At 73.9% G+C, this 55,781-nt stretch carries 59 protein-coding genes (2 of these 59 cut by a window edge); 26 read left to right on the top strand and 33 right to left on the bottom strand.

Annotation, left to right across the window (positions count from 1 at the left end; translation table 11 throughout):
- Positions 1-1,484 carry the 5' portion of a molybdopterin-dependent oxidoreductase gene (locus ACERM0_RS06630; RefSeq protein WP_373677761.1) on the bottom strand. Its footprint begins 109 nt before the window's first position, so 1,484 of the gene's 1,593 nt are visible here — the first part of the coding sequence; it begins with the start codon at positions 1,482-1,484; the stop codon falls past the left edge of the window.
- Positions 1,485-1,615: 131 nt separating this feature from the next.
- Here ACERM0_RS06630 and ACERM0_RS06625 point away from each other — a divergent pair, with 131 nt between their 5' ends.
- Positions 1,616-2,662 carry a hypothetical protein gene (locus ACERM0_RS06625; RefSeq protein ID WP_373677760.1) on the top strand — a complete coding sequence of 349 codons (1,047 nt, stop codon included), beginning with the start codon at positions 1,616-1,618 and terminating at the stop codon, positions 2,660-2,662.
- Between the two features lie 9 nt (positions 2,663-2,671).
- Here the strand turns inward: ACERM0_RS06625 and mca are convergent, their stop codons facing one another.
- Together mca and ACERM0_RS06615 are read right to left on the bottom strand one after the other, a co-directional pair.
- A complete protein-coding gene (mca, locus tag ACERM0_RS06620; RefSeq protein WP_373677759.1) occupies positions 2,672-3,592 on the bottom strand; it encodes a mycothiol conjugate amidase Mca in 921 nt (306 codons plus the stop codon).
- Complete coding sequence (locus tag ACERM0_RS06615) at positions 3,589-4,449, bottom strand: competence/damage-inducible protein A (protein WP_373677758.1); 861 nt, start codon at positions 4,447-4,449, stop codon at positions 3,589-3,591. The genes mca and ACERM0_RS06615 overlap by 4 nt, the downstream gene beginning before the upstream one ends.
- A 99-nt stretch (positions 4,450-4,548) precedes the next feature.
- On the opposite strand from ACERM0_RS06615, the gene ACERM0_RS06610 reads away from it, so the two are divergent.
- Complete coding sequence (locus tag ACERM0_RS06610) at positions 4,549-5,463, top strand: hypothetical protein (RefSeq protein ID WP_373677757.1); 915 nt, start codon at positions 4,549-4,551, stop codon at positions 5,461-5,463.
- Between the two features lie 74 nt (positions 5,464-5,537).
- Here the strand turns inward: ACERM0_RS06610 and ACERM0_RS06605 are convergent, their stop codons facing one another.
- The 3 genes from ACERM0_RS06605 to ACERM0_RS06595 all read right to left on the bottom strand — a co-directional run bounded on the left by ACERM0_RS06605 (position 5,538) and on the right by ACERM0_RS06595 (position 8,373).
- Positions 5,538-6,230 (bottom strand): hypothetical protein, encoded by a 693-nt coding sequence (locus tag ACERM0_RS06605; protein ID WP_373677756.1) that lies wholly within the window; start codon positions 6,228-6,230, stop codon positions 5,538-5,540.
- Positions 6,231-6,383: 153 nt separating this feature from the next.
- On the bottom strand, positions 6,384-7,718 hold the full coding sequence (gene ccrA / locus ACERM0_RS06600; RefSeq protein WP_373677755.1) for a crotonyl-CoA carboxylase/reductase: 1,335 nt from the start codon (positions 7,716-7,718) through the stop codon (positions 6,384-6,386).
- A gap of 124 nt (positions 7,719-7,842) precedes the next feature.
- Positions 7,843-8,373 (bottom strand): FxsA family protein, encoded by a 531-nt coding sequence (locus tag ACERM0_RS06595; RefSeq protein WP_373677754.1) that lies wholly within the window; start codon positions 8,371-8,373, stop codon positions 7,843-7,845.
- Between ACERM0_RS06595 and ACERM0_RS06590 the strand changes: the two genes are divergently transcribed.
- The 3 genes from ACERM0_RS06590 to ACERM0_RS06580 all read left to right on the top strand — a co-directional run bounded on the left by ACERM0_RS06590 (position 8,372) and on the right by ACERM0_RS06580 (position 11,379).
- On the top strand, positions 8,372-9,127 hold the full coding sequence (locus tag ACERM0_RS06590; RefSeq protein ID WP_373677753.1) for a TrmH family RNA methyltransferase: 756 nt from the start codon (positions 8,372-8,374) through the stop codon (positions 9,125-9,127). The two genes, ACERM0_RS06595 and ACERM0_RS06590, sit on opposite strands and share 2 nt — an antisense overlap.
- 69 nt (positions 9,128-9,196) lie before the next feature.
- On the top strand, positions 9,197-10,918 hold the full coding sequence (locus ACERM0_RS06585; RefSeq protein WP_373677752.1) for an acyl-CoA dehydrogenase family protein: 1,722 nt from the start codon (positions 9,197-9,199) through the stop codon (positions 10,916-10,918).
- Between the two features lie 125 nt (positions 10,919-11,043).
- Positions 11,044-11,379: a hypothetical protein gene (locus ACERM0_RS06580; protein ID WP_373677751.1), complete on the top strand. Its 336-nt coding sequence runs from the start codon at positions 11,044-11,046 to the stop codon at positions 11,377-11,379.
- Between the two features lie 19 nt (positions 11,380-11,398).
- On the opposite strand, the gene ACERM0_RS06575 is transcribed toward ACERM0_RS06580, so the two are convergent.
- Positions 11,399-12,019 carry a dienelactone hydrolase family protein gene (locus tag ACERM0_RS06575; RefSeq protein ID WP_373677750.1) on the bottom strand — a complete coding sequence of 207 codons (621 nt, stop codon included), beginning with the start codon at positions 12,017-12,019 and terminating at the stop codon, positions 11,399-11,401.
- A gap of 52 nt (positions 12,020-12,071) precedes the next feature.
- The gene (locus tag ACERM0_RS06570) at positions 12,072-13,124 is read right to left on the bottom strand and encodes a hypothetical protein (RefSeq protein WP_373677749.1); all 1,053 of its coding nucleotides are present in this window, start codon (positions 13,122-13,124) and stop codon (positions 12,072-12,074) included.
- A 249-nt stretch (positions 13,125-13,373) separates the two neighbouring features.
- Between ACERM0_RS06570 and ACERM0_RS06565 the strand changes: the two genes are divergently transcribed.
- Positions 13,374-13,988 carry a hypothetical protein gene (locus tag ACERM0_RS06565; RefSeq protein ID WP_373677748.1) on the top strand — a complete coding sequence of 205 codons (615 nt, stop codon included), beginning with the start codon at positions 13,374-13,376 and terminating at the stop codon, positions 13,986-13,988.
- Positions 13,989-13,997: 9 nt separating this feature from the next.
- On the opposite strand, the gene ACERM0_RS06560 is transcribed toward ACERM0_RS06565, so the two are convergent.
- A complete protein-coding gene (locus tag ACERM0_RS06560) occupies positions 13,998-15,218 on the bottom strand; it encodes an acyl-CoA dehydrogenase family protein (protein ID WP_373677747.1) in 1,221 nt (406 codons plus the stop codon).
- A 250-nt stretch (positions 15,219-15,468) separates the two neighbouring features.
- The gene (locus ACERM0_RS06555) at positions 15,469-17,217 is read right to left on the bottom strand and encodes a DUF885 domain-containing protein (RefSeq protein WP_373677746.1); all 1,749 of its coding nucleotides are present in this window, start codon (positions 17,215-17,217) and stop codon (positions 15,469-15,471) included.
- A gap of 315 nt (positions 17,218-17,532) precedes the next feature.
- Between ACERM0_RS06555 and ACERM0_RS06550 the strand changes: the two genes are divergently transcribed.
- Positions 17,533-19,584 carry a DEAD/DEAH box helicase gene (locus ACERM0_RS06550; RefSeq protein ID WP_373677745.1) on the top strand — a complete coding sequence of 684 codons (2,052 nt, stop codon included), beginning with the start codon at positions 17,533-17,535 and terminating at the stop codon, positions 19,582-19,584.
- A gap of 13 nt (positions 19,585-19,597) precedes the next feature.
- Here ACERM0_RS06550 and ACERM0_RS06545 read toward each other — a convergent pair whose 3' ends face one another.
- The 6 genes from ACERM0_RS06545 to ACERM0_RS06520 all read right to left on the bottom strand — a co-directional run bounded on the left by ACERM0_RS06545 (position 19,598) and on the right by ACERM0_RS06520 (position 24,661).
- A complete protein-coding gene (locus tag ACERM0_RS06545; protein WP_373677744.1) occupies positions 19,598-19,933 on the bottom strand; it encodes a hypothetical protein in 336 nt (111 codons plus the stop codon).
- Positions 19,926-20,771, bottom strand: a complete 846-nt coding sequence (locus ACERM0_RS06540) for a ParA family protein (RefSeq protein ID WP_373677743.1) — start codon at positions 20,769-20,771, stop codon at positions 19,926-19,928. Before ACERM0_RS06540 ends, ACERM0_RS06545 begins: the two co-directional genes overlap by 8 nt.
- 90 nt (positions 20,772-20,861) lie before the next feature.
- The gene (locus ACERM0_RS06535) at positions 20,862-21,506 is read right to left on the bottom strand and encodes a MarC family protein (protein WP_373677742.1); all 645 of its coding nucleotides are present in this window, start codon (positions 21,504-21,506) and stop codon (positions 20,862-20,864) included.
- A 143-nt stretch (positions 21,507-21,649) separates the two neighbouring features.
- The gene (locus tag ACERM0_RS06530; RefSeq protein WP_373677741.1) at positions 21,650-22,234 is read right to left on the bottom strand and encodes an FHA domain-containing protein; all 585 of its coding nucleotides are present in this window, start codon (positions 22,232-22,234) and stop codon (positions 21,650-21,652) included.
- A gap of 241 nt (positions 22,235-22,475) precedes the next feature.
- Complete coding sequence (locus ACERM0_RS06525) at positions 22,476-23,351, bottom strand: PHP domain-containing protein (protein WP_373677740.1); 876 nt, start codon at positions 23,349-23,351, stop codon at positions 22,476-22,478.
- A gap of 173 nt (positions 23,352-23,524) precedes the next feature.
- Positions 23,525-24,661, bottom strand: coding sequence for an acyl-CoA dehydrogenase family protein (locus tag ACERM0_RS06520; RefSeq protein ID WP_373677739.1), 1,137 nt, complete (start codon positions 24,659-24,661; stop codon positions 23,525-23,527).
- A 239-nt stretch (positions 24,662-24,900) separates the two neighbouring features.
- Here ACERM0_RS06520 and ACERM0_RS06515 point away from each other — a divergent pair, with 239 nt between their 5' ends.
- Positions 24,901-25,674, top strand: coding sequence for a hypothetical protein (locus ACERM0_RS06515; protein ID WP_373677738.1), 774 nt, complete (start codon positions 24,901-24,903; stop codon positions 25,672-25,674).
- Between the two features lie 51 nt (positions 25,675-25,725).
- Here the strand turns inward: ACERM0_RS06515 and ACERM0_RS06510 are convergent, their stop codons facing one another.
- Complete coding sequence (locus tag ACERM0_RS06510) at positions 25,726-26,496, bottom strand: hypothetical protein (RefSeq protein ID WP_373677737.1); 771 nt, start codon at positions 26,494-26,496, stop codon at positions 25,726-25,728.
- 149 nt (positions 26,497-26,645) lie between these two features.
- Here ACERM0_RS06510 and ACERM0_RS06505 point away from each other — a divergent pair, with 149 nt between their 5' ends.
- Entirely contained in the window at positions 26,646-27,761 is a 1,116-nt protein-coding gene (locus ACERM0_RS06505) for an Mrp/NBP35 family ATP-binding protein (protein WP_373677736.1), read from the top strand.
- Between the two features lie 13 nt (positions 27,762-27,774).
- On the opposite strand, the gene ACERM0_RS06500 is transcribed toward ACERM0_RS06505, so the two are convergent.
- From ACERM0_RS06500 to ACERM0_RS06465, 8 genes are all read right to left on the bottom strand, one after another.
- Positions 27,775-28,395, bottom strand: coding sequence for a phosphatase PAP2 family protein (locus ACERM0_RS06500; RefSeq protein ID WP_373677735.1), 621 nt, complete (start codon positions 28,393-28,395; stop codon positions 27,775-27,777).
- Positions 28,395-28,745: a twin-arginine translocase TatA/TatE family subunit gene (locus ACERM0_RS06495; protein ID WP_373677734.1), complete on the bottom strand. Its 351-nt coding sequence runs from the start codon at positions 28,743-28,745 to the stop codon at positions 28,395-28,397. Before ACERM0_RS06495 ends, ACERM0_RS06500 begins: the two co-directional genes overlap by 1 nt.
- Positions 28,746-28,823: 78 nt before the next feature.
- Positions 28,824-30,338, bottom strand: coding sequence for a trypsin-like peptidase domain-containing protein (locus tag ACERM0_RS06490; RefSeq protein ID WP_373677733.1), 1,515 nt, complete (start codon positions 30,336-30,338; stop codon positions 28,824-28,826).
- Entirely contained in the window at positions 30,335-31,402 is a 1,068-nt protein-coding gene (locus tag ACERM0_RS06485) for a hypothetical protein (RefSeq protein WP_373677732.1), read from the bottom strand. The genes ACERM0_RS06490 and ACERM0_RS06485 overlap by 4 nt, the downstream gene beginning before the upstream one ends.
- Positions 31,399-31,809: an anti-sigma factor gene (locus ACERM0_RS06480; RefSeq protein WP_373677731.1), complete on the bottom strand. Its 411-nt coding sequence runs from the start codon at positions 31,807-31,809 to the stop codon at positions 31,399-31,401. The genes ACERM0_RS06485 and ACERM0_RS06480 overlap by 4 nt, the downstream gene beginning before the upstream one ends.
- Entirely contained in the window at positions 31,802-32,314 is a 513-nt protein-coding gene (locus ACERM0_RS06475; protein WP_373677730.1) for a sigma-70 family RNA polymerase sigma factor, read from the bottom strand. The genes ACERM0_RS06480 and ACERM0_RS06475 overlap by 8 nt, the downstream gene beginning before the upstream one ends.
- 415 nt (positions 32,315-32,729) lie before the next feature.
- The gene (locus tag ACERM0_RS06470; RefSeq protein ID WP_373677729.1) at positions 32,730-33,566 is read right to left on the bottom strand and encodes a hypothetical protein; all 837 of its coding nucleotides are present in this window, start codon (positions 33,564-33,566) and stop codon (positions 32,730-32,732) included.
- A 238-nt stretch (positions 33,567-33,804) separates the two neighbouring features.
- Positions 33,805-34,107 carry a hypothetical protein gene (locus ACERM0_RS06465; RefSeq protein WP_373677728.1) on the bottom strand — a complete coding sequence of 101 codons (303 nt, stop codon included), beginning with the start codon at positions 34,105-34,107 and terminating at the stop codon, positions 33,805-33,807.
- A 314-nt stretch (positions 34,108-34,421) separates the two neighbouring features.
- Here ACERM0_RS06465 and ACERM0_RS06460 point away from each other — a divergent pair, with 314 nt between their 5' ends.
- On the top strand, positions 34,422-34,811 hold the full coding sequence (locus ACERM0_RS06460) for a thioesterase family protein (protein WP_373677727.1): 390 nt from the start codon (positions 34,422-34,424) through the stop codon (positions 34,809-34,811).
- A 14-nt stretch (positions 34,812-34,825) separates the two neighbouring features.
- Here ACERM0_RS06460 and ACERM0_RS06455 read toward each other — a convergent pair whose 3' ends face one another.
- Positions 34,826-35,719 (bottom strand): diacylglycerol kinase family protein, encoded by an 894-nt coding sequence (locus ACERM0_RS06455; protein WP_373677957.1) that lies wholly within the window; start codon positions 35,717-35,719, stop codon positions 34,826-34,828.
- Positions 35,720-35,724: 5 nt separating this feature from the next.
- Positions 35,725-37,218 carry a leucyl aminopeptidase gene (locus ACERM0_RS06450; RefSeq protein ID WP_373677726.1) on the bottom strand — a complete coding sequence of 498 codons (1,494 nt, stop codon included), beginning with the start codon at positions 37,216-37,218 and terminating at the stop codon, positions 35,725-35,727.
- A gap of 72 nt (positions 37,219-37,290) precedes the next feature.
- Between ACERM0_RS06450 and ACERM0_RS06445 the strand changes: the two genes are divergently transcribed.
- From ACERM0_RS06445 to ACERM0_RS06435, 3 genes are all read left to right on the top strand, one after another.
- Positions 37,291-37,800 carry a hypothetical protein gene (locus ACERM0_RS06445; RefSeq protein ID WP_373677725.1) on the top strand — a complete coding sequence of 170 codons (510 nt, stop codon included), beginning with the start codon at positions 37,291-37,293 and terminating at the stop codon, positions 37,798-37,800.
- Positions 37,801-37,846: 46 nt separating this feature from the next.
- The gene (locus tag ACERM0_RS06440) at positions 37,847-38,260 is read left to right on the top strand and encodes a thioesterase family protein (protein ID WP_373677724.1); all 414 of its coding nucleotides are present in this window, start codon (positions 37,847-37,849) and stop codon (positions 38,258-38,260) included.
- A 109-nt stretch (positions 38,261-38,369) separates the two neighbouring features.
- Positions 38,370-38,906: a BON domain-containing protein gene (locus ACERM0_RS06435; protein ID WP_373677723.1), complete on the top strand. Its 537-nt coding sequence runs from the start codon at positions 38,370-38,372 to the stop codon at positions 38,904-38,906.
- Between the two features lie 26 nt (positions 38,907-38,932).
- Here ACERM0_RS06435 and ACERM0_RS06430 read toward each other — a convergent pair whose 3' ends face one another.
- Positions 38,933-39,394, bottom strand: a complete 462-nt coding sequence (locus ACERM0_RS06430; protein WP_373677722.1) for an SRPBCC family protein — start codon at positions 39,392-39,394, stop codon at positions 38,933-38,935.
- A gap of 241 nt (positions 39,395-39,635) precedes the next feature.
- Between ACERM0_RS06430 and ACERM0_RS06425 the strand changes: the two genes are divergently transcribed.
- Complete coding sequence (locus tag ACERM0_RS06425) at positions 39,636-40,406, top strand: alpha/beta fold hydrolase (protein ID WP_373677721.1); 771 nt, start codon at positions 39,636-39,638, stop codon at positions 40,404-40,406.
- Here ACERM0_RS06425 and ACERM0_RS06420 read toward each other — a convergent pair.
- Positions 40,350-40,649, bottom strand: a complete 300-nt coding sequence (locus tag ACERM0_RS06420) for a hypothetical protein (RefSeq protein WP_373677720.1) — start codon at positions 40,647-40,649, stop codon at positions 40,350-40,352. The genes ACERM0_RS06425 and ACERM0_RS06420 overlap by 57 nt on opposite strands.
- Positions 40,650-40,714: 65 nt before the next feature.
- Here ACERM0_RS06420 and ACERM0_RS06415 point away from each other — a divergent pair, with 65 nt between their 5' ends.
- Both ACERM0_RS06415 and folP read left to right on the top strand, forming a co-directional pair.
- The gene (locus tag ACERM0_RS06415; RefSeq protein WP_373677719.1) at positions 40,715-41,452 is read left to right on the top strand and encodes a hypothetical protein; all 738 of its coding nucleotides are present in this window, start codon (positions 40,715-40,717) and stop codon (positions 41,450-41,452) included.
- On the top strand, positions 41,449-42,303 hold the full coding sequence (folP, locus tag ACERM0_RS06410) for a dihydropteroate synthase (RefSeq protein ID WP_373677718.1): 855 nt from the start codon (positions 41,449-41,451) through the stop codon (positions 42,301-42,303). Before ACERM0_RS06415 ends, folP begins: the two co-directional genes overlap by 4 nt.
- Positions 42,304-42,317: 14 nt before the next feature.
- Here folP and ACERM0_RS06405 read toward each other — a convergent pair whose 3' ends face one another.
- Positions 42,318-42,749 (bottom strand): CoA-binding protein, encoded by a 432-nt coding sequence (locus tag ACERM0_RS06405; RefSeq protein WP_373677717.1) that lies wholly within the window; start codon positions 42,747-42,749, stop codon positions 42,318-42,320.
- Between the two features lie 72 nt (positions 42,750-42,821).
- On the opposite strand from ACERM0_RS06405, the gene ACERM0_RS06400 reads away from it, so the two are divergent.
- The 5 genes from ACERM0_RS06400 to ACERM0_RS06380 all read left to right on the top strand — a co-directional run bounded on the left by ACERM0_RS06400 (position 42,822) and on the right by ACERM0_RS06380 (position 48,628).
- Positions 42,822-43,208, top strand: a complete 387-nt coding sequence (locus tag ACERM0_RS06400) for a ferredoxin (RefSeq protein WP_373677716.1) — start codon at positions 42,822-42,824, stop codon at positions 43,206-43,208.
- Between the two features lie 279 nt (positions 43,209-43,487).
- Positions 43,488-44,582: a 4-hydroxyphenylpyruvate dioxygenase gene (gene hppD, locus ACERM0_RS06395; RefSeq protein WP_373677715.1), complete on the top strand. Its 1,095-nt coding sequence runs from the start codon at positions 43,488-43,490 to the stop codon at positions 44,580-44,582.
- Between the two features lie 465 nt (positions 44,583-45,047).
- Positions 45,048-45,533, top strand: coding sequence for a cytidine/deoxycytidylate deaminase family protein (locus tag ACERM0_RS06390; protein ID WP_373677714.1), 486 nt, complete (start codon positions 45,048-45,050; stop codon positions 45,531-45,533).
- A 774-nt stretch (positions 45,534-46,307) separates the two neighbouring features.
- Complete coding sequence (locus ACERM0_RS06385) at positions 46,308-47,816, top strand: PLP-dependent aminotransferase family protein (RefSeq protein ID WP_373677713.1); 1,509 nt, start codon at positions 46,308-46,310, stop codon at positions 47,814-47,816.
- A gap of 113 nt (positions 47,817-47,929) precedes the next feature.
- Complete coding sequence (locus ACERM0_RS06380; RefSeq protein WP_373677712.1) at positions 47,930-48,628, top strand: enoyl-CoA hydratase-related protein; 699 nt, start codon at positions 47,930-47,932, stop codon at positions 48,626-48,628.
- A 99-nt stretch (positions 48,629-48,727) separates the two neighbouring features.
- Here the strand turns inward: ACERM0_RS06380 and ACERM0_RS06375 are convergent, their stop codons facing one another.
- The 3 genes from ACERM0_RS06375 to fdxA (ACERM0_RS06365) all read right to left on the bottom strand — a co-directional run bounded on the left by ACERM0_RS06375 (position 48,728) and on the right by fdxA (ACERM0_RS06365) (position 50,328).
- Positions 48,728-49,492, bottom strand: a complete 765-nt coding sequence (locus tag ACERM0_RS06375; RefSeq protein WP_373677711.1) for a class I SAM-dependent methyltransferase — start codon at positions 49,490-49,492, stop codon at positions 48,728-48,730.
- A 17-nt stretch (positions 49,493-49,509) separates the two neighbouring features.
- Complete coding sequence (gene fdxA / locus ACERM0_RS06370) at positions 49,510-49,845, bottom strand: ferredoxin (protein ID WP_373677710.1); 336 nt, start codon at positions 49,843-49,845, stop codon at positions 49,510-49,512.
- 159 nt (positions 49,846-50,004) lie between these two features.
- Positions 50,005-50,328, bottom strand: coding sequence for a ferredoxin (gene fdxA / locus ACERM0_RS06365; protein ID WP_373677709.1), 324 nt, complete (start codon positions 50,326-50,328; stop codon positions 50,005-50,007).
- Positions 50,329-50,711: 383 nt separating this feature from the next.
- On the opposite strand from fdxA (ACERM0_RS06365), the gene ACERM0_RS06360 reads away from it, so the two are divergent.
- The 5 genes from ACERM0_RS06360 to ACERM0_RS06340 all read left to right on the top strand — a co-directional run.
- The gene (locus ACERM0_RS06360) at positions 50,712-52,778 is read left to right on the top strand and encodes an RNA degradosome polyphosphate kinase (protein ID WP_373677956.1); all 2,067 of its coding nucleotides are present in this window, start codon (positions 50,712-50,714) and stop codon (positions 52,776-52,778) included.
- 45 nt (positions 52,779-52,823) lie between these two features.
- Positions 52,824-53,291 carry a histidine phosphatase family protein gene (locus ACERM0_RS06355; protein WP_373677708.1) on the top strand — a complete coding sequence of 156 codons (468 nt, stop codon included), beginning with the start codon at positions 52,824-52,826 and terminating at the stop codon, positions 53,289-53,291.
- A 10-nt stretch (positions 53,292-53,301) separates the two neighbouring features.
- Positions 53,302-54,834 carry a Ppx/GppA phosphatase family protein gene (locus ACERM0_RS06350; RefSeq protein ID WP_373677707.1) on the top strand — a complete coding sequence of 511 codons (1,533 nt, stop codon included), beginning with the start codon at positions 53,302-53,304 and terminating at the stop codon, positions 54,832-54,834.
- Positions 54,835-54,878: 44 nt separating this feature from the next.
- Positions 54,879-55,628 (top strand): NUDIX domain-containing protein, encoded by a 750-nt coding sequence (locus ACERM0_RS06345; protein ID WP_373677706.1) that lies wholly within the window; start codon positions 54,879-54,881, stop codon positions 55,626-55,628.
- A gap of 83 nt (positions 55,629-55,711) precedes the next feature.
- Positions 55,712-55,781: the 5' end (the start) of a TMEM175 family protein gene (locus ACERM0_RS06340; RefSeq protein ID WP_373677705.1), read on the top strand. Its footprint extends 584 nt past the window's final position; only the first 70 of its 654 coding nucleotides appear in the window; the start codon lies at positions 55,712-55,714; the stop codon falls past the right edge of the window.

The following is a 55,781-nucleotide window of genomic DNA, read 5'->3' as shown; positions in this document are numbered from 1 at the left end:
CGGATGCGGTGACGGCCCGGCGTGGCCCGCCAGGACAGCACCCAGGGGCGCCAGCTGACGTCGTTGACCGCCTCGGCCAGCTCGGCTGTCTGCCAGGCGCCGTCGTCGACCTGGACCTCGACGTTCGCGACGCCGCGGGACTGCGCCCAGGCGACACCCGCGATCGGCCGCTCCCCGGGCGCCAGCTCGTCGCGGCCGCCGGGCACGTCGATGCGCGCCATGGTCTTGACCGGCGCCTGCGCCGCGTAGCCGCGCGGGACCCAGTAGTGGTCGAAGCGGTCGAAGCGGGTGAGCTCGATCTCCGCCAACCACTTGGTCGAGCCGACGTAGCCGTACAGCCCCGGGGTGACCAGCCGCAGCGGGAAGCCGTGCTGTGCCGGCAACGGTTCGCCGTTCATGCCGACCACGACCAGGGCGTCACGGTCGTAGGCGGCCGCGACCGGGAATCCGCCCGTGTAACCGTCCACGGAGCGGCCGACGACCTGGTCGGCCTCGGAGGAGACCCCGACCTCGTCGAGCAGTTCGCGCAGCCGGAATCCCAGCCACACCGCGTTGCCCACCAGGTCGCCGCCGACCTCGTTGCTGACACACGTCATCGTGATCGGCACCTCGACCAGGTCGCGGCGCAGCAGGTCCGCGAACGGGATCGTCAAGGGCCGCTCGACCATCCCGGTGACCCGGAGTACGTGGGTGTCCGGGTCGATGCGGGGCACGGCCAGTGCCGTGTCGATGCGGTAGAAGGCGTCGTTGGGCGTGATCAGGGGCGTGATGCCGTCCACGGCGAGTTCCGCACCGGCGGGGGGCGGAAGATCGCGCCGGGCGACGGGCGCCGGCAGGGCCAGGGCATCGCGCGCCGCCTCGACGTCGAAGCGCGACAGCAGCAGGCGGCCGGCCGTGCCCATGGCCATCGCGCCGGCGGCGACGGTCCCGGCGACCACGAGGAAGCGGCGTCGGCCGAGGTCGCCCGCCTCGTCGGACGCCGCGCTGGTGTCCCCGTACCGCGCCAGTCCGGCGGCGAGGGCCAGCAGCGCGCCGACACCGACGAACGTCGCGGCGACGCCGGGAACGCCCGCGCCCGCCCCCGTCCCCGGTGCGTTCAGACCGGCAGCCACACCCACCGTCCCGAGGCCTGCCACGCCAGCGGCGGCGCCGAACGGCCGGCGGGTCGCCAGGACGCCGAGCAGCGCCGCCAGCACCGCCAGCACGGTGCCGATGCCGGCGATCAGCAGGGGCTTGTCGTTCGTGCCGAAGGTTCCGATCGCCCATGACGTCAGTGCGGGCGGCGACGCCTCCACGATCCGGTCGGCGATCGCGACGACCGGTGAGGGCCAGCCGGCGCGCAGGCCCGCGACGAGCTCCCCGGCCCCGAGGGCCGCGCTCGCCGCCAGCACGCCGGCGACCGCGCCCAGCCAGCGGGGTGCAGGCGACGTCGCGGACGGCGACGCACCGGTGCCCGAGGTGCTGGCGGAGGTGTCGATGGTCATGCGCCTGGTTCGTCGGGCAGGCCGGGACGGTTGTCCGGCGGGCGGTCGCCGGCCGCCGCGGCGCACACGCCGCGTGCCCCCCGACCGCACGGTGGCTGCCTGCGAGGACGCGTCTCCTATCCTGCGCGCCCGTGGACACCCCCTACCGACGCTATCCCGACGGCCTCCCCGACGACCTGCTCGATCTCGGGGACCGCGCGCTGCTGCGCGTCCTGGGCCGGCCCACGCTGATCCGTGTGCCGGGCACGGGCGAGCAGGCCCCCCGCGCGGTGGTGACGCTGCTGCACGGTGACGAGTCCACCGGCCTGCAGGCGATCCTGCGGGTCCTGCGCCGCCGGCGTCGCTATCCGTTCGACCTGTACGTCGTCGTCGGCAACGTGGAAGCCGCACTGCACGGGCCGGGGTTCGCGCACCGCTACCTCGACCACCAGGAGGACTTCAACCGCGTCTGGGGACTCGACGCGCCGACCACCGCCCAGCGCCGCGCCGCCGACGGCATCCTCGCCGAACTCCGTGCCGCGGGGCTCGAGTCGCTGGTCGACGTGCACAACAACACCGGCGACAACCCGTTCTACGCCATCGTGACCCGCATGCGGCCGCAGACGCTCAACCTCGCAACCCTGTTCACCTCGACGTTGCTGCGCTGGGACCTGGCCGCCTGCACGTTGATGGAGGCACTGCACGACGACGTCGCGACGGTCGCCGTGGAGTGCGGACTGCCGGGACGGCCCGAGTCGCTGGCGTTCGCCGTCGACGCGCTGCGGCGCTACCTCGGTGCCGCTCCGCTGGAGAACGACCGCATCGTGCGCGACCTCGACCTGCTCGGCGGGTTGCGCAAGGTCACCATCCGTCCCGAGGTGCGCTTCCGGTTCGGCGGCGACCTCGACGACGAGGTGGACCTGGTGCTGGCCGCCGACGCGGACGTGCACAACTTCGTCGAGGTACCCGCCGGTCACGTGCTGGGACGCGTCCACCCCGGCAGCGCGCTGCCCGTGCGCGCCTGCGCCGCGGACGGCCGTGACGTGACCGACCACCACTTCGCGCTCGTCGACGGCGAGGTGGTGCTGACCCGGCCGACCACGCCGGTCATGATGACCCGTACGGTCGAGGCGGCCCGCAAGGACTGCCTGTTCTACCTCGCGACCGACCTGCCACCCCCACCCCTCGCGGCGGCCTGAGGCGCGGGCTCAGCCGGACGCGGACTCGGCGACGTGGCCGAGGTCGGCGCCGGCGCGCGTGTCGTGGTCGTCGAGACCGGCGAACAGGTCCGATTCGGGCCGCTCGATCGGCACGTCGCTGCGCAGCAGGTAGTAGCCCTCGTAGGGATACGCCTGCCGCTCCACCTCGCGGGGCACCTCGAACCAGAACCCGTCCGGGTCGATCTGGGTCACGTGCGCCAGCAGGGCGGCATCGCGCCGGGCGAACCAGTCCGCACACTCGACCAGCGCGTCCGGTTCGGGGCCTTCGAACCGCTCGGGCCGCTGCTCGAGCCATTCCGTGAAGGGGCTCACGCCGGTGCGCGCGAGCAGGGCCTCGTGCAGGGCGTGGACACGGCCGGGCGGGAACACCCCGCTCGCGTAGACCTTGGGCACCCGCCAGGGGCCGGCCTGGCCGCCGGGCCCGTCGTCGAGGTCGGCGTCGGGGTCCTCGGCCAACTCCAGGGCCCGCATCGTGACCGCGTGGCACATGATGTGGTCCGGGTGCGGGTAGCCGCCGTCCTCCGGGTAGGTCACGACGACCTGCGGACGCTCGTGGCGCACGATCGCGGCCAGTTCGCGGGCCGACTGGTCCACCGGCGTGCGCGCGAACGAGCCGGCCGGCACGTCGTCGGGGTTCTCGTGGTAGCCGGAGTCGCGGTAGCCGAGCCCGTGGGTGCGGGTGAACCCGATGGCCGCGACGGCCGCGGCCAGCTCGCGGGCACGGGTCGCGCCCATCTCCTCCGGCGCCACGGCGGCTGCGCTCGGGTTCAGCACCTCGCCGGCCTCGCCGCCGGTCAGGGTGACCAGCACCACCTCGGCGCCCTCGTCGGCGTAGCGGGCGGCCGTGGCGGCCCCCTTCGACGACTCGTCGTCGGGATGGGCATGGACGAACAGCAGTCGGCGGTTCACGGGTTCTCCTCGGCGGGAGCGGCGGCCGCACCGCGGCGGGCCGTCCAGGACGCGGCCAGCCGGGCGCCGCCCGGGGATCGGTACAACTCGTCGATGCCGGCGCGCACGAACGCGGCGGCGTCCTCGACCTCGGCGTCGTGGCCCTGCAGGCGCACGAGCATGCGCTGGCCCGGGTAGCTGCCGAGCCGTACGCCCGGGAAGCGTTCCAGGACCGCGGCGAACAGCACGTTGAGGGCGGACTCCGGGAAGGGGTGCTCGATCTCCACGATCCTCGGCACGGGGTTGCGGCCGGCGAGCAGGTCGGGTTCGAGCGCCTCGGAGACGATGCGGCGGAACTCGCCCGGGACGCCCGGCAGGATCGCGATCGTCGCGCCGCCGTCGGTGTCCGCGCCGCCGTCGACGTCCACCGCCACACCCGGGACCCAGCTCGAGCGCCGGCGCAGCAGCCGGCTGCCCTGCGGGATGCGGGCCATGCGGCGGAAGTGGTGGGTGAACTCCTCGGTCACCTCGACCCCGTGCTCGCGGGTCCATTCCAGCGCACCGTCGAGGCGCTCGCCGATGACGGGGTCCTCCACCAGTCCGCGTCCGAGACTGGCCGCGACCGCCTCGTAGGTGATGTCGTCGGGCGTCGAGCCGATGCCGCCGGAGGTGACGACCAGGCGGGGACGGCGCCGGCCGAGCTCGAGGTGCAGCGCCTCGCCGATCGCGGTGAGGTCGTCGGGCACGACGTGGACCCGGGTCAGCGTCACGCCGTGCGCGGTCAGGCGCGTGGCCAACCAGCCCGAGTTCTGATCGGCGACGTGACCGCCCAGGATCTCGTCGCCGATCACCACCATCGAGGCCTCGAGCACGGACATCCCCTCGTGGACGCGGGCGAACGGCGCGGCGGACCAGCGACCCGGCAGCCTACCCAGCGTCCCGGGCCGTCCGGTGTCCGCCTGCTAGCGTCCCGCGGCGTGTATGTGAGCCGCGACGACGCCCGCAGCGACGTGATCCTGGCCGGCGCCACGACCCTCTTCGGTGGGCTCGTGATCGGCCTGCTGTCCGCGTTGCCGTTCTACCCCCAGCAGGGCATCCCCGCCATCGCGCTGGACCTGGCCTGGATCTTCGTGCTGACCGGCCTGGTCCCGTGGCTGCTCGCGCGCTACCGCGGCGACCGGCTCGGCGCGTTCGGCCTCGACGGGCCGCGCAGCGGCTGGCGGGCCGGGCTGATCCTGACCGTGCCGGTCGTCGTCCTGGGCGTCCTTCGGCAGTTCGTGGCCGTGGGCGCCAGTGACACGGCGCTGCTCGGCCGCGTCGGCGGCGCCGGCTTCGCGGGGCTCGACGCGGTCACCGCCCTGGTCATCGGGCTGCTGTCCTTCGCGATCACCGCGGTCGGCGCACTGTTGCTGACCTCGTTCCTCGTCACCCGCGGCCGCGAGGCGTTCCGCTCCCCCGACGTGTCGCTGACCGAACTGCTGCGCACCTTCGGGATCGGCGCGTGCGCGGTCGCGCTGGTGCTGGGGCTGCTGCGCTCGATCGGGCCCACGCAGCTACTGCCGACGCTGCTGCAGATCGTCGGCCTGGCGGCGCTGGTGCTGGTGGCCGACCGGCTCGTCACCTCACGGCGCGCCGCGCCGCGGGCGGCCGTGCTGACCCCGGTCGTGCTGTTCACGGTCGCCCACGTGTTCGCGTTCGGCGGGCTGTTCCGCGGGGACCTGCTCGCCGGGCTCTATGGCGGGGCGCTGGCGGCGGGGACCATCACCGTGACGGCCGTGCTGCTGGAGACCCGCGACCGCGCCTGGTCGGTGGTGCCGCTCTACACCGCCCTGCACTGGTGGCCGAGCTGCATCAGCCCGCTGCCGTGGGAGTTCGTCACCGCCGGCTGCTGACCCCGTGCGCGTGCACTCGGCGACCGCCCGTGCCTGCCGATACGTCGCACGGGTGGCCGACCCCGCGACCAGCTTCAGGCGGGGGTGACCTGGGTGCCGGAGAGGGCGGCGAGCCGCGTGAAGGACCGGTCGACCAGCGCCATCGGCAGCACGGGGCCGCGCGCGAGACGGTCGGAGAGCCGGTCGGCCGGAACGGCGTCGATGGCGTCGGCGAGCCCGGCGTCCCGGCTGACCCGGGTGCCCGGCGGCACCACGGCCAGCACGCGGACGGGAACGTCCGGCCCGCCCTCGACCTCGTGCAGGGCGCGGCGGGCGGCCTCGGCCGCGCGGGCCGCCGCGTCACAGCGTCGGCACGTCGTGCCCGCGCCGATCTCCTGGACGCCGTCGCGGGTCACGTGGACGTCACCACGGATCGGGCACACGTCGACGATGCTGACGCCCGTCGGCCCCACGACCATCTGCGGGAAGGGGGCACCAAGGTCGACCCGACGATGCTCGACGCGGTCGAGCGCGTCGATGGCGGCCGTCGTCACCGCGGCCATGGCCCGGTCGGCGCCCGCCAGCTGCCAGGTGCGACGCCGCGGCGGGCTCGCCAGGAGCAGCGACACGGCCAGCAGGCCGAGGACGACCAGGATCTCGATCGTGGTCCCGACCCCGTCGGTTCCGGTCGCCACGACGATCGCCACGGTGCCGACCGCGGCCACGACCGTGAGGCGGCCGAGCAGCCGGATACCGCGGGACGACCCCGAGAATGCGCGATCGAACATTTCCCCGTCCCCCGTATCGACCACCGGCCAAGATGCGCGGCCGGCGACTCCCGTGCCGGTGCGCGGCACCCTACTGATCCGATCGGGGCGTGTCGCCCCGCCGATCAGCCGACCCCGGAGTGGTGGTACCACCACTCCCGGGTCTGGCGAGCACTACTCGAAGGCGCGGAAGACGGCGATCTGCTCCGCGAACCGACCCCGCTTCTCCTGGTCGCGCACGCCCAGCCCCTCCTCCGGTGCCCCGACGAGCACGCCGATCTTGCCGGCGTGCAGGTTGTGATGCATCTCGTACGCACCCTGCGCCGCCTGCTCCAGCGGGTAGGTCTTGGACAGGATGGGATGGATGCGCCCGAGGTCGACGAGCCGGTTGGCCTCCCACGCCTCGTGGTAGTTGGCGAAGTGGGACCCCAGGATCCGCTTGAGGTGCATCCACAGGTAGCGGTTGTCGTACTCGTGCAGGAAGCCGGAGGTGGAGGCGCAGGTCACGATCGTGCCGCCGCGACGCGCCACGAACACCGACGCCGCGAACGTGGTGCGACCGGGGTGCTCGAAGACGATGTCCGGGTCGCGGCCCACCAGCTCCCGGATCTTCTTCCCGAAGCGACGCATCTCGGCGTAGTCCGGGCGGCCGTGCTCGTCGTGGAAGCGGTAGCCCTCCGCCTTGCGGTCGATGACGTGCTCGACGCCGATCCCGCGCAGGACCTTGGCCTTCTCCTCGCTCGACACCACACACACCGGGATGCCGCCGCCGTTGAGGACGAACTGGGTCGCGAACCCGCCGATGCCGCCCGTGGCACCCCAGATCAGCACCACGTCACCCTGCTTCATGCGGGCGGCGTTCTCGCCGACGAGCATGCGGTAGCTGGTGGCCATGACCAGCCCCAGGGACGCCGCCTCCTCCCAGCTCAGGTGGGTCGGCATCGGCATGAGCTGGTTGGCACGGACCAGCGAGATGTCGGCGAGCGCCCCGAAGTTGGTCTCGAAGCCCCAGATCCGCTGGCTGCGGTCCAGCATCGAGTCCTCGTGCCCCTCGGGACCTTCCAGGTCCACGGAGTTGCAGTGGACGGTGACGCGGTCGCCCGGCTTCCACTGGGTCACGCCGGGTCCCGTGCGCAGGACCACGCCGGCCGCGTCGGAGCCGACGATGTGGTGGTCGAGGTCGTGGCGGGCGCCGAGCTCGCCCTCACGCCCGAGCTTCTCCAGGAACCCGAAAGTGGAGACCGGCTCGAAGATCGAGGTCCACACGGTGTTGTAGTTCAGCGCCGACGCCATCGGGGCGATCAGCACCTCGTTGGGGCCGAGCGGCGGGATGGGGACCTCGTCGACGTGCAACGACCGGCGCGGGTCCTTCTCCTCGGACGGGAGCCCGTCGAAGACGTCGATCTCCGACTTGCGGACCACGGCAGCCCGCATCGTGTCCGGCAACGGCAGCCGTGCGAGCTCCTCACCCGACGCCTCTTCCAGGATGGCCTGACGGATCGCCTCCATGAAACCCTCTCCATGAGCGCAACTCGCCGGGCTCCCGGCCGCCCCTCGCGACCACCGGCGAGGTGACCGTAGCGATCGCGACCCGCCGGAATGGAACCGAGCGGCGCGGCGTGCGAGGAGCCGGTCAGCCGCGGCCGGGCGGCAGGTCGCCCGAAGGGCCCCCGTCGGCCTCGGCGTCGGCGTCGTCGTCGGGGTCGTCGCGGTGGATCTCGACCACCTCGACGTCCATGACGCCACGGGTGCTGCGCCCACGGCCACGCTCGCGCTGCCGGGCGTCGGGATCGCTGGTCGCGCCACCGAGCGGGTTGAGGCGCGCGCGGATCATCCGTGCGAGGATGCGCCGCGTCGGTGGCAGCAGCAGCAGGAAGCCGACGACGTCCGTCACGAAGCCCGGCGTCAGCAGCAGCGTGCCACCGACGATGACGAGCGCGCCCTGGGTGACCTCGTCGCCCGGCCAGCGCAGCTCGTCGAGCGCGGCGCGGAACTTCTGCCACGCTCGCCGCCCCTCGCGCTTCAGCAGCCAGGCGCCGAGCAGGCTGTCGAGCACCAGGATGGCGATCGTCGGCAGCGTCCCGATGACCTGGCCGACCTGGATGATGACGGCGATCTCGACGAGCGGGACGACGACGAACGCGAGCACGAGGAGGAAGGGCATGGACCGAGCCTACGCCCTGCGACTCGCCCGGTCGTCGAGACGTGACACCGGTCGGGTGAGGTTGGAGGGCGTCCACGCGCTGAAACACGCGGTGCGCTTCGGCGCCGACGTCGAGGTGGTGGTGACGCCGGACGCCGCGGCGCTGACGAAGCTCCTGGAACAGCTCGCGCCCGACGTCGGGTTGCCCGTCGCGCCGGGGGAGGTCGACGCGGCCACGTGGGCCGAGCTGGTCGGGCCGTCGCCAGAGGCCAGGGCGGGCCGTCGCACCGGCGCGGAGCTGCCCTCCCCCGCGCTGTCGGTGGCGGTGCGTCCCGAGGTCCCGGTCGTGCCGGGCCCCGAGGTCCCCGGCCGGCTGGTGGTCCTGGAGGAGCCCCGCCACCTCGGCAACCTCGGCGCGGTCGTACGGGTGGCCGCGGCGGCCGGGGCCGCCGGCGTGACGGTCGTCGGGCGCGCCGATCCGTGGCATCCCACGGCGGTACGTGCCGGGGCGGGGCTGCAGTTCGCGTTGCCCGCCTGTGGCCGCGTGGATGCGCTTCCGGAGCTCGAGCGGCCGCTGGTGGCGCTGGACCCGGACGCCGTCGACCTGCAGGCGGGGGCGCTGCCGCCCGACGCCGCGATCCTGCTCGGGACCGAGCGGGGCGGTCTGAGCGACGCCCTGCGCACCCGCGCCGAGCGCGCCGTGCGGATCCCGATGCGGGCGGGCGTGTCCAGCCTGAACCTCGCCACCGCCGCCGCAGTCGTGCTGTACGCCTGACGGGTACGTTCCACGAACGGAACGCGCGGCGGCGTTTCGTTCCAGGAGTTCCGCGAGGGAGGAGACGGCGTGGGCACCGTCGAGGAGACCGGGTTCTTCCAGGATCCCCCGCGGCTGCGCGACGAGTGGGAGGACGACCTCGCCCTGCAGCGCTACCTGGCGCGTGCCCTGCCACCGGACGTCCACGCCGAGGTCGTGCCCTCGCTGGCGGAGATGGGGCACCTCGCCGCCACGGACCTCAAGGCCTGGTCGGACACGATGGACGATCCGGCCAACGAGCCACGCCTGCGGCCCTTCGACGCCTGGGGCAGGCGCGTCGACGAGGTGGAGACGGCCCCGGCCTGGCGGCGCATCGCCGACGTCGCCCACGAACGCGGTGTCGTCGCCACCGGCTACGAGCGCACCCACGGCGAGCACAGTCGGCTGCACCAGTTCGCGCTCGCCTACCTCTTCAACCCGTCCAGCGCGCTGTACAGCTGCCCGCTGGCGATGACCGACGGGGCCGCCAAGACCCTGCTGGTGCACGGCGATCGCGAGCTGATCGACCGGGCCGTGCCGCGCCTGACCAGCCGTGACCCCGCCACCGCCTGGACCTCCGGGCAGTGGATGACGGAGCGGCCGGGCGGATCCGACGTCGGTCGGACGGAGACCGTGGCGCGTGCCGAGGGCCCGCTGTGGCGGCTGACCGGCACCAAGTGGTTCACCTCCGCCGTCACCGCCGACATGGCGCTGACGCTGGCGCGCCCCGAGGGCAACGGCCCCGGCGGTCGCGGCCTGGCGATGTTCTACGTCGAGGTCCGCGACGAGCAGGGCCGACTCAACGACCTGCGGGTCCTGCGGCTGAAGTCCAAGCTGGGCACGCGGCAGATGCCGACCGCGGAGCTCGCGCTGGACGGCACGCTCGCCCATCTCGTCGGACCACCGGCGGACGGCACCCGCAACATCGCGCCGATGCTGACGGTGACGCGCCTGTGGAACGCGGTCACCGCCGCCTCGGGCCTCCGGCGCGGCCTGGCGCTCGCCCGCGACTACGCCCGCCGACGCGAGGCGTTCGAGGGCGCGCTGATCGACCGGCCGCTGCACCAGGCCACGCTCGCATGGCTGCGCGTCCAGCACGAGGCGTCCCTGCAGCTGGCCTTCCGCGCGGTCGAACTGCTCGGCCGCGACGAGGCCGGGGTCGCGACCGAACGCGAGCAACAGGTCCTGCGGCTGCTGCTGCCCGTCACCAAGCTCACGACCGGCAAGCAGGCGGTCGCCGGTGCGTCCGAGGCGCTGGAGGCGTTCGGTGGCGCCGGCTACATCGAAGACACGCACCTGCCCGTGCTGCTGCGCGACGCACAGGTCCTGCCCATCTGGGAGGGCACCACCAACGTCCTGTCGCTGGACGTGCTGCGGGCGCTCGGCGGCGGCGAGACCCTGCGCGCCTACGTCGAGGAGGTCCGCCGCGCTGGCGCCGCGGCCACCTCGGCCCCCCTGGCGACGGTCGCGAAGCTGGCGGTCGACGCGGCCGACCACGCCGCCATCTGGGTCGCGCAGGCGCTCGATGCCGGCCCGCAGGCGGTGCAGCACGGCGCCCGCCGGCTGTCGTTGACGCTCGGCCGTGCCCTGCAGGCCGCGCTGCTGGCGGCCCAGGCCCAGCACGACCTCGACGTCCACGGGGACGGCCGCGGCGTGGCGGTGGCGCAGCGGTTCGCGGCCGAGGGGCTGGACCTGCTCGAGGTGCCGGGCGAGGGGCGGGCCACCGACGCCGCGCTCGCCCGCGACGAGCCGCTGCCGGCGCCCGACGCCTGAACGCGGCTGCCGGCCGGCCACCGTGCGCTGACCGCCCGGCGCGGTCGCGTGCTCAACTTCGCGCGTGGGTCGCGCATCAGGAGGGACAGCAACCATCAACTCGTGACGAACCCGAAGGCACGCCCATGCGCTCCCGCTCCCTCCTGCTCGGCTCCCTGACCGCGGTGACCGTCGTCGCGACCACCGCCGTCGCGCTGGCCGGCACCTCCGCCGGTGCCGACCCGGTCGTCGAGCCGGCGTCCGCGAAGACCACGGTCGTCGCCCCGACCGACGAGGTCGCCGAGCCCTCCGAGGGCCCCGGCACCGGCACGCCCCCCGCCCGCGACGACGCCGAGTACGAGGGCCCCGGCACCGACGTCCCCCCGCAGCGCGTCGCCCGCTACGACTGCCGCGAGCTCGACGGCACCGAGGTGTGCGACACCTTCGACGAGGTGGACGAGGGCCCCGGCACGACGCGCTGAACCCGCCCCCGGCCGGCGGTCAGCGGGCGGCGAGCCAGCCGAGGACGGCGGCGGTGAAGCGCTCGGTGGCCGCCGGGTCGTACACCGCCAGTTCGTCGTCCATGAAGACGTGCTGCGTGTCCGGATACGTGTGCACGTCCAGCAGGCCGTCCGGCACCGACGGGACGAGCTGGTCGACGTCGTCCTGCCACGGATCGTCCGGGGAGACGTGCAGTTGCACGGGCAGCTGCTCGGGCCATCCCGGCAGGTCGAAGTCCTCCGGGGTGACGACCGACTGGACCTGCACGACGCCACGGGCGCCGGGGCGGGTGGCGCTCAGCTGCATCGCCGGCATGCAGCCCAGCGAGATGCCGAGGTAGACCACCTCGGCGGGCAGCGGGTCGACGGCCTCGGCCGCGCGAGCCAGCACCGCCTCCATGCCCAGCCGGTCGACCTCGGCGACGCCGGCGTCGACGTCGTCGAACGTGCTGCCGGCGAACAGGTCCGGCGTCCAGACCTCGTGACCGTCCTCGCGCAGCCGCCCGGCGAACGTCTCGATCGCCGGGCGCAGCCCCAGCGCCGAGTGGAACACCACGACCCCCGCCATCGGCAGACCCCCGTTCGTGCCGTCGGTGCCGGCCGCGCGCCGGCGGCGCAGCACCCTAGACGCCGATGCGGACCACGCGGGGCAGGACGGCGTGGCGAAAACGGTCTCAGCCGTGGGCGAGGTCGCGCAGCCAGGGCTCGACGCGTCGGTTGAGGGCGTCCAGGGTGGCGCGCATGACGGCGCGTTCGGCGTCCTCGCGGACCAGGGCGGCGCCGAGCAGCGTCTCCTCACCCCGCTCGGAGAGGACGGCGAGCACGACGCTGACGGTGCCCGGGTCCTCGGCCGTGTTGACGGTCACCCGCTCGACCTGGGCGCGCAACCGGCCGCCGGTGAGGTCCTGCAGCGCGTGGAGGGTGGCCTCGGCGACGGCCCGCCACGTCGCCCGGCGCGTGGCCAGGGCGCCGACCGCACCGCGGCCCTCCCGGCCGCCGTGCGACAGCGTCGCGGTGACGGAGACGGCCGCGGCGCCGTGCTCGGTGACGAGGTCGCCGATGGCGGCGCGCACGCGTTCGCCGCCGGCGGCGTCGCCGACGGGTGGGCCGGAGACCGGTCCCGGCACGGACGTCGTGCGTGCCGCTCGTGCGGGCGTCCCGGTCGGGGGGAACGGGCGGAGGGTCGGCTCCTCGTGGGCCGCCGCAGAACCGGACGCAGCCGCCGACGCGGCCGCCGACGCCGACGTGGCGGCGGTCGCCCACGGGGGTGCGGACGGGGCTGCGGGCGCTGTCCGTGGCTCGTGCAGCGGCGTCGGCTCCGGCGGAGGGACCGGCTCGGGCACGTCCTCGCCGCGCGGCCGGATCGCCGCAGGATCCAACGCGATCCCGAAACGCTCGCGCAGGGTGGCGGCCACGGCCCAGCAGACGGCGTCGTGGTCCTCGCCGGGTGCGAGCCGGATGCGCAGCCGTCCCCGTCCGGTCTCCTCGGACACGCCCACGGACGCCTCGAGGACGCCCGGCACCGAACGGATCGCGCGCTCCACCTCGTGTCGTACGACCCCCCACGGCCGTCCCGTGGTCTCGGCGGCGTCCGCGGTGACGTCGTGGAGCGAGGTCGGCGTGTCGGTGGTACGGGCCGGGTTCGGTGTCGTCGGGTACCCGGTGCGGCGTGCGTTGGCACCGGCGTGCGGCGGCACGTTCGTGCGCGTCTCGCCCGTTCGCTCCACCGTTCGACCGCCCCTGCCGATGACCGTCCAGGACGGTCGCTGGTTCCCTGGCTCCGAGACCGTCCCCGCACCCCTTGCAGGGAGGTTCCCGTGTCCCGATCGCGATGGCCGCTGCTGTCCCGTCTGCGGCGATCGCGCCGAGCCGAGTCGGCTCCGGCGCCAGCATCCACGGATGGTAGCCCGCGCACGCTGTTCACCGCCCGCGCGACGCCGAATTCGTTGCGTGTCGAGGACGCGTGGCCTCTCGACGTGACCGCGCCCGAGGTTCCGACCGGGGAGCCCGTCGACGCCGCGGCGACGGCCGAGGGGCCCGACGCGGTGACGACACCGGGTGTCCCCGCGACACCCGCCGTGCCACCGCCGACCGCCACCATGCCACCGCCGGCCACCGCGGCACCGCCGGCCGCGGCACCGCCGGCCACGTCGCCGCGCCCGGTGCCGTCGGTCGAGGACGACCTCGCCGACCTCGCCGCGGCGCTGGAGAGCCTGGGCGCGCTGCCGGCCCCATCCCCGGCCCCGGCCCCCGCCGCCGCGCCGGTCCCGACGCCCGCGTCGCTGGCGCCCACCGAGCCCATCCCGACGCCCGCGCCCTTCGTGCCGACGGAGCGCGTCCCGGCGCCGGAGCCCGTCACGGCCACCGAGCGCCTCCCGATGGTCGGGCCGGTGCCGACGGCCGAGCCGGGACCGGTCGCCGGCGGCGCGCCGCCGGTGGCCGAGTTCGACGCACCGACCGGCTCGACGCGCGTCCACCCGGACCGGCTGCTCGCGCCCAGCGGGCCGGTGGAGCTGACGCCCTCGCAGGCGATCCACCTCGCCCAGGACGGCCCCGAGGTGCTGACGCGCCCGCGCCCGAAGGCGCGCTGAGCCGCCGGCTCAGCTGCTGCGGGTGATGGCCCGGGAGATCACGAGCTGCTGGATCTCCCGGGTGCCCTCGAAGATCTCGTAGATCTTCGCGTCGCGGTGGAACTTCTCCACGTCGAACTCACGGCTGTAGCCGAATCCGCCGTGGATCTGGATCGCCTCGTCGGTCACCCGCACCGCCACGCGGCCGGCGTGGAGCTTGGCCATGGAGCCCTCACCGTGCCGGAAGGGCGTCTGGGTGACGCCCATGTTGATGCCCCGCCAGCACAGCAGCCGGGCGGCGTCGATGTCGGTGGCCATGTCGGCGAGCTTGAAGGCGATGGCCTGGTGGCGGATGATCGGCACGCCGAAGGTCTCGCGCTGCTGCGCGTAGGTGACCGACGCGTCGTACGCGGCGCGCGCCACCCCGACCGCCTGGATGCCCACGATCGGACGGGTCGCCTCGAAGGTGGACAGCGCCCCGGACCGGCCCTGCTGCTGAGGGTTGCGTGCGCGCTCGAGCTTGGCGTCGAGCTTGTCCTGGCCGCCCAGCAGCTGGTCGTCCGGCACGAAGCAGTCGGTCAGCGCGAGTTCGGCGGTGTGCGACGCCCGGATGCCGAGCTTCTTCGTCTTCTTGGTCTGTGCGAAGCCCTCGGCGTCGCCGGTGACGATGAACGACGCCTGGCCACGGTGGCCGAGCGAGGGGTCGACCGTCGCGACGACGATGTGCACGTCCGCGATCCCACCGTTGGTGATCCAGATCTTCTCGCCGTTGAGCAGCCAGCCGCCCTCGACCCTGGTCGCGCGGGTGCGGATCCGGGAGACGTCCGAGCCGGCGCCGGGCTCCGAGACGGCGTAGGCGCCGACCTTCACGTCGTCGGGGGTGCCGAAGATGCGAGGCGCCCACGTCCCGATCTGCTCGCCCGTACCGGTCGTGGCCAGGCCGGCCAACGCCAGTCCGGAGCCGAAGATCGCCAGGCCGATGCCGGCACACCCCCAGAAGGTCTCCTCCAGCACCAGCGCGGACGTCAGCCCGGTCGGGTCCTGGCCCACCATGGAGTAGTAGTCGAGCCCGTAGAGCCCGATCTCCGCCGCCTTCTGCACCACGGGCCAGGGGAACTCCTCGGCCTCGTCGTAGTGCCGGTGCACCGGCACGCCGTCGATCTCGCGCTCGCGGATCTCCTTGCGTGCGAACTCGCGGGCCCAGTCACGGGCCTGCAGCTGTTCGTCGGTCAGAGCGAGGTCGAAGGCCACGGCGGTCCTGACGGTCGGACGCGAGCGAGACGAATCGGGGCCGAACGTACTCCACCCCGCGCGCCGGCTCGCAGTCCGGGGGCGGGGGCCGAGGTCGCCGTGGTCGGGGTCGAGGTCGCCGGGCAGGGTGGAGGTCGCCGTCGGCTGGGACGCGCGGCGTCCGTCGACGGCTCGGGACCGCCGTCTCAGGCGGCCCGCACGACCGTGGCGGGATGCCGGGATGATCCCGATCGGCCGTTCCTGCGGCCGGCTACGCGGCCCCCGTCGCGAACGGGCGACGGAGTGGGGCGTCGTCGCGTAGCGCGGCCCGCACGATGTCGACCGTCGGGGTGCCGTGGGACAGCACGCCCTGGTGGAAGCGGCGGACGTCGAAGCCGGCGCCGGCCTGCGCCTCGAACTCCTGCCGCAGGTCGCCGAGCTCCTCGCCCCCCACGAAGTAGGAGCACAGCTGCCCCGAGGTGACCTTGGCGCGTACGAGCTTGCCCTCGGCCTCGGCCTGTTCCTGGAACGCCGTGCGGGTCAGCAGTTGGAGCGCGTCGTCGTCGGCGAGCTCGCCGGCGTGCAGACCGACGTCGAGCAGGGCATTGGTCGCGATCCGCAGCTCGAGCTTGCGTTGGGTGATCCGGTAGTCGTCGCCCGCGACGGCCGCGGTCCCGTCGTCGCCGAAGCCCGCCTTGACGGCCTCGCGCTCGATGTAGACCGCCCACCCCTCGGCGAAGGCCGGGCGGGTCAGCAGGCGTCGGGCCACGCGGGGGTGCTGCGAGGCGTGCTCCAGCTGGACGAAGTGGCCGGGATAGCCCTCGTGGATGGCCAGCGAGCGCAGTTGGGCAGGGTTGTACTCGCGCAGGAACGACTCCGCGAGGTCGTCGTCCCACGACTCCGGCACCGGCGACAGGTAGTAGGTGCAGCCGGTGTCGGGCTCCAGCGGCGGCGCCTGGGTGATGAACGCGACCGCGATCCCCCGCAGGTACTCGGGCACCTCGGTGACCGTCAGACGCTCGGCCGGCGGCACGTCGGTCAGGCCCGAGGCGAGTGCGAAGGCGCGCGCCTCGTCGACCGCGCGGCGGGCCTCGGGCACCAGCGCGTCGCGGGGCACCGAGCGGTCGGCGACCTGGGCGAGCACACGACGGATGCGCTCGTTCGCGTCGTCGGGCCGCCGCTCGCCGGGGAAGCGCCGCTGCCACGAGGAGGACGCGAGCTCGGCCATCTCCGCGCAGACCTGCTCGACCCAGGCGCGGGCACGGCGCTCGATCTGGTCGGGGTCCATGGCGGTGCCGAGGGCCGCCCGCAGCGTCACCTCGTGCTGCTCGGGACCGAGCCGCCAGGGGGCGGGCGGTTCGTCGTGCAACTCGTCGAGCAGGGCCGCGTAGGCCTCCAGGCCCTCGGCAGCGACCTCGCCGGCGTCGCGGGCGTGGGTCACGTCACCGCCCAGTTGTTCGGCCCGGCGGGGCAGGTCGTCGCGGACGAGCTTGATCAGCCCGGGCAGCCGCTGCAGCGCGACGTCGAGGTTGGGAGCCGGCGAGGACACCAGCAGCGTGCCCGCCTGCTCGAGCAGCACGGGGACGCGCCGCGCCCGGGCGGCGGCCGACTCCAGCCGCTGACACTGTTCCTGCACCGGCAGGTCGACGCGGCGCAGGTGCTCGTGGATCCCGGCGGAGATCGTCTCCAGGGCGGCCAGCGGGTCGAGCACGTAGCGCGGCCGGACGTCGAGCAGGAAGCGGCGGTACTCCAACTCGTCGGCCAGCAGGCGCAGGTCGTCGCGCGCCTCGCGCTGCTCGCCGTGGACGTCGCCGCCCAACTCGTCGAGGGCGACCCGGACCTCCGCCGCCAGCACGGCCAGGTCACGGCTGCGTTCGGCCAGCGCTTCGGTCGTCAGCTCCGGCAGTTCGCCGTCGCGGTCACGGATGCCCAGGCGCGTGGCCTCGACCGGTGCGTGGTCGCGCACGTGGTCGAGGTAGCGCCCGATCAGGTCGCCGGCGCGCGACAGTTCCTGGTTCACGTCGTTCCTCGTGTCCCCGTCCGCGCGACGCTAGTCCGAGGTCGGCGACGGCTCGTGCCCGTCCGGCCGGGCCGTGCGCTAGCCTCGCGTTGGCCCCAACGGCCGCCCGCACGACCGGACGAGAAGGTCATCGCACCTCCCAGTCCGAACGCGCCGGCCCGCCGGTCGGCGTCCGGGGGCACGATGCCTCCTTCGTACACGTGAGCGGCTCGGGGCCACCGGTCGTGGACGACGACGTCCCGCCGGCGCGAGAGTTGCGATCCAGCAGGCGTGTGTGTGTCTCAGGCGCCGGGATCGCCCGGACGAGAGACCCACGTGACGAAGACGTTCCGCGACCTCGGTGTCGACGCCGCCCTGTGCGACGCGCTCGAGGCCAAGAGCATCATCCATCCCTTCCCGATCCAGGAGCTGACGCTGCCCCTGGCGCTCGGGCGCAACGACCTGATCGGCCAGGCGCGCACCGGCACCGGCAAGACGCTGGCCTTCGGACTGCCGCTGCTGCAACAGGTCGACGCCGACGAGGCGGTGACCCAGGCCCTGGTGGTCGTGCCGACCCGCGAGTTGTGCCAGCAGGTCCACGACGACCTCACCATCGGCGAGGCGCGCGGCCTGACGACCATCAGCGTCTACGGCGGCGTCGGCTTCGAGGAGCAGACCGCGGCGCTGCGCGGCGGCGTGCACGTCGTGGTCGGCACGCCCGGCCGACTGCTCGACCACCTCAAGCGCGGCAACCTCGACCTGTCGCAGGTCAAGGTCCTCGTGCTCGACGAGGCCGACGAGATGCTCGACATGGGCTTCCTGCCCGACGTCGAGCGGCTGATCGAGGCGTGCCCGGCCGAGGGCCGCCACACCATGCTGTTCTCCGCGACGATGCCGACCGCCATCGTCAAGATGGCGCGCCGCTACCTGCACCACCCGACGTTCACGCGCGCCGACAGCGAGGAGCACGAGACCGCTCCCAACGTCGCGCAGCACTTCTTCAGCGTGCACCGCATGGACAAGCCCCGCGTGCTGGCCCGCATCCTGCAGACGCCGGAGCGTGGCCGCTGCTACGTGTTCGTGCGCACGAAGAGCATGGCTGACCGGCTGGTCACGGACCTCGAGGACCTGCGGGTCCCGGCCATCGCGATCCACGGCGACCTGCGCCAGCAGACCCGCGAGAAGAACCTCGACCGCTTCCGGTCGGGCAAGGCCGACGTGCTGGTCGCGACCGAGGTCGCCGCCCGGGGCATCGACGTGTCCGGGGTGACCCACGTCGTGAACTACGACTGTCCCGACGACGAGAAGATGTACCTGCACCGCATCGGCCGGACGGCGCGCGCCGGCGCCGCCGGTGTCGCGGTCACGTTCGCGGAGTTCAACGAGGCCGACCGCCTCAACGTGATCCGCAAGGCCGTCGGCGCGACCGACACCGAGGTGCACCAGGTCTTCTCCACCTCGCCACTGCTGACGGAACTGTTCGGCCTGCCCGACGAGAAGCCGTGGGACCACCTGTCGAAGCGGTCGCGCGACGGCGATGGCCGCGACCAGCGCGACGAGCGGCGTTCCGGCCCGCGCAAGGGCCGCTCCGACGGCCGCCCGAAGAGCCGGCGCGACAGCGAGGGCGCCGGGCGCGACCGTGACGCGGCCCGCACCCGCACCCGGCGCGAGGGTGTCGCCGAGGCACCCTCCGAGGACGACCGGCCGACGCGCGACGGCGGCACTTCCCGTGGGCGCACCGGCGGGCGCGACCGGGACGGCGGGCGCGACCGCGGGGGCGCGGGTGACCGCGACGGCGGGCGTGACCGCGAGGGCGCGCGTGACCGCGACGGCGGGCGCGACCGCGACCGGGACACGGCCGCGAGCAACGGGCGCACCCGCACCCGCACCCGGACACGCGACCGCGCACCGGCCGGCGACCGACGCGACGACACCCGTGACGGCGACCAGGGTCGCGCGACCGGCCGGACCCGCGCCCGCGCCGGCGCGTCGACGAAGGTCGAGGACCGCGACCGGGCCGAGGACGGGCCGCGTCGGGACCGCGCGACCGGCGACGACGGCGGGCGCGAGGCGCCGGCCCACCGCACGAAGAAGAGCGGCGGGCGCAACAAGCAGCGGAGCGACCGGTCCGGTGACGGGGCGTCGGATCGCCGCAACGGGCGCGGCGAACGCGGCGAGAGCGGCCGGGACGATCGCGGTGGCCGCAGCGGCGGCGGGCAGAAGTCCTCCCGCGGCGGGCGCGGCAAGGGCAGTCAGCGTGCCGGTCGGGACGAATCGGGCGGCCGCGGCGAGCAGCCGACGGTGCGCGTCGCCCGCCGGGGCGCCGACGCGCGCGGCCAGGGCGAGCCCCAACTGGCCCGCCGTGTGAAGGTCGAGCACCTGCCCTGACGCGGACCGGCGGCTATCCCCGGCCGGGGATCTGGGAGCGCAGCACCCGCAGGGCCTGACCGAGTTCGATGCGAAGCCAGGCCCGTCGCCCGCAGGTCGGGCAGCGGCTCCACAACCGGCTGCGCAAGGGGTTGAAGAGTGCCGGCGGCCTGAGCAGCCGCAGCGCCTCGACGACGGTGACGCCGCGCAGCACCCCGCACCGGTCGCAGGTCACCTCGATCTGCGGTGGCGGGGCGGCCGTCGGCGCGGTGCTGTACAGCGCCTCCTTGCCCTGCCCGTCACGGACCCGAGCGGCGCTGGGGTCGGGTTTGCGGACACGGTCGAAGGGCGACGGTGACGGCTCAGGCACGCGACGCCCCCTGCGTCAGCCCGAGGATCTCCGCCTGCCGGTCGACGGTCCAGCCGGCGGCCTCGAGCAGCTCCTCCTCGACCGGCAGGTCGAGCAGTTCCCGGGCGATCGCCCGGTAGGCGGCCACACCCGGCACGTCGGCGCCGGTGCCGACGAGCGTGGTCCCGGCGGTCGGCGACTCGGCGAACCGGATCGACTTGCGCACCGGGGGGCCGATCAGCGGCAGCTCGTAGCGGCTGAGCAGGTCGCGGAGTACCTCGCGGCTGTGGCGGGTCCTCGGGTCGAACATGGTCGCCAGCAGTCCCCGCACCACCAGGCCGCGGTTGGTCAGCCGTCGCACGTCGCCGATGGTGTCCAGCAACTGCGAGACCCCCCGGTGTGACAGCGTCTCGCACTGCACCGGGATGACCACCTCGTCGGCGGCCGTCAGCCCGTTGATCGTCAGGACGCCCAGCGACGGGGCGCAGTCGACGAACACGGCGTCGTAGCTGTCGAGCAGGTCGGTCAGCTCGCCCCGCAGCAGGTACTCCCGGCCGGTGCGTGACAGCAGGGTCACCTCGGCGCCGGCCAGGTCGATGTTGGCCGGCGCGACGTCGACCTCACCGTGCTGGACGATCGTGTCGGCCAGGTGCACCCGCCCGACGACGGTGTCGTTGAGGGACGGCTCGGTCGTGTCGGGGTCGTAGCCCAGGGAGAAGGTCAGGCACGCCTGCGGGTCCAGGTCCACGACCAGGACGGCGCGACCGAGCTCGGCCATGGCCGCCGCGACGTTCAGGCAGGACGTCGTCTTGCCGACGCCGCCCTTCTGGTTGGCGAACGCGTACACGGTCGCGGGCACGTGGACTCCGGTGGTCGGGGGGCGTCGGTGCCGTCGCCAGAGACTACCGACGGGTGGCGCCCGGATCGTCCTCGGACCGGCGCCCGTGCATCACGGCAGCGCGGAAGCGCCGTCGACGTACGCCTGCACGGCGGTGGCGACCAGCTCGATGGAGATGGCGATCAGCAACATCCCCATCACCCGGGTCACCAGGTGGATCCCGTTGTCCTTGAGGAGCCGCTCGAGCACCTCGGCGTAGCGCATGGTGAGGTAGACGACCAGGAGCACCGCGCCGATCGCGAGCGCCACGGTCAGCTGCCGGCCGACGTCGATCCGGCCGGTGCCCGTCTCGCTCATGAACACCATGGCCGCGGAGATCGCACCCGGGCCGGCCAGCAGCGGCACGCCGAGCGGCACGACGGCGACGTTGACGCCCTCCGCCTTGCTGGGCACCAGGATGTCGCCCTTCAGCATCTCCAGGGCGGTGAGGAACAGCACCACCCCGCCGCCGGCCTGGAGCGCCGGCAGCCCGATCGAGAGGCTGGCGAGGATCTGCGTGCCGAAGAAGGCGAACAGGTAGATGATCACCGCCGCCGCGGTCATCGCGTGACGGGCGGTCCGGCGGCGCCGGGCAGCGGTGTCGTTCGCCGTCAGCGCCAGGAACACCGGCACGTTGCCCAACGGGTCCATGATGACCAACAACGTCACGAACGCCTGCACCGCCAACCCAGCGTCGAAGACGACCTGCAGGTCCATCGAGACACCTCGGGAGAGGAGACGGCCCCCGGGTCCGGTTCGGCGGGGGGCTCGCGCAGCGCAGACCCCTCAGGGTCGAGCAGCAAGGTCCCCCCGACGACCGGCCCCGGGGGCCGTCGACGTCGGGAGTGGTCGAGCGGTTCCTACAGGAGGCCGAGCTTCGCTGCCTCGGCGACGGCGCCGGCGCGGTTGCGGACGCCCAGCTTGTCGTACAGCTCCTGGGCGTAGGCCTTGACGGTGCGCTCGGTCACGCCGAGCTGCTCACCGATCTCCGCATTGGTCATGCCCTCGGCCATCAGCTCCAGGACCTGCTGCTGGCGCGGCGAGAGGTGCGGGCCGGTCTCCACCTTGGGGACCTCGAACACCATCGTGGCGTCCTCGGCCTGGGACGCGGCCGCGGGGTCCTCGAACGTCGCCGTCACCGGGCCGAAGCTGACCCGGTCCCCGTGCCGGACGACGGCGGGGCCGTTGATCTCCTCGCCGTTGACCTTCGTGCCGGCGCTGGAGCCGAGGTCGGTGACGATGACGGCGCTGGCTTCCTTGCGGATCTCGGCGTGCAGGCGCGACACGCGCGGGTCCGGGATGACGTAGGCGTTGTCCTCGCGACGGCCGATGGTGGCCACGTCACGGTCGAGCCGAACCACCCGCCCCGCCAGCGCGCCCTCCCCGAAGTGCAGCGTCGGGACGGGAACGATCTTCTGTGCCTTCTGGACCTGCTGGGGCTCCAACTGGGGTTCCTCCACATCAACGTTCGGGCCGGCCGCCGGTCTGCCGGGCCGCCTGCACGCCCGGCGCGTGCATCGCGCCGACCGCCGGGAGTCTGGCCGACCGGCCGGGTGGTCGGACACCGCCCGACCCGTCCGCATGCGGTGTCCGACCGGTCCCTGTCCTTGCGGCCAGTGTCGCATGGAAAGACCGGGGGTGGAAGCCGGGCGGCCAGGAAATCCGGCGGTCCGCCGGCGGGTGAGCCTAGGCGCGCCGCCAGGCGCGGAGGCGCTCGACGACCTCGCGGTCGGTGGTCGCGGAGCCGAGCTGGTTGTCCTTGCCCGCGCCGTGGTAGTCCGAGCCGGCGGTGCGCTCGAGCCCGAGCGCGCCCGCCAGGTCGCGGTAGCGGGCGCGGTGCTCGTCGGTGTGGTCGGGGTGGTCGGCCTCGATGCCGGCCAGGCCGACGGCGGCCATGCGCTCGACCACCTCGGCGTCCAGGCCGGGACCCGAGGCGCGGCCGCCGTTCACCGCGCCCGTGCCCGGCTCGCCGCGCGTGCCGTACAGGCCCGGGTGGGCGAGCACCGCCACCCCGCCGGCGGCGACCAGCAGTTCGACCGCGCGTTCGGGCGTGACGGCGTGCTTCTCCACGTAGGCGGGCCCGCCGTCGGCGAGCCAGGTGTCGAACACCGTACGGGTGTCGGGTGCGGCGCCGGCCTCAACGACGGCCTGGGCGATGTGCGGCCGGCCGATGGGTGCGGCGCCGGCCAGCTCCTGGACCCGGGCGAAGGTGACCTCGACGCCGAGGCCGTTGAACTTCTCCACGATGGCCCGGGCCCGGTGGAGCCGTTCGTTGCGCAGCCGGTCGAGCTCGTCGACGAGCGGACCGTGACCGGGGTCGATCCAGTACCCGAGCACGTGGACGGAGTGACCGTCGAGCTCCGCGGAGAACTCGGTGCCGAGGACCAGTTCCAGGCCGGTGCCGTCCGCCGCGGCTCGGGCGGCCTCGTACGGCTCGGTGGTGTCGTGGTCGGTGATGCCGAGCCCGTCGAGTCCGAGGGCGACCGCGTCCCGCACGTTCTGTTCCGGCGTGGTGGTGCCGTCGGAATAGGTGCTGTGCGTGTGCAGGTCGAATCCGGCCACGGATGACTCCCCGTCGAGATGGCGGCTCAAGGTAGCCGCCGTTCCCGGATCGTCAGGCGAGGCAACGAGCGAGCGGAGCGAGCGAGACGATCGGGGTGGCGGGTGGGATCGAACAGGCGAGGCAACGAGCGAGCGGAGCGAGCGAGACGATCGGGGTGGCGGGTGGGATCGAATCAGAAGGCGTTGTGGCCGGTGAGCATGCGTCCGATGATGAGGTGCTGGACCTGGCTGGTGCCCTCGTAGAGCGTGGTGACACGCGCGTCGCGCAGCATCCGCTGGACGGGGTACTCGTCGATGTAGCCGTAGCCGCCGTGGACCTGGACGGCGCGGTCGGCGCAGCGCACCGACGCCTCGGTGCAGAACAGCTTGGCGGTGGAGATCTCCAGCGTGGCCCGCTCCCCCGTCTGGAGCTTGGCGACGACCTGGTCCAGCAGGCCACGGCAGGCCTGGACGTCGACGTGCATGGCGGCCAGCAGCTCCTGCACCAGCTGCTTGGAGGCGATCGGCGCGCCGAACTGCTCGCGCTCGTCCGCGTAGCGCAGGCTCACCTCGAGGGCCTCGCGGGCCAGGCCGGCCGCGCCGGACGCCAGCGAGAAGCGCCCGTCGTCCAGGGCGGAGAGCGCCACCTTCATGCCGCCGCCGACCTCGCCGAGGACGGCGTCGTCACCGACACGGACGCCCTCGAGCGCGATCTCGGCCGTGTCACCTGCCCGGAGGCCGAGCTTGCCGTGGATCGCGCGCCCCTGGTAGCCGGGCGTGTCCTGCGGGACGAGGAAACAGGTGATGCCGCGGTCCTCGCCGTCGACGATCGCCCGCGCGAACACCTTGGTGACGGCGCCGCGACTGCCGTTGGTGATGAAGATCTTGGCGCCGTCGAGCACCCACTCCTCGCCGTCGCGCACGGCCTTGGTGGTCATCTGCGACGGGTTGGACCCGGCACCGGGCTCGGTGAGTCCGAACGCACCGAGCTCGCCGCGGCACAGACCGGGCAGCCACCGCTGCTTCTGCTCGTCGGTGCCCCAGCGGTTGATGCTCTTGCCGACCAGGCCGACGTTGACCGACACGAGCGACCGGATCGACGAGTCGGCGGCCCCCAGTTCCTCGATGACGATGCGGTAGCCGGCGGCATCGAGGCCGGCACCGCCGAACTCCTCGGGGACGGCGGCGCCGAGGATGCCCAGCTCGGCCAGGCCCGGGATCAGTTCCGAGGGGTAGGTCTCCTCGCGGTCGCGGTCGCGCGCGTACGGGCGGATCTCGCGGTCGCAGAAGTCGCGGACGATCTTGCGAAGCGCGTCGAGCTCCGTGCTCACGGGACCACTCCTCCTCGGCGGCGTGGGGTGATCCGACGCTAGCCCACGGTCCGATCGGGCCGGGAACCACCAGCGACGCGAAGCGGACGGACGTCCCGGGTCGCCACGCCCCCCCGGCGCTTCGGGTGGCCGACGCCCGCGCGGCTATGCTCCGGGCGCTCCGCAGGCACCGTTCGCCGCTGCCGCGAGTACCAGCGGCTGCCGCCAGATCCGCCACGATCCGCCGAGAGGGAAGCCCCATGGCCCGGGTCCAGCTGATGTCCGCCATGGCGTTCGACATCGACAAGCACGAGTCGACCGGCGTGGCCGATCCGGTCATCCGGGTCCTCGGCGAGCTGCCCGGCACGTCGCAGCCCTTCGGCATCAACCGGGTCTACAAGGGCTCGCAGGGAACCTACGAAGAGGTCCTGGTGCTGGTCGACCCGGACGGCACCGTGATCTGGGAGTCCCCGCCGCGCTACGTCGAGCTGCGCGGCGCGATGTTCGAGGACCTGTTCCGCCGTCGCGTGGAGGAGCGCGTCCCGATCACCTCCAGCGCCGAGCACACGCTGGTCTTCTACCTCGACGGCCAGATCGCGGGCCGCATCCCCGTGTTCATCGACGCGCCGGAGTCGGTGACCAGCGCCGGCGTGCTGCTGGAGGCGGCGGAGACGGCCCTCAAGAAGGGCTCGATCTGCTGGATCCGGATCCCGCAGCCGGACGGCTCCACGATCTCGCGGCCGGCGTGGTACGTGCAGCAGGGGCAGAAGCTGTTCGTCGTGAAGGGCGAGACCGAGCAGGAACTGCCGAACCTCGAGCGCAACGACGTCGTCACGGTCGTGGTGAAGTCCAAGGACATCAAGGCCACCATCGGCGAGCTCGACTGCGACGTACGGGTGGTCGAGGACGACGCGGAGTTCGACAAGATCGCGGCACTCGGCCTGGGCACGCGCCTGAACCTGCCCGACGGCGACGCCGCGCTCCAGCGCTGGAAGCAGCACTGCAAGGTGGTCGAGCTCACGCCGCGCGGCTGAGCCGACCGGCGCTGCACGGGCGCGCCGGCGACGCCGGCCCGAACGCCGTGCTCAGCCCCGGCGCCGCCACCACCAGATCACGACCCCGACGAGCACCAGCGACGCTACGGCGACGCCGGCGATCACGGGCAGCGTCAGCACCGGCGGAGCGTCGGACCGGGCCGTGACCGTGCGCACGTCACCGACGGGCACGTCCCACGTCAGCGTCTGGGCCGGGCTGGTGACGAACAACCCGCCGCCGACCACCTCGTCGGCGTCGTGCTCGACGACCGGTCCGGGCAAACGGACCTGCAGCGTGGCGGTGACGGCCTCGTCGACCAGGGCCGCCAGCTCCTCGCCCGACGGGCCGATGGGTTCGCCGTCCTGCAGAGCCCCGGCCGTCGCCGGTGGCCGCAGCCCGGCCGTGCCGTCCAGGCGCGCCGCACCACCGCCCTCGACGACGAGGTCCAGGTCGACCACCAGCGCCGGGTCGTCGTCCGACAGGCCGGCCACGAGGTCGCGGAACGCGTCGGTCAGCGCCTGCGGATCGCCGGCGGCGTGCGTGAGCCGGACCTGCGAGCCGCCGTCCTCGCTCCCGGCGCGGGTGACCTGCCAGCCGTCGGCGTCCACCGCCGCGGCGGACAGCTCCGCGAACGGGTCGAGCGCCAGCTCGTCGAGCCGCGCGACCGCCTCCGGATCGAGGGAAAGCACCACGCCGACGGTCCCGGACCCGTCGCGTTCGACGGCGAGTTCACCGCCGACGTCGAGGCGGCAGCCGGCCAGCGCGAGCGCGCAGGCCAGCAGCGCGACGAGACGCCGGCAGCGGGAGCGGGAGACGGTCACGGGCGGGCCGGTGGGAGATTCGGGGGTGCGAGGGCGCGCGCAGGCTACAGCGGGCCGCTCGGTACCCTGGCGCCACGCACCGCGCGTGGCCAGGGGACGGCCGGCGCCGCCTCCACGCCCACCGCTCGTAGACACGGAATGGATCCGGTGTGCCCACGAAGGAGCAGGTCCTCGAGGTCCTCGCGACCGTCGACGACCCGGAGATCGACAAGCCCATCACCGAGCTCGGCATGGTCGAGGAGGTGGTCATCGAGGGGTCCCGGGTCGGCGTCAAGATCAAGCTGACGGTGCCGGGCTGTCCGCTGAAGGACCGCATCACCCGCGACGTCACCAACGCCGTGCGGCAGCTGCCGGGCGTCGACGACGTCCAGGTCGCGTTCGGCTCGATGACCGACACCGAGCGCCAGCAGCTGTCGGCCAACCTGCGAGCCGAACGCGGCGCCGCGAACCCGCAGATGGACATCAGCTTCGCCTCGGCCGACTCGCCGACCAAGGTGATCGCCGTCGCCTCCGGCAAGGGCGGGGTCGGCAAGTCGTCGGTCACCGTGAACCTGGCCGTGGCACTGGCACAGCAGGGGCACAACGTCGGCGTGCTGGACGCGGACATCTGGGGCTACTCGATCCCCCGCATGCTCGGCGTCTCCGGCAAGCCGGTGGCGTTCGAGGGCATGGTCATGCCGCTGCAGGCCCACGGCTGCAAGGTGATCTCGATCGGGTTCTTCACCGACCCCGACCGCTCGGTGATCTGGCGCGGCCCGATGCTGCACCGGGCGCTGCAGCAGTTCCTCTCCGACGTCCACTGGGGCGAGCTCGACTTCCTGCTGTGCGACCTGCCGCCGGGCACCGGCGACATCGCCATCTCGCTGGCCCAGATGCTGCCCAATGCCGACATGGTCGTGGTCACGACGCCCCAGCAGGCGGCCCAGAAGGTCGCGCTTCGGGCGGGCAAGGCCACCGAGCAGACCGGCATGAAGGTCGCCGGCGTGATCGAGAACATGGCCACCTTCACCTGCCCCGACTGCGGGTCGACGCACGACGTGTTCGGCTCGGGCGGCGGCCAGGAGCTGGCCGAGGCGCTGGACACCGACCTGCTCGGACGCATCCCGATCGACCCGCGGCTGCGCGAGGGCAGCGACGCCGGCCTGCCGCTGGTGCTGTCCAACCCGGACGTGCCGGCCTCGATCGCGATCAAGCAGGTCGCCCAGCAGCTGGCGCAGCGCAAGCAGTCGATCGTCGGCCGCTCGCTGCCGCTGAGCGTCTCCTAGCCCGACGCGCGGATCACCCGCGGCGCCGGTGGGCCCAGCCCCGCCGGGCGCCGCGGGTCAGCGCCTCGGAGAGCACGCCGACACCCCAGCCGGCGACGACGTCCGTGAAGTGGTGCACGCCGACGTAGCACCGTGACACCGCCACGGCGGCGGCACCGAGGTGCAGCCACCGACGCCGGCCGCGGCCCACGTGCGGGACCAGCGCGCTGGACATGGCGCCGGCCACGGCGACGTGCCCGCTGGGCCATGACGATCCCGCCGGAACGGCCACCAGGCGGTCGGCGCCCTCGACGACGTAGGGCCGCTCGCGGCCGATCAGCGGCTTGGTGCCCTGCGCCGCGCCCCACGCCGCCAGTCCCGCGAGTGCCACGTCGGTGGCGGCCCGGCGGCGGCCGCTGGCGGCCAGGACGCCGACGATGCCGGCCAGGCCGTAGACCGAGCCCAGGTCCGTCCCGGCCGCCACCAGCATGTCGACGCGGCGTCCGAGCGGGTAGGCCAGTGCCTTGGCCGCCCGCCGGTCCAGGGTGCTGGAGCGGCCGGACTTGACGGCGGCGTAGGAGGCGAGGATCGCGAGGGCCGCGGCCGTCTGCGTGCGGCGCCCCACCGTCGGCGTCGGCAGCGGTTCGCGCGTCATCACGTCGCCTCGGGGTCGAACGGCGGCGGGTCGTCGGCGGGTCGGAAACGGGGGCCACCGACCGCGCTGCCCGGCCGGCGGGCCGTGCCGGCCGCGTCGGCGAACGCGTCGTCGAACGGCTGCGTCACCGCCCGCTTGGTGTCCTGTAGTTCGCGGCTGATGCCCCGGATCTCCCGGTCGAGGTCCTCCAGGTCCGCCGCCCGCTTGAACTCCGCAACGCTGCGCTGGGTCTCCGAGCGGAAACGCGCCAGCAGCCGGGCGGCGTTGCGGGCCAGGTCCGGCAGCTTGTCCGGGCCGAACACCAGCAGCGCCACGACGGCGATGACGAGCAGCTCCTGCGGGCCCGGCACGGCGACGACCTCTTCGCAGTCGGGACGGACGACCCCGAGCCTAGCCGCGTACCCGGCACCGTCCCGCCCGTGCGCGGGTCAGCGCGGCCGCTCGCCCAGCGTCACGTCGACCGTCAGTTCCTCGCCGTCGCGCACGACGCCGAGTTGGACCACCTCACCGGGCTGGCGGCGGCGGACTTCGGCGACCAGCTCGGACATGGTCGCCAGCGGCTCGCCGTCCACCTCGACGATGATGTCGCCGGGTCGCATGCCGGCCTCGGCCGCGCCGGTGCCGTCCTGCACGGAGTCGACCAGCGCGCCGCGCGGGGCCTCGAGGCCGAACTCCTCGGCCGTCTCCGGCGTCACGTCGATGCCCGAGATGCCCAGCAGCGGATGCCGGACGAAGCCGGCCTCGATCAGCTGGTCCGCCGACACGATCGCCTGTTCGGCCGACACGGCGAACCCGACACCCTGGCTGGCGCCGGTCCGGGTCAGGATGGCGGTGTTGATCCCGACCAGCCGGCCGCGGGCGTCGACCAGCGCGCCCCCGGAGTTGCCCGGGTTGATGGCGGCGTCGGTCTGGATGACCGACGGGATGACCAGCGCGGCGTTGTCCTGCTCGTCGACACGGATCTCGCGGTTGAGGGCCGAGATGATGCCGGACGTCACCGAGGCGTCCAGCCCGAACGGGGACCCGATCGCGACCACCTGCTCACCGACGATGAGCGGTTCGTCGACGGTGTCGCGCAGGTTGACCGCGGGCAGGTCGTCGCGCTCGACGCGCAGCACCGCGAGGTCGTTGAGCTCGTCGGAGCCGACCAGCTCGGCGTCCAGGACGTCACCGCTCGACAGGCGCACCCGGACGTCGTCGGCGCCGTCGACCACGTGGTGGTTGGTGAGGACGTAGCCGTCGGAGCGGTAGATGACCCCCGAACCGAGTGCGGGCGTGCCCCCGATCGCCGGCCCCGCGGCCGGCACGCCGGTGACGTCGATCCGCACCACCGACGGGGTCACGGCCTGCGCGACGGCGGGCACCACCGCGCCGAGGTCCCCCTCCACCTCGATGGCCGGCGCCGAGATCGGCGAGGGGCCGGCGTCGCCGCCGGGCAGCACCAGCGCGAGGGTGGCGGCCGTGCCGATCATCCCGCCGATCAGCGCGGCCACGAGCGCGAGCAGCACGCCGCCACGGCCCCGGCCGCGCTTCTCCGGCGCGTCGACCGTGCCGGTGGTGTCGGGTGGGCGGACCGAGCCCGCCGGCGAGCCGGGCCCGGCGGACGCCTCGGACCAGCCCGACGGTGGCGGCTGGGGGAAGCGCGCGATCGGTTCGGTCACCGACGACCCTGCGCCGGGGGCGTCCAGGCGGGCGGTGTCGACCCGGCCGGGCACGAACTGCGGTCGATCGGGCCAGGTCCCGGCATCGCGCACCGCGGGTCCGACCTCGTCCGTGGCCACCGGCGCGCCGTCGGGCGGTGACGCCGTGGGCTCGTCGGGGGCGGAGGTCTCCGCGTCGGCGACACGGCTGGCCTCGCGCCCGAACGGCGTGGCACCCCCGAACGCGCCGGGGGTCTCCTCGCCACGCCACGGACGGCGCCATTCCTCGCGGTCGTAGCTCACGTCTCGCTCCGGTCGAGTGGCCACAGCCAGCGCCCCACGCGGCCGATGCCTCGTGTGAGCCGTCCCAGCATGCTGGGTGCCGGGTCATTGGGCAAACCGGTCACGACGGTCAACAGCTCATCGACCGGTGCGTCGGTGATGGCGGTGAACGTCCGGTCGTCGCCGCGCCAGATCACCCGACGTGGTTCGGAGCCGGGCAGCCGCCAGACGGCTCCCCCCTCTGGCGACTTCAGCAGCGCCGCCCCGTCGAGCGCCTGCTGGGCCAGCCGCCCCTGTTGTTCGAAGACCGACAGGGTGTACAGCCCGTCGCCGTAGACGAGGTGCAGCGTCGGCACGGACGCCTCGGGCCGCTCGAAGCCGCCCAGCAGCCGATAGCCGGCCGGCAGCGCCTCCGGAGCAACGAACCCGCGGGCACGGAAGTCGGCCAGGTCGGCCCGGGTGAGCGAGAAGGCCTCGACCTCCAGTCCTTCGGGGTCGGGGGCCACGACGCGCGCGTCGACCACCTCGAGCTCCGTGTAGGCCACCACCCGCAGCGGCTCACCATCGATGTCGAAGGTCTCGCGCCGCACGATCAGGTCGGTGTCGACGTCGAGGTAGAGCACCTCGCGGTCGCGGTCGTCGCCGTGCTCGCGCAGCCGCAGGACCCGCGCCGGGCCGGTGTCCAGCGTGACGGGCTCGTCGTCGACGGCGACCGTGTACTTGTCGTCGAGCCGCTCGAGGTCGACGGCCGAGCCCCGCTCCATGCCACCCAGCCGCAGCAGCGTCCCGGACGAGCGCAGGAACGCCTCCTCGCCGACGCGACCGACCTCCCAGCCGTCCTCCTTGGTGACGGTCAGGCCACCGTCGACGCCGCGTGTGACCTGCACCTCGGTGAGCTGGGGACCCTCACGGCTGAACGAGGCGACCAGCAGTCGCCCGCTGTGCGGCACCTCGCGCGCGGCGGCGACGGCGCGCTCGAGCCACACCATGCCGGCCGTGGCGGTCGTCGGCGTCGCGGCCAGGGCGTTGGCGGGCGCGGCGAGGAGGGCGAGGCCGATCAACGACGTGAGGAACCGCGTCCTCACCGGTCGTCGAGACCGAACGGCGCCGGCATCGGGCCGTCGCCGGTGCGGGCCAGGTGGTCGATCAGGAACAGCTCCGCGGGCGGGACGACCTCGCCGGTGTCCTCGCCGACGAGGTAGGCGACCCCGGCCAGCGCGACGGTGGCCAGCAGGCTCGCCGATGCCACCCGCAACCCGCGCGAGACCTTCTTCACCAGACCGGGGGGTTCGATCGCACCGAGCGGGACGACCGGCGCGGGCGTGGCGGCCCAGCGGCGCAGCGAGTCGCGGGTGCGCCGCAGCGCCTCGAGCTCGCCGAGGCACGTGTCGCAGTCGGCCAGGTGACGGGTGACCGCCATGGCCCGCACCTCGTCGAGCTCGTCGTCGAGGAAGGCGGAGATGCGGTCGCCGGTGACGTGCCGCTCAGCCATGGCGCGCCTCCGCCTCGAGGGCGGTGCGCAGCGCCTTGCGGCCGCGGTGGATGCGCGAGCGCACGGTGCCGATCGGCCAGCCGAGCGCGTCGGAGATCTCCTCGTAGCTCAGGCCCTGGACGTCGCAGAGGATCACCGCGGTCCGGAAGGACGGCGCGAGTTCCTCCAGGGCGGTCTCCAGGTCGCTGCGCAGGACGCCCGCCTCGATCGTCTCCGCCGGGCCGGGCTCCGACTCGCTGGGCTGCTTCCACTCCTCGTCGGGCAGCGGCTCGAGCCGCACGCGGGTGTGGCGGCGCACCCGGTCGAGGAACAGGTTCTTCGTGATCCGGTACAGCCAACCCTCGAAGGTGCCGGGCCGGTAGCGGTCGAGATTGCGGTAGACGCGGACGAAGACGTCCTGGGCCAGGTCGCGTGCCTCGTCACGGTCGCCGGTGAGCCGATAGGCCATCGTGAAGACCATGTCGCCGTACTGTTCGGCGATCTCGTCCCAGCTGGGGGCCGGCATCCCTCGGCGCGCGCCGTTGGCGGTCGTCGACGCCGCCGTCCCGGTGGACGGCGTGTGACGGGCGGAGCCCTCCCGCACGAGGGCGGGTGCTGCGAACGGGTGCTGAGGCACAGGACGCTCCGAGGACGGCGATACAGCCGGTCGAGCGGCGCGGAGGATAGACGGCGCCCGCCGTGTCAAGGACAATCGTCACCCCGTCGGCCACCGAATCGCGCGGTCGTAGCGCAGGCGCGCCCGCCGCGCGGCCCCCGAGGGCGTCACCGCCGTGGACCGAGAGGAATCGAGGTGTCACCGGACGAACTGGTGGCCCACGTCGGGCCGAGGTGAGCGAGGCGGACGTTACCGCGGCCGCCCGCCGGCGCACGTCGGGTCCGCCGGTCCGCCGTCGCTCGCCGGCGACCCGGCGAGCGACCGGTCAGTAGAAGCGCACCTTGGCGGCGAACTCGGCGGCCGGCGCGAGGATCACGGCCAGGTAGAACATCCCGGTCGAGGCCTGGATGCTGCGGCCGCCTTCACGCGCGAGCTTGACGTTGAATCCTGCGATCAGGGCGATCAGCGCCAGCACACCCAGGCCGAGGATCAGCGTCATGGAGCCGATGCGCAGGATCGGCGAGAAGGTGCGGGCGCAGGCCTCGAAGTCGGGCCCCGCCAGCCCCTCGCAGGGCGCGGGGTTGCGGCCCGACAGCAGCACCGACGCGATCCCGGCCGCCACGGCGGCCACGTTGGTCCACGCCATGAGCACCATGTAGCGGTTGGAGAGCCGCCGCTCGACGAGGTACCAGTGGCCGAGCACCATGCCGGCCCAGATCCCGCCCAGCAGCAGCGACCCGAGCAGCAGTTCGACCACGCCCTGGGGCAGCCCGCCGGCGCCGTCGCGGGCGGCGCGGATCGCCGCCAGCGGGACGAACGAGGCCAGTCCGACCAGCGCGCCGAGGCTGCCCAGCACCCGCCCCAGGACCGGCGGCAGCGGCACGGCCAGCACCAGCGTCGCGAGCGCCGTCAGGATCGTCATGGCCAGCAGCAGGACGAGTGCGCGTTCCCCGTCGGCGGCCTGCGCAGTGCCCTCGAGGGTGCGTACGGGCGCACGTAGCGACCCCCAGGCTCCCCAGGCGAGCAGCGCGACCAGGGCGCCGCTGAGCACCTCGTAGCCGTGCCGCACGGCGCCCCACGTCGGGAAGAACCAGACCAGGGCGGCCCCGCCGACGGCGGTCATGGCCAGCACCAGCGCGAGTACGGCGGCAGGGGCCTCCACGGCGACGACTCCTCGGCTGCGGGGAACGGGCGGGCGGCGGGACACGTCGTCCCACGGGGGCACCGCCCCGGACGCGTCCGGCAGCGACCGGGCGCGGGCGCGCAGCCTGCCAGCCGTCACCCCGATCTGGCCAACCGGCGCGGCCGCGTGCGCCGTGCTCGCCCGCCGCGACACGACGACGCCCACGGCCTCGAGGTGCCGTGGGCGTCGTCCGGGAGAGTTGGGAGGAGGGGGTGGGTCAGCCTTCGCCGCCTTCGCCGCCTTCGCCGCCTTCGCCGCCACCGTCACCGCCGCCGCCGTCGGGCGCGTCGACGTTGATGTCCACCTCGTCGGGGACGTCGACGGTGGTGCCGCCGTCGCCCTCGCCGCCGCCACCGAGACGGCCGCCGAGGAAGACGAAGAGCAGGATGACGATGGCCACGATCGCCACGATCACGGCGATCGCGGTGCCGGCCCCGCCGCCGCCACCACCACCGTTGGTGACGATGACCTCGCGTTCGCGCTCGGGCGGTCGGTTCGGGTCGTTGGGTGGGTAGGTCATGTCGAGTACCTCGTTTTCGACGTCTGCCGGCGCCGCCGGGTGCGAACGCCGTCCGCGAACCCCCGACCGCGGTCGGTTCGATACTGCAAGCCGATGCGGGCGCCGGGAAGACGCCGGGGACCGTCCGGAGGCCAGTCGGGTTCGACCCGCTGCCTGTTCGACCACCGCGCTCCCCGCCCCTCGACCGGTGACCGGCCGGGCACCTGCGGCGCGCTCGCCGCGCCGCGTCCACGGACAGCCGCACCGGCGAGGGGTACGCTCGGCAGGTCCGGGCGGCCTGCCCGGACGTCGTCTGTGGACGAGGTGATGTCACCATGGGTCACTGTGACCCCGGTCTGAAGCGCAACCGACAGCTGACCGTCGCGCCGGAGCACACTGCCGAGCGGCTCGACTCGGGCGACGTGCCCGTGCTGGGCACGCCGGCGCTGCTGGCGCTGGCGGAGAGTGCCTGCGTGCAGGCGATCGCGGACGACCTGCCCGAGGGGCAGACGTCGGTGGGTGCCTGGGCCGAGGTCGAGCACCTCAAGGCCACCCCGGTCGGTCACACCGTCTGTGCGCACGCGACGCTCATCGGCCACCACGGCCGCCGGCTGGAGTTCAACGTGCTGGTCGAGGACGGCGGCGAGACCATCGCCAAGATCCGCCACCGCCGCGTCCTCGTCGACCGGGCACGTTTCCTGCAGAAGGTCGCCCAGCCGGCCTGACCCGACGGACGCGCTCAGCCCAGGAAGGTCCAGGCGCGCGGCTCGACCCGCCAGGTCCGGGCGGCGTCGTCGGGTTCACCCAGCTCGCCGTCGACGTCGTCGCGGAGGCCCTCGCCCTCGACCGTGACCTCGCGGCCGCGGGCCAGGACGACGTCGTCGCGCTGAAGGTGCGTGCCGCGCTGCAGCGCGAGCCCGAAGGCGGCCCGCTCCAGCGGCCCGGTGGCCTGCGAGACCACGACGTCGAGCAGGCCGTCGGTCGGGTCGGCATCCGGCGCGGCCAGCGCGCCACCACCGAAGCCGGGGCCGTTGCACACGGCGACCAGCAGGGTGGGGCCGTCGGCGAGCTCGCGGCCGTCGACGGTGACCCGGACCGGCGTACCGCCCTCCGTGAGCCCCGCCAGCAGCGCCCCGACCGGGTAGGCGAGGTCGGACAGCGTGTCCTTCAGCGCCTCGGCGCGCACGGCCGCGGTCGCGCCAAGCCCGAGGTGGAGGGCGTTGACGCAGACGCGCTCGCCGCCGGCCTCGACGAGCAGGTCGATCCGCCGCGAGGACGCGTCCAGGATGCGGGCCGCGGCGGCCGCCGGATCCTCCAGCGGCAGGTCCATGGCCCGGGCGAAGTCGTTGCCGGTACCCAGCGGCAGCAGCGCCACGGAGGTGTCGAGGTGCCCGGTCGCGCGCAGGCGCGTGACCGCGACGTGCAAGGACCCGTCACCGCCGCACACCACCAGCGTGCGGCCGGCCAGGTCGCCGATCACGGCATCCACGTCGTCCGGGTGCCCGCAGGCGCGGACCTCGACGTCGTGACCGGCGTCACGCAGCGTGGCCGCGGCCGTGTCGATGGCGGCGTCCTCGGCGCTGCCGGCCGCGGCGTTGACCAGCAGGACGTAGCCGCGCCGGCCGGCTTCCACCGCGCTCAACCGGCCTGCAGCCAGCGCACCAGTGTCCGGACCGGCACCCCGGTGGCACCCTTGGCGTGGTAGCCGTACGGCTCGTCCGTCCACGCGACGCCGGCGATGTCGAGGTGTGCCCAGGGGATGCCGTCCCCGACGAACTCGTGCAGGAACAGGCCCGCGAAGATCGTCCCCGCCGACCGGCTGCCGGCGTTGCGCAGGTCGGCGATGGCGCCCTCCAGCCGCTCGCCGTACTGCTCGGTCGCCAGCGGCAGCTGCCAGAACGCCTCGCCGGTGCGCCGCGACGCGGCCAGCAGGTCGCCGGCCAGCGCGTCGTCGGACGCCATGAGGACGCCGATGCGCTCGCCGAGCGCCACGACGGCCGCGCCGGTGAGGGTGGCGATGTCGACGATCGCGTCGGGGCCCTGCTCGCTGGCGTGGACGAGCGCGTCGCCCAACACCAGCCGCCCTTCGGCGTCGGTGTTGATGACCTCGACGGTCTTGCCGCCCTTCATCGTCAGCACGTCGCTGACACGGGTCGCCGTACCCGACGGCATGTTCTCCGCGAGCGCCAGCAGACCGGTGACCTTGACGGGCAGGCGCAGGTCGGCGGCCGCGCGCACGACCGCGGCGACCGTCGCGGCACCGGCCATGTCCATCTTCATGGTCTCCATCGCCTCCGACGGCTTGAGGGAGATGCCGCCGGTGTCGAAGGTGATGCCCTTGCCGACCAGGGCGACGTGGCGAGACGCGCCGTCGGGCGCGTAGGTCAGCTCCACCAGCCGTGGCGGCTCGGACGAGCCCCGCCCGACGCCGAGGATGCCGCCGTAGCCGCCGTCGGCCAGCGCCTGCTCGTCGAGGATCCGGACCTGCACGTCGCTGTCGGCGAACGACTCGGCGACGCGTTCCGCCAGCGCGGGTGGGCGCTTGTCCTGCGGTGGGGTGTTGACCAGGTCGCGGGCGAAGAGCGTCGCGTCGGCCGTCACCTGCGCGGCGGCCACCGCGTCGCCAGCGGCGTCGGCGTCGCCCACGTGCAGCGTCACCGCCTCGAGGCGGTGCACCGGTGCCTCGGACCGGTACGTGCCGAAGCGGTAGCTGCCGAGCAGCAGCCCTTCGACGACCGCGGCCGCCGCGTCGGACGCCTCGGCGGTGTCCAGGGCCGCGGGCAGGTCGGTGGCCAGGGTCTCCACCCGCTCGGCGGCACCGGCGACGGCCGCGGCCGCACGCCGCAGGTGGTCGGCGGTGGCGTCATCGGCAGCACCCAGCCCGACCACCACCACCGTGCTGGCGGTGACGGCGCCGCGGGTCGGGATCCGCACGACCTCGCCCGGCGAGCCGGAGAACCCGACGGCCTGCAACTCGGCGGCGAGGTCGATGCCGAGTGCCTCGCCGAGTGCGCCGGCTCCGTCGGCGGGCACGGGGGGCGCGTCGTCGCCGTCGCCGGCGAAAGCGGCGACGGCGAGCATGGCGGCGTCGCTGCGGGCGAGCGGGTCGGCGGTCAGGTCGACGCGGGGCACGACGGACTCCTCGGAGTGGTGGGCATCGACCGGCGAGCCTAGTGATCGGGCGCGCCCCTACGATGGGCCGCCATGGACGATGTCACCCCGCCCGACCCGACGCCGGGTCCGCCCGAGCCGACGCCGGACGCGCCCGAGCCGATGCTCGGGAAGGACGTGCTGCCGGTCGACCTGCGCGACTACGTGGACTTCTCCGAGGGTGCTGCCACCCGGGTCCGCGTGTTCGCCACCGACCGGCTGGCGCTGGACCTGTGGTGCATCGAGCCGCAGCAGGCCACGCCCGTCCTGCACGAGGCCGACCGCGACCTGACCTACACGGTCGTCGGCGGACGTTCGTGGTTCGTCACCGACGAGGGTGAGGTCGGCCTCGACCCCATGGGCGCCCTGCTGGTGCCGGCCGGTGTCGTGCACGGCATCGACAACCGGGCGCCGGATCCTCTCATCGTCGTCGCGGTCAGCTCACCGCCCGGGGACGAACCGCCCGCGACGCCCGTCGGCGGCGAGCGGGCGGCCGTGCGCTTCGAGGATGACGGTCCCGGAGCCGTTCGGCGTACGCTGCACCGGTTCTTCGGAGGCAGCTGACCGCCGCGGTCGGCCCTTGGAGTCGAAGCGGAAGGGACCTGGCCCCATGCGAGTCGGACCGCCACGTGGCGCGACGGCCACCCTCGAGGTGACCGTCACCCCGGACATGGCCGCGATCGTGGCCGGCGAGCAGATCCACCCCGTCTATGGAACCGCGGCGCTCGTGCAGCACATGGAGCAGGTCTCCCGCGCGCTGCTCGTGCCCCATCTCGAGTCCGGCGAGGAGGGCGTCGGCGCCGGCGTGGACCTCATCCACCGCGCCCCGGTGCCGATCGGCGAGACCGTGGTGCTGACGGCGACGGTCGCCACCGTCGCCCCGACGAAACTGGTCTGCGAGGTGCTGACCCGCCACGGTGCGACGATCGTCGCCCGCGGCTCGGTCGAGCAGCGGGTCGTCCCGCTGGCCGCCTTCCGCGACGAGGTCGAGGCCCGACGCACCCGCCCGCAGGCGGCCGTGTGAACCGACCGGTCGTGGTGGGCCGGACCGCGGGGGTTCGTTCGTCGGTGGCGCGCCGCGGGCGTGGGCGCTTGCCTCGTGCGTCGTCCCCTCGTGAAGGAAGCAGACGACGATGCACCACGCCGAGCACGCCCTGATCATCCCCGACGAGGACCTCGGGCTGACGCCGGAACCGGACGGCGGCGGCGCCGGCTGGGGCACCCGGCTGCTGTGGCTCGGGATCGGCGCCGTCCTGGGGGCCGTGGCCGCCTACTTCGCCGACCCGGACCGGGGCAACGCCCGCCGGGCCGAGCTCGCGCAACGGGCTGCCGCCCGCAAGCGCGACGCGCAGGAGCAGGCGATCGACACGGGCCGCGACGTGACCCAGCGCGCGATGGGTGCCGCGATCGACGCCGTCCCCGAGGTGACGCCGGTCAGCGACGCCGTGCTCCTCGAGCGCGTCCGCTCGCAGGCCCTCGGCCCGGCCGGGGTGGACACCAGCAAGGTCGTCACGACCGTCCGCGACGGCGGCATCGTGGAGATCCGCGGCCAGCTCGACACGGACACCCAGCGTCGCGACCTGCTGCGCGCCGTGGCCGACGTGGACGGCGTCCGCGAGGTCGTCGACCTCACCCACCTGCCGCACGAGCCGGCTCCCACCCGTAGCTGACCGCGGCAAGCGGGCGCGCCGCCGTCTCAGGCGGCCCGCCCGCCGGCCTGCGCCTCGGCCAGCGCGGCGAGGTTGGCCAGCGACCGGCCGAAGACGCGGCGCAGGATCGGGCGCACCAGGACGCTCGCGCCCCACTCCCCCAGCCGCCCGAGCGGCGGGTCGACCGCCTCCCACCATGTCGCCCGCGTCCGGCCGTCGGGCAGCGCCTCCAGCTCGAAGGCGCCGGTCCCGGTGATGACCGCGCCGAGGTGGGTCACCTCCAGACGGCGCGGCGGGTCCCAGCCCGTCACCCGCATGACGTCCTGCACCGTCACGCCGAGCAGATTGGTCGGGCACCGCAACGTCACGCCGACGCCCTCGCGCCGGGGCGTCAACACCTCGACCGCCTTGGCGTCGAGCATCCACTCGGGCTGCCGTTCCCAGGCCGTCAGGGCGTCCCAGACCCGTTCGGGCCGGGCCGCCACCTCGCGCACCACCTCGAAACGCACGTGATCACCTCGTCGTCGTCTTCGGCGGCGGGTCGCCCGCGTGAGGACCGACACCGTCTCTGCCCGTTCGGGGCCCATGGGCGCGGCGGTTGGGCCCGCCGCGGGTAGCTAGGCTCTGCGCGCCATCGGGCGGCCGCCGCCGCCCGCCGCGGCCGGGCCGTGCCCGACAGACCGCCTCCACCGCCCGCTCGGGCGCGCGCCGCGGGGCGCCGCGACCAGGGCGACGACGAAGGACTTCTGCATGTTCGCCGACATCGACGGCAACACCCTGCACTACGACAGCTACGGCGAGGGGCCACCGGTCGTGTTCGTCCACGGCCTCGGTGGCAGCGCCAACGTCTTCCACGGCGTGATGCAGGCCATGAAGCAGCACCACCACTGCGTGGCGCTGGACCTGCGCGGTCACGGCCGCAGCCAGGGCCGCGGCAAGTTCTCCATCGAGGGCTGGGCCAAGGACGTGCAGAAGCTGATCCGCCATCTCGAGCTGCCGGCCGTCACGCTCGTCGGCCACTCGCTGGGAACGCTGGTGGTCCAGCACCTGGCCCAGACCAGCCCGGAGACCTGCGACCAGCTGGTGCTGCTCGGCGGGATCTCCTACTTCCAGCCGCCCACCGCGGACGCCTACCGCGAGCGCGCCGACGTCGTCGAGAAGGACGGGCTCGAGCCGCTGGTCGACGCCTGGCTGGAGGGTGCCGTCTCGCCGCAGACCCACGCCACCCACGCCGGCACGGTCGGGCTGCTGCGCGAACTGTTCCTGCGCAACGACCCGCAGAGCTACGCCAAGTCGTGCCGGGCACTGGCGACCGCGCCAAGGGTCCGCCGCGACGAGATCGGCCAGCCCACGCTGATCGTGACGGGCGCGCACGACCGGTCCACGCCCCTGGCCATGGCCGAAGAACTGAAGTCCTCCATCCCCGTCAGCCGCGTGAAGGTGCTCCCCGACGTCGGTCACTGGTCACCCGTCGAGGCGCCCGGCGCCGTCGCGGCCGCCATCCTCGAGTTCCTCAGCTGATCCCGCCCGACCGCGCGGTTCCTCCATCTGCCGGCGCCACGCCCGGTCGACCGCCGCGAGGTGCGCGTCGACCTCGTCGGGGTCGTAGCCGGGCCACCGCCACCCGAACCGGCGGCGGACCTGGTGCGGCCCGGCGACCGGCGGCACCTGCCGCGGCTTGGACAGGGGCTCGCGCACGACCAGCAGCGCCAGCGCGGCGACCGCCACCACCGCCGTCACCGCCACCACGATCCAGGTGAACATCGTCACTCCCGGTACGCCTGTGCCCGCGAGTATGGCCGCCGGGATCCGCGACGAGGAGGAGCACCGTGAGGTTGCTGGCCTTCCCCGCCCTGGACGAGGGTCGCCACGTCGCCCGGCTGGCCGCGTTCGCCGACGCCGTCGTGACCGCAGGCATCGTCGACCGTGCGGTGCTGCTCGACGGCGGTTCCGGCGACGGCACGGTCGAGCGCGCCAGGCAGCACCACCTCCAGGTCGTCGACGGCCCCCGGCTGGCGGGCCGTCCGCTGCAGGGCAAGGGCGACGCGGTGGCGCAGCTGCTGCGCTGGACCGACGCCGACGAGGTGGTACTGCTCGACGCGGACGTCGAGGGGTTGAACCCCGACAGCGTGCGGCGTCTGGCGGCCGGCCTGGGCGGCGACGTCGTGCTGGTCAAGGGCGTGTGCCGCCGGCTCGACCCGGCGACGGGCACGGTGCGTTCCGGACGCGTCAGCGAACTGGTGGCGCGCCCGGCGTTGGAGCTGCTCGGCAGCCGCCTGGCCGGCCTGCGTGACCCGCTGTCCGGCCAGGTCGCCGTGCGCACCGCGGCGGTGCGCGACCTCGAGCTGCACCCCGGCTACGGGCTCGAGCTGTCGATGCTGCTGGGCGTCGAGGCCCGCGCGGGCGCGAGCGCAGTCGCCGAGGTGGAGCTCGAACCGATCGCGCACCGCCACAAGGACGTCGACGAACTGTCCGTGGTCGCCCGGGAGGTGCTGGCCGTGGCCCTGCACGTGGCGGCGCGACGCGGGGCACCCTTGGCCACCGTGACCGGACCGGAGCGCCCGTGAACCCGCGCCTGATGGGCATCGTGAACCTCAACCCCGACTCGTTCTCCACGCACGGGGACGGCGGCGACGACGCCGTCGCCGACGCCCTGCGGCTGGTCGAGGCGGGCGCCGAGGTGATCGACCTGGGCGCGCAGAGCGCGTCGCCCAGCACGCCGGTCGTGCCGGCGGACGAGGAGCTCGCCGTCCTGCGTCCGGTCGTCGCGACCCTCGCTGCCCGCGGTATCACCGTCAGCGTCGACACGTACAAACCCGCCGTCGCCGCCGGGGTGATCGCCGCGGGGGCGACGATCGTCAACGACTACTCCGGCACCGACGACGAGGCGATGCTGGAGGCCGTCGCCGACACGGGCGCCCAGTTCGTGTTGACGCACAACATCGGGCCCGTGAAGCAGCGGCTGACCGATCCGGACCTCTACGAGGACGTCGTCGTCGAGGTCGGTGACTGGTTCGCGCGCCAGCTCGAGCGGCTGGCGGCGCACGGCGTTGCGCCGGAGCGGGTGGTGCTCGACCCCGGCATCGACCTGTCGAAGACCCCGGCGCAGACCGTGGCCGTGCTGACGGGGCTGCCGGCGCTGCGGGCACGGTTCGACAACCCGCTCCTGGTGGCCATCTCGCGCAAGGACTTCATCGGCACCATCGCCCGCGTCCTGCCCCACGAGCGGCTGCCCGGCACGCTGGCGGCCCTGGTGCCGCTGGTGCGGGTGGCCGACACCATCGCCCGGGTCCACGACGTGGCGGCTGCCCGGCAGTTCCTCGACGTGCTCGACGTGCTGGAGGCGCGTCGCTCGCTCGCCCGCGATGCCTTCCTCGACCCGGCGCTGTACCGCTCCGACGGTCGTGCGTCGGGCTGACGCGGGCGCGCGGGTCAGTCGTTCGCGGCGGCCGGGGCGGTGATCCCGCGCACGGCGACCTCCACCGCCAGGCACCGGTCCTCCACGTAGGACAGCCCCGCGTCGGTCGCGATCCGCCGGGCGTCGGCCGAGCGCAGGCCCGACTGCAGCCACAGCGCACCCGCCCCGACGGCCGCCGCCTCGCGGGCGACCTGCGGGGTGTGCTCGACCCGGCGGAAGACGTCCACGAGGTCGATCCGGCCGTCGACGTCCGCGAGCCGTGCGACGGTCGGGATGCCCAGCACCTCGACGTGGTTGGGGTTGACCGGAACCACCTCGTAGCCGGCCTCCAGCAGCCGCCGCATCACGCCGTGGCTGGGGCGGAACAGGTCGTCGGACGCGCCCACCACGGCGATCCGGCGGATACGGCGCAGCAGGTCGTCGATCTGGTCGTCGGCCAGGGACACGGGCCCTCGCTCTGCTCGGGGACCCACAGGCTACGGTGCCCGCGGGAGACGACCACGACGGGAGGATGCCCAATGGCACGTGTCGGGATGCCGAGGAAGTGGGTGTTCGTCTGCATCAACGAACGTCCACCGGAGCACCCGCGCCCCTCGTGCATCCGCAACGGCGCGGCCGGCGTGTTCGAGGCGATGCGCGAGGAGACCGGCCGGCAGGGGCTCGTCGACGTGAAGGTCGTCGCCTCGGGCTGCCTCGAGCCGTGCATGGTCGGACCCAGCATCTACGTCGCCCCGGACGACGTCTGGTACGGCGGCGTCACGGTCGAGGACGTGCCGCAGATCGTCGAGCAGCACCTCGCGAACGACCGGCCGGTCGAGTTCCTGCAGATCGGGCGTGAGGAGTTCGAGCTGTCACCGCTGCAGGGCCGCTCCGACCTGCCTCCCGGGATGATCCCACCCGCCTGACGGGCTCCTGGTCGACCGACCGTTCGTGCACGCCGAACGCTCGGTCGGCTGCGACAGCCGCGCCCGACACCGCTTCCAAGTGTCTGGAACGCGGCATTTCCGCGCGCTGTGCGTACGCTTCCGGATGGTGCATCCGCCGACCGACCCATGGCGGTTTGCCCTGTTCGACCGAATCGACGGTCGGTACCAGGTTCGGCGCGTGACCCGCGCCCAAGGTGCCGGCCCGCACCCGGACCCGCCAGCGACGTGACCCGTCGTCCGCGCCACAGGGAGCCCACCGTGACCACCCGCGACCTACCGCTGCTCGGCTACGACGCCATCGAATTCTGGGTCGGCAACGCCAAGCAGGCCGCGCACTACTACCGGTCCGCCTTCGGGTTCCGGCTGGTCGCCTACGCGGGTCCGGAGACCGGCCTGCGCGACCGAGCGTCCTACGTCCTGCAGCAGCGGGCGATCCGGTTCGTGATCACCAGCGGCCTCGCGCCCGAGCACGAGGTCACCCGGCACGCCACGCGGCACGGCGACGGCATCCGCGACGTGGCCTTCCGGGTCGCCGACGCCGAGGGAGCCTTCGCTCTCGCGGTCGAGCGCGGCGCCCGCCCGCACCTCGCGCCGACCGTCACCGAGGACGAGCACGGCAAGGTGGTGCGCGCCTCGATCCGCACCTACGGCGACACCGTCCACACCTTCGTGCAGCGCGACGACTACTCCGGCGTGTACCTGCCCGGCTTCGAGGAGGTCCAGCACGACCCCGTCGCGCGCCCGGTGGGACTGTCCGCCATCGACCACGTCGTCGGCAACGTCGGACACGGCGAGATGGACGAGTGGTCCGCCTTCTACCAGCGGATCCTCGGCTTCTCGCAGCTGCGCCACTTCGACGACGACGACATCTCGACCGAGTACTCGGCGCTGATGTCCAAGGTCCTGTGGGACGGCCAGGGCCGCATCAAGATGCCGATCAACGAGCCCGCCGAGGGACGCAGGAAGTCCCAGATCGAGGAGTACCTCGACGCCTACCGCGGACCGGGCGTGCAGCACCTCGCGCTGTCCACCGGCGACATCGTCGGCACCGTGCGCACCATGCAGGCCAACGGCGTGTCATTCCTGCCGGTCCCGGCCGAGTACTACGCGGAGGCCAAGGAACGCGTCGGCGACGTCGACGAGTCGTGGGACGATCTCGCCCGGCTCGGGATCCTCGTCGACCGCGACGAGGAGGGCTACCTGCTGCAGATCTTCACCGAGCCCGTCCAGGACCGGCCCACCGTGTTCTACGAGATCATCCAGCGGCACGGCTCGCGCGGCTTCGGCGCCGGCAACTTCAAGGCCCTCTTCGAGGCAATCGAACGCGCCCAGGCCCGCCGCGGCAACCTCTGACCCGAGCTCGCTGCGGGCGCCGTGAGTCGCCGGCGGGACGTCCCGTGCTCCCGCTGCGGGCGGGGTGGCCGCCTGCGCAGGGGGCGTTCCGCCCCGGCACACGCTCCACTCCTGTGTCTCGCTTCGCTCGCCCCACAGCCCCTGCTCCGGCGACCACCCCGCCCTCCGCTCCCTCGCCCATACGGCGCGGCCCGGTCGCGCGAGCCAGCCACCTCGTCGCGGGAGCCGGCAACCGTCGCGCCTGGCTGCCGGGCGGGGGCGGTCAGCCGCGACCGGTGCGGGTAGGCGCGACCGGACCGCCTCGTCGCGGACGTCGGTAGTCGTCGCGGGAGCCGGCAACCGTCGCGCCTCGCTGCTCGGCGCTGGCGGTCAGCCGCGACCGATGCGCGTGTGCGCGACCGGGGGCCGGCCGGTGGGTGGGGTGGGTGGGGTGGCTAGGCTCGCCTCGGCGTTCGGTGAGGGGGCGTGGTGGTGGGGCGACGGGCATCCTGGGACGAGTACTTCCTCGAGTTGGCGCGCACCACGTCGACCCGTGCCACCTGCGCCCGTCGGAAGCACGGGGCCGTCATCGTCCAGGGCCGGCGCATCGTCGCCACCGGCTACAACGGCGGCCCGTCCGGCTTCGGGCACTGTGACGAGGGCGCCTGCCCGCGGGCGGCGTCCGACGCGCCGCAGGGCCACGACTACGAGCGCTGCATCGCCATCCACGCCGAGGCCAACGCCCTGCTGTTCTCCTCGCCGGAGGAACGCAGCGGTGCCTCGCTGTACTGCACCGGCGCCCCCTGCTTCGGCTGCGCGAAACTGATCGCCAACTCCGGCGTCGGCGAGGTCGTCGCCGGCGGCGGCCGCTACGACGGCTGGGACGAGGTCCGCGACTTCCTGCGCGACTGCGGCGTCCGCGTCCGCCTCCTCGACGGTCAAGAAGGCACCCCCACCCTCCCCTTCGCCTGAACGAAGCGGCGGAGCTCGGCAACCACGCGCGCCGAGGCAGCCCAGTCGCGCCTGCACGCACCGGTCGCACCTGAGCGCCCCCGACCGGCAGCAAGACGCGACCGTTGCCGTCTCCCGCGGCGACGTGGCTGGCGGGCGCGGCGAGGTGGCCCGGGGCAAGGGGAGCGGAGGGCGGGGTTGTCGCCGGAGCAGGGGCTGTGGGGCGAGCGAAGCGAGACCCACGAGTGGAGCGTGTGCCGGGGCGGAACGCCCCCTGCGCAGGCGGCCACCCCGCCCGCAGCGGGAGCACGGAACGCCCGCCGGAGACCACCCCCTGCCCGCAGCGGGAAACGCGGGGCGGCCATCGACCCGCAACCGGAGCAGGTGCTGCGGAAACGGGCGGGAAACGAAGCGTCCCCCCGGTGGGAGGGCCGGGGGGACGTCGTGGGCTCGGACTCGGGGTTCGCGAGAGGATGCGACTTTGGGAGAGAGAGCATCCGGGCGGTGGGAGAGCCGCCGGGTGGGAGAGGGCGAACCCGTCGTGGCCCGAGCGATACGCGAGTCGGCGGGGAGAGGGAGCGTGCCGCCTCGCGTACGTCTTATGCAGTTGTCGTGGAGTCTCGCGGTGGGGCCGGCGGGAGAGCCGGTCCCGATCGCCGCGGAGTTCGACTCCGTTTGGCCTGGTACTCGATCTCGGTGGGAGGGCCGAAACCGTGCCCTTTGGCCTGCTGAGAGGTACGTTACCACGGCCGGCGTTCCGGTCCAACTCCACTATCCCTCCGTATTGGACTGCCATTGGAAGAGCCAATCCGCGAAAGTGGACCGCACCTGGCGGGCATCCTGGCCGCGGTCCTGTCGGGGGACGGGCCGCTGTACCGGCAGCTGTCGGACGGGCTCAAGCACGCGGTCGACCGTGGCGAGATCCCGCTGGGGACCGTCCTGCCCCCGGAGCGGGTGCTGGCGCGCTCGCTGTCGGTCAGCCGCGCCACGGTGGTCGCGGCCTACGACCGGCTCAAGGCGGAGGGCTGGCTGGAGAGCCGCCAGGGGTCGGGCACGTGGGTGCGGCGGCCGGAGGGCGAGGACCGGGGCGGCGTGGACGCGGTGGCGACGGCCCGACTGTTCCTCTCCGACGACCGGGCCGACCAGCGCAGCGGCCCCGGTGAGCCGCCGGCCGCGGCGGATGAGGACGTCGTCGAGCTGTCGGTCGCGGCCGTGACCGGTTCCCCGCGGGTCATCGAGTTGCTCTCGTCGCTGTCGGCCAGCGACGTCTCCTCGCTGGTCGCCCACCACGGCTACGTGCCGCACGGCCTGCGGGCGCTGCGCAAGATCGTGGCGGCACGTTTCGCCGTCGCCGGGCTGCCCTCCACCGAGGACCAGGTCCTGGTCACGACCGGCGCCCATCAGGCCATCTCGCTGGTCGCGCGTCAGACCCTGCAGCGTGGTGACACGGTGCTGGTGGAGAGCCCGACCTTCCCCGGCGCGCTGGACGTCTTCCGGCGCTTCGGCGCCCGCATGGTGCCGCTGCCGGTCGACGAGCACGGCGTGCGCACCGACACGCTTCCCGATCTGATCGCGCGCACCGAACCCAAGCTGATCTACCTCTCCCCCGACTTCCACAACCCCACCGGCGCGGTGCTGCCGGAGGACCGCCGCCGCGCGGTTGCCGACCTGGCCGATCGCAGCAACATCGTCGTCATCGAGGACCGCGCGATGGGCGACGTGCACCTCGACGGCCCGCCGCTGCCGCCGCCGATCGCCGCGTTCTCCAACGGCGAGGGTGCCGTCCACACGCTCGGCTCGACCGCCAAGCTGTTCTGGGCCGGTCTCCGGGTCGGGTGGCTGCGCTCGCCGACGAGTTGGAGCGTGCGGATGCTGGCGACCAAGACGGTGGCCGACCTGGGCACGCCGCTGCTGAGCCAGCTCCTGGCCGTCCGCCTGCTCGAGCACGCCGAGGAGGTGCTGGCCGAACGGCGCGCGCAGCTGATCCCCCAGCGCGACCTGCTCTGCGACCTGCTGGCCGACCACCTGCCGACCTGGCGCTGGCGCCGCCCGGAGGGCGGGCTGTCCGTCTGGGTCACGCTGCCGTCCGGCAACGCCGAGGAGTTCGCCGAGCTGGCCCTGCGTCACGGGGTGTCGGTCGTCCCGGGTCCGGCCCTGTCCGTCGACGAGGGCAACCGGCGCGGGCTGCGGCTGGTGTTCTCGCGCCCCGAACCGGTCCTGCGCGAGGGCGTGCGGCGCCTGGCCGCCGCGTGGCACACCTACGAGCCGGTCACGTCCCGCGCGCCGGCCCGCCTGCTGGTCTGAGCCGGTCACGTCCCGCACGTCGGCCCGGCGGTCGAACCGGCACGGCGTCGCGTGCCCGCTGCGACGGCGGCGCCACCTAGGATCGCGCCTCGCCACGGCGACCGGGAGAGACGATGGAGATCCGCCGCGACCTCGACGACGCGGGCGTGCTGACGGTGACGCTCGACGACGGCAAGAAGAACGCGCTGCAGCCAGAGGCGTTCGACGGCCTGATCGCGGTCCTCGACGAGGAGACCGACGCCCGCGCAGTCGTGCTGGCCGGCCGCGAGGACATCTTCACCGCCGGCCTGGACGTGAAGTGGATGGCCGCCAACGGCCGCGAGGGCGTCGAGCGACTGCTCGTGGCGTTCGGCCGCTGCTTGATGCGCTGGTGGACCGACCCGCGGCCGACCGTGTGCGCCGCCACGGGCCATGCCATCGCCGCGGGCACCATGTTCGGCATGGCCTGCGACCATGCCGTCGCCGCGGACGGCGGCTGGTGGGGGCTGACGGAGACGCAGATCGACTTCGAGCTCCCGCAGTTCGGCATCGCGCTGGCGCGCCACAACGTCCGCGCCGACCGCCTCGAGGACCTGCTGCTGCCCGGACGCCGGGTCGACGCCGCCGCGGCGGTCGAGGTTGGCTTCGCGGACGAGACCGCCGACGCCTTCGACGTGGTCGGCACGGCCCGCACCCGCGCGGCGGAGCTCGCGACGCTGCCGGCCCGGGCCTACGCCGGCACCAAGCGGCGCCTGCGCGAGGCCGACGCGACGGCCGTGCTCGCCGACCTCGACGCCGACATCGCGGCACTCACGGCGCACCTGCCGGACTGACGACACCGCGCGAGCCGGTCTCCGCACGAGCCGACCCTCGCCCGACACGCCCACCCGGCCGACACGCCACCAAGGGCACACCGGCGCCGGTCAGGCACCTCAGCCGGTCGGGATGATCGGCAGGCCGCCACCAGGCAGTCCGCCACCGGGCAGCCCGCCCTCCGTGCCGCCCGCCGGCGGGCGCTGCAGGGTCAGGCGGACCTCCATGACGCCCCGTTCGTCGGGGTCGGGATGCTCCAGCGCGACCCGTTCCAGGCCCGCGGCGCGGTACGCCGCCAGTTCGCTGGGTGCCTGCGCCCACGGCGGACCCTGCCAGGCCTTCGCCACCTCGTTCGAGCCGGCCACCAGGGTCACCGCCACCACCACCCCGCCCGGACCGGTCAGCGTCCCGATCGCGTGCATGGCGGCGTCGCGCACCACGCCCGGCAGCGACTGGACGGTGCGCACCTCCACGACCAGGTCGAACGCGCCGACGAGGTCGTCGGGCAGGTCCAGCAGGTCGGCGACCCGCCAGTCGACGTCGGCCCGGCGGAAGCGGCGGCGGGCCCAGTCCACCGCGGTCGGCGACACGTCGAACGCCACCACGGAGAACCCGCGCCGCGCGAGTTCGGCGGCGTCGTCACCGAGGCCGCACCCGACGACCACGGCACGCCGGCCCGGCACCTCGACCACGGGGTCGTCGAGCCAGTCGACGACGTAGGGGTGCGCGGTCTGGTGCGCCCACGGGATCGCGCCGGCATCGCCGTCCGCACGGGCGTACAGCGGCTCGAACCAACCCGTGGGACGTCCCGCCTCGAGGTGCTCGGCGACCAGCGCCGTCGGGTCCGGCGCGTCACGCCGACGCCGGCGCCGGAACCGCTCCACGAGACGGACGCCGGCCCTCAGGTGGCGTCCGGGATCTCGTACGCGGAGACCTTGGGGTGGTCGACGTTGCTGACGCCGACGTTGCTGGCGCCACCCGGGGAGCCGAGACCGGTCACGCTGGGCTCGAAGTACTCCGCGTTGATCGCGGTGAACTCGTTCCACTCCGAAGGCACGTCGTCGGCGTAGAAGATCGCCTCCACCGGGCAGGCGGGCTCGCACGCGCCGCAGTCGATGCACTCACCCGGGTGGATGTAGAGCATCCGGTCGCCTTCGTAGATGCAGTCGACCGGGCACTCCTGCACGCAGGCGGTGTCCTTGACGTCCATGCACGGTTCGGCGATGACGTACGTCACGCGGCTCTCCTCGCGAGGTCGATCCGGGTCCGTACTCCACGACCGGACCACTCTGGGCACGAGTCTAACGAGCCGTGGCCACGGCGAGTCAACGCGTGCCGCAGATGCGGACGGGGCGCTCGGGGCGCTCCCGGGCGTGCGGCAGCGTGACGCGGGGGGTCAGCCCTCCCAGCCCGCAACCGTCGGGTGGTCCTTGGCCACGGCACCGACGGTGGCGGCGCCGCCCGGTGAGCCCAGGCCGGTCACGCTGTCGGCGAAGAACTCGGCGTTGATCGGCGTGAACTGCTGCCACTCGTCCGGGACGTCGTCCTCGTAGAAGATGGCCTCGACCGGACAGACCGGCTCGCAGGCGCCGCAGTCGATGCACTCCTCGGGGTGGATGTAGAGCATCCGCTCACCCTCGTAGATGCAGTCGACGGGGCACTCCTCGACGCAGGCCTTGTCCTTCACGTCGATGCAGGGCTCGGCGATGGTGTACGTCAACGCGGACCTCCTCGGTGCTCGTGCGCACGCTAGGCGCTGGTCCTCGTCCGTGCGAGACGATGGGTGGGCCGCACGTCCGAGGTGCCGGCCCCAAACCTACTGCGCCGGGCGACGAAGACACGACACCGGTCGGTCGTCCCGCCTGCCGGACGAAACGTCACCCGGCGTTCACCTGCGTGGCATAGCTTCGTCGCAGCGGCGGGGGTCCGCCGGCGGAAGGATCATCCGTGACCGATGCGCGAGCCCGATCGACCTCCCGCACGGCCCCGTCCGTCTCCGAACAGGCCGTCGACCTCGCCGCGACGACGGACGGCGTGCTGCCCGCGCCCGCGATCGTGCCGGGTGAGGTGCCGGTGAGGCACGAGCGGCGCCGGACGAAGTCGATCCTGGACTTCCACCCGGCCGGCGACGACGACCAGGTGCGCCACCTCAACCGCGAACTGTCGTGGCTGCAGTTCGACGAGCGGGTCCTCGCGCTGGCCGAGAATCCGGCCGTACCGCTGCTGGAGCGGACCAAGTTCCTGGCCATCTTCACGTCGAACCTCGACGAGTTCTACCAGGTGCGGGTCGCCGGGCTGAAGGAGCAGGTCTCGGCCGGCGTGACCGGCTCGGGCGCGGACGGCATGAGCCCCTCCGAGCAGCTGCTGGTCATCGACGCGTACGTGTCCGAGCTGTCGGGCCGGGCGGCCCGGCTGTTCCTCGACGAGCTGGTGCCGGCGCTCGATGCGCAGGGGATCCGTTTCTCCGACTGGCAGACCCTGGACGACGACGACCGGGAGCACCTGGTCAAGGTGTTCGACGACCAGATCTTCCCCGTGCTCACGCCGCTGGCGGTGGATCCGGCCCACCCGTTCCCGTACCTGTCGAACCTGTCGCTGAACCTCGCCGTGGTGGTGCGCGACCCGGACGACGGCGAGCGCCGCTTCGCGCGCATCAAGGTCCCGCCGTTGCTGTCGCGTTTCGTCGTCCTGCCGGACGGTGAGCGGTTCGTGCCACTCGAGCAGGTCATCGCCGCCCACCTCGACCGGCTGTTCCCCGGCCTGGAGGTCGTCGAACACCACGTCTTCCGCGTCACCCGCAACGCCGACTTCGAGGTCGAGGAGGACGAGGCCGACGACCTGCTGCTGGCCATCGAGACCGAGCTGACGCGCCGCCGCTTCGGCAGTCTCGTGCGGCTCGAGGTCGAGTACGCGATGTCCCGCGCCGTTCTCGACCTGCTGCAGCGCGAGCTCGAGATCACCGGCGACGAGGTGATCTCGCTGCCCGGACCGCTCGACCTGTCGGGGCTGTGGGCGCTGTACGACCTGGACCGGCCGGACCTCAAGTTCCCGCCCCTGGTGTCGGTCACCCAGCCTCGTCTCGCCGCCACCCTGAACGGCGAGCACCAGAACCTCTTCGCGACCCTGCGCGAGGGTGACGTGCTGGTGCAGCACCCCTACGACTCGTTCACGACGTCGGTGCGCGCCTTCCTCGAGGCGGCCGCCACCGACCCGCAGGTCCTGGCGATCAAGATCACGCTGTACCGCACCTCGGGGCGCAGCAGCCCGATCTCGCAGGCCCTGCTGGACGCCGCCGCCGAGGGCAAGCAGGTCGTCGCCCTGGTCGAACTGAAGGCCAGGTTCGACGAGGAGGCCAACATCGAGTGGGCCCGGGTCCTGGAGGAGGCCGGCGTCCACGTCGCCTACGGCGTGGTCGGCCTGAAGACCCACACGAAGACCTGCCTGGTCGTGCGCGACGACGGCGACGCCGTCCGCCGCTACGCCCATGTCGGCACCGGCAACTACAACGACAAGACGGCCCGGATCTACGAGGACCTCGGCCTGCTCACCGCCGACCCGGACATCGGCGCGGACCTCAGCGACCTGTTCAACGTGTTGACCGGTTACTCGCGGCAGTCCGACTACCGCAAGCTACTGGTGGCGCCGACGACGTTCCGCCGCCGGATGCTGGAGCTCATCGAACGCGAGCGCGACGCCGAGGACGGCCACATCCTGGCGAAGATGAACAGCCTGGTGGACTCGCGGATCATCGAGGGCCTCTACGCCGCCTCGCAGGCCGGCACCCCTGTCGACCTGATCGTGCGGGGCGTGTGCTGCCTGCGGCCCGGCGTTCCGGGCCTGTCGGAGAACGTCCGGGTGCGCTCGATCGTGGGCCGCTACCTCGAGCACTCGCGCATCTACCGCTTCGGCAGCCCGACCCGGGGCTACGACTACGTGATCGGCTCCGGCGACTGGATGCCGCGCAACCTCGACCGTCGGGTCGAGGCACTGGTCCCCATCGAGGACCCGTCCCTGCAGGCCCGGCTCGAGGAGATCCTGCAGGTCTGCCTGCACGACGACCTGCTGGCCTGGACGCTGCAACCGGACACGACCTGGCAGCAGGTCGAGCCGACAGTCGGGCTCGACACCCATCAGACGCTGCGGGAACGCGCCCGCCAGCGGCTGCGCTGACGCTTGCGACGATCCGCCGACCGGCCGAGTACGAAAGGCCCGCCCGTGACCCTGCTGCTGCTGCGCCACGTCCACGCCGGGGAGCGTGACCGGTGGGCGGGCGACGACCGGCTGCGACCGGTGTCCGACCGCGGACGGCTCCAGGCCAAGGGCCTGATCGAGGCGTACGCCGGTCACGACATCACCCGCATCCTGACCAGCCCGTACGCGCGGTGCGTGCAGAGCGTCGAACCGCTGGCCGAGACCCGCGGTCTCGACGTCGAGGAGGAGGACGCCCTGGCCGAGGGCACTCCGCTGGACGTCGTGCACCGCCTGCTCGCGCGCGTGGCCGACGCCACCGCGGTGCTGTGCTCGCACGGCGACGTGATCGGCTCCGTCGTGCACGACCTGTACACCCGCGGGGTCGATCTCGGGCGGCGCGACCAGTTGCGCTGGCAGAAGGGCAGCACCTGGGTGCTCGACGGTGATCCGCGTTCGCCGCACACCGCCCGCTACCTGCCCCCGCCGGCCTAGGCTCGGCGGCATGCGCGCATCCGTCCTCGACCTCGGCAGCAACTCCTTCCACGTCCTGGTCGCGGAGATGGACGACGGCCGTGTCGTGCCGGTCCTGCGCCAGCGCGAGATGCTGCACCTCGGTGCCGTGGTCGCGCGCCACGGCGCGATCCCGGCCGATGCCCGGCAGCACGCGGCGGCGACGGCCGGCCACCTCGCGGACCTCGCCCGCCGCAGCGGCGCGACGGAGGTGACCGCGGTCGCCACCGCGGCGCTGCGCGACGCCGACAACGGTCCCGAGGTGCTGGCGGCCATGGAGGCGGCGACCGGCGTGCCGGTCCGGGTGCTGCCGGGGCTGGACGAGGCGCGGCTGTCCTACCTCGGCGTGCGGGCCTCCGTCGCCGTCGACGTCGAGCCCGTGCTCGTGCTCGACCTCGGCGGCGGTTCGCTGGAGTTCGCCGTCGGCCGCGGCAGCGACGTCGACTGGGCGGCGTCCACGCCGCTGGGCGGCAGCCGGTCGTCGGCGCTGCTGGAGCAGGACCCGCCGAGCGAGGCCGACCGGCGCCGCCTGGTCGCGGCCGTCGACGCCGAGGTGGTGCCGCTGGTCGACGAGATCACCCGACGCGCACCGGCGACGGTGGTGGCCCTGGGTGGCACCGTCCGAGCGCTGGCGCGTCTGGTCGCCGTCGAGGACGGCATGTGGCTGCCGGCGGAGAGCGTCACCAACCACCTGGGCTTGACCACCGGGCAGCTGCGGCGGGTCCGGGACCGGCTGCTCGCCCTCGACTACGGCGGTCGCCTGGACGTGCCGGGCATGAAGGACACGCGCGCGGACCACATCCACGTCGCCGCGGTGATCCTCGTCGAGGTGTTCGAACGGCTCGGCATCGAACGGGTCACCGTCAGCGACTGGGGTCTGCGCGAGGGGTTGCTGCTCGACGCGATGGGCGTCACCAAGGTGCTGCCGGGGGCCGAGCTGCGCCGCCGCGAGGTCGAGCGGGTGGCGACCACGTTCCTGCCCGGCGACCCGCATCCGGGCCACGTCGCCGAGCTGGCCGGGCTGCTGTTCGACGAACTGGTCGATCTGCACGGGCTGGGCGACGACGACCGCGAACTGCTGCAGCACGCCGCCCGCCTGCACACCGTCGGCGAGGCGCTGGCCCTGCGGCGCTCGCACCGGCACGGCGCCTACCTGGTGGAGAACGCGGAGCTGCGCGGCTTCCCACCCCACGACGTCGCCATGCTGGTTACGCTCGTGCGCTTCCACGGCGCGCGCGGCGTCGACCGCCGCTTCGCGCCGGCCGCGTCGCTGGACGGCGACCGCCGCGAACGCCTCGAGCGGCTGCTGCCGCTGCTGCAGCTCGCCGACGTGTTGGACCGTGCCCGCGACCAGGCGGTCCACGACGTCCATGCGAACGACGACGGGGAGGTGGTGACCCTCGCGGTGGTCGGCGACCCGCACCTCGACGCCGCCGACCTGGGCCGGCGTCTGGCGTGGTTCCAGCGCGTCTACGACCGGCGGCTAGCGCTGGTCGACGCGGAGAGCGGCGCCGCCCACGCCTGAGCCGTCCGGCACGGCTGGCGCACTGGTCCGTTACGGTCGGGCGCATGAGTGACACGCCCCGCCCCGTTCCCGGCCTGCAGACCCGCTACGCCCGTCGCGTCACCCCGGCGGACGTCGGCGCACGTGTGGCGGTGCGCCACCTCGTTCCCGACCCGGAGCGGGGCCCCGTGCCCACCGACGTGGTCGGGCGGCTGCTGGTCATGGACGACGACGTGCTGCTGCTCGTCGATCGGGACGGGCAGCTGCAGGTCGTCGACGCCGAGGCCGTGCTGGCGTCACGCGTCGTGCCGCCGCATCCCCGGCTGCCGGCGGAGCCCGAGGACGTCGGGACGCAGACACGTCCGCTGCAGCGGCGGGCCGCCCGCGTGGTGCTGCTCGACCCGCTCGAGCGGATGCTGCTGGTCGCCCACACGCCCGGCGCCGGCCGACGGGTCTGGACCGCACCGGGCGGCGGGTTGGCGCCGGACGAGACCCACGAGGAGGCGGCGATCCGCGAGCTGCGCGAGGAGCTCGGCATCGCCCCCGAGCTGGGGCCGTGGGTGTGGTCGCGGCGGGTGACGTTCACGTTCCGCGGCCTGTGGCTGGACCAGGACGAGCGGTGGTTCCTGGCCCGCGCCGAGGTGGATGCCGCCGCCGCACCGCTGGACGACCTGGGGGCCGAGGAAGCCCGGTGGTGGCGCCTCGACGAGTTGTCCACCACCCGCGAGATCCTGGCGCCCGCGGCGCTGCCCGAGCACCTCGCCGCCCTGCTCACGCAGGGCCCGCCCGCCACGCCGGTCGACGTCGGCCGCTGAGCCCTGCCGTCCGGGGACCAAGGCCTCTGCGGCCACCGCCCGGCATCCGCCACGCTGGGCGGAACGGAGCCGTCGAGGAGACCATGGCCGCCGTCACGACCGAACGGGACGTGGGCGCGGGCGTCCACACCCGTGAGACGGTCGAGTTCGCCC

This window comes from Egicoccus sp. AB-alg2, assembly GCF_041821065.1.
GTDB lineage: Bacteria > Actinomycetota > Nitriliruptoria > Nitriliruptorales > Nitriliruptoraceae > Egicoccus.
The sequence above is the reverse complement of the archived record's forward strand: the minus strand, read 5'-3'. Positions and strand labels throughout refer to the sequence as shown.

Coding starts and splice junctions, on each gene's coding strand:
- ccrA (WP_373677755.1), bottom strand. CDS start 7,718: ATGGAGGCGATCCGTCAGGCCATCCTGGAAGAGGCGTCGGGTGAGGAG.
- ACERM0_RS06535 (WP_373677742.1), bottom strand. CDS start 21,506: ATGGACCTGCAGGTCGTCTTCGACGCTGGGTTGGCGGTGCAGGCGTTC.
- ACERM0_RS06445 (WP_373677725.1), top strand. CDS start 37,291: ATGGACGATGTCACCCCGCCCGACCCGACGCCGGGTCCGCCCGAGCCG.
- ACERM0_RS06460 (WP_373677727.1), top strand. CDS start 34,422: ATGGGTCACTGTGACCCCGGTCTGAAGCGCAACCGACAGCTGACCGTC.
- ACERM0_RS06580 (WP_373677751.1), top strand. CDS start 11,044: ATGCGCTCCCGCTCCCTCCTGCTCGGCTCCCTGACCGCGGTGACCGTC.
- ACERM0_RS06435 (WP_373677723.1), top strand. CDS start 38,370: ATGCACCACGCCGAGCACGCCCTGATCATCCCCGACGAGGACCTCGGG.
- ACERM0_RS06515 (WP_373677738.1), top strand. CDS start 24,901: ATGGCCCGGGTCCAGCTGATGTCCGCCATGGCGTTCGACATCGACAAG.
- ACERM0_RS06605 (WP_373677756.1), bottom strand. CDS start 6,230: ATGTTCGATCGCGCATTCTCGGGGTCGTCCCGCGGTATCCGGCTGCTC.
- ACERM0_RS06475 (WP_373677730.1), bottom strand. CDS start 32,314: ATGCCGGCCCCCAGCTGGGACGAGATCGCCGAACAGTACGGCGACATG.
- ACERM0_RS06615 (WP_373677758.1), bottom strand. CDS start 4,449: ATGTCCGTGCTCGAGGCCTCGATGGTGGTGATCGGCGACGAGATCCTG.
- ACERM0_RS06350 (WP_373677707.1), top strand. CDS start 53,302: ATGCGCGCATCCGTCCTCGACCTCGGCAGCAACTCCTTCCACGTCCTG.
- ACERM0_RS06380 (WP_373677712.1), top strand. CDS start 47,930: ATGGAGATCCGCCGCGACCTCGACGACGCGGGCGTGCTGACGGTGACG.
- ACERM0_RS06590 (WP_373677753.1), top strand. CDS start 8,372: ATGGACCGAGCCTACGCCCTGCGACTCGCCCGGTCGTCGAGACGTGAC.
- ACERM0_RS06420 (WP_373677720.1), bottom strand. CDS start 40,649: ATGTTCACCTGGATCGTGGTGGCGGTGACGGCGGTGGTGGCGGTCGCC.
- ACERM0_RS06465 (WP_373677728.1), bottom strand. CDS start 34,107: ATGACCTACCCACCCAACGACCCGAACCGACCGCCCGAGCGCGAACGC.
- ACERM0_RS06425 (WP_373677721.1), top strand. CDS start 39,636: ATGTTCGCCGACATCGACGGCAACACCCTGCACTACGACAGCTACGGC.
- ACERM0_RS06480 (WP_373677731.1), bottom strand. CDS start 31,809: ATGGCTGAGCGGCACGTCACCGGCGACCGCATCTCCGCCTTCCTCGAC.
- ACERM0_RS06500 (WP_373677735.1), bottom strand. CDS start 28,395: ATGACGCGCGAACCGCTGCCGACGCCGACGGTGGGGCGCCGCACGCAG.
- ACERM0_RS06345 (WP_373677706.1), top strand. CDS start 54,879: ATGAGTGACACGCCCCGCCCCGTTCCCGGCCTGCAGACCCGCTACGCC.
- ACERM0_RS06595 (WP_373677754.1), bottom strand. CDS start 8,373: ATGCCCTTCCTCCTCGTGCTCGCGTTCGTCGTCGTCCCGCTCGTCGAG.
- ACERM0_RS06440 (WP_373677724.1), top strand. CDS start 37,847: ATGCGAGTCGGACCGCCACGTGGCGCGACGGCCACCCTCGAGGTGACC.
- ACERM0_RS06400 (WP_373677716.1), top strand. CDS start 42,822: ATGGCACGTGTCGGGATGCCGAGGAAGTGGGTGTTCGTCTGCATCAAC.